Source organism: Streptomyces arenae, from assembly GCF_022343545.1.
Taxonomy (GTDB): Bacteria; Actinomycetota; Actinomycetes; order Streptomycetales; family Streptomycetaceae; genus Streptomyces; species Streptomyces humi.
Window position 1 is genome coordinate 1 of record NZ_JAKQYH010000030.1, and the last position, 56291, is coordinate 56291.

General features: G+C 72.0%; 52 protein-coding genes and 1 pseudogene (1 of these 53 running past the window's edge). 32 read left to right on the forward strand and 21 right to left on the reverse strand.

The window, feature by feature from the left end; translation table 11 throughout:
- The first annotated feature begins 62 nt into the window (after positions 1 to 62).
- Complete coding sequence (locus MB828_RS14465; RefSeq protein WP_301648499.1) at positions 63 to 1283, forward strand: AAA family ATPase; 1221 nt, start codon at positions 63 to 65, stop codon at positions 1281 to 1283.
- 8 nt (positions 1284 to 1291) lie between these two features.
- Entirely contained in the window at positions 1292 to 2575 is a 1284-nt protein-coding gene (locus MB828_RS14470) for a vWA domain-containing protein (protein ID WP_301648500.1), read from the forward strand.
- 12 nt (positions 2576 to 2587) lie between these two features.
- On the opposite strand, the gene MB828_RS14475 is transcribed toward MB828_RS14470, so the two are convergent.
- Positions 2588 to 3271, reverse strand: coding sequence for a helix-turn-helix transcriptional regulator (locus tag MB828_RS14475; RefSeq protein WP_301648501.1), 684 nt, complete (start codon positions 3269 to 3271; stop codon positions 2588 to 2590).
- Positions 3272 to 3359: 88 nt separating this feature from the next.
- Here MB828_RS14475 and MB828_RS14480 point away from each other — a divergent pair, with 88 nt between their 5' ends.
- Complete coding sequence (locus tag MB828_RS14480; protein ID WP_133025067.1) at positions 3360 to 4328, forward strand: threo-3-hydroxy-L-aspartate ammonia-lyase; 969 nt, start codon at positions 3360 to 3362, stop codon at positions 4326 to 4328.
- 13 nt (positions 4329 to 4341) lie between these two features.
- Here the strand turns inward: MB828_RS14480 and MB828_RS14485 are convergent, their stop codons facing one another.
- On the reverse strand, positions 4342 to 4734 hold the full coding sequence (locus tag MB828_RS14485; protein ID WP_133025068.1) for an SCO5389 family protein: 393 nt from the start codon (positions 4732 to 4734) through the stop codon (positions 4342 to 4344).
- 124 nt (positions 4735 to 4858) lie between these two features.
- A complete protein-coding gene (locus MB828_RS14490) occupies positions 4859 to 5818 on the reverse strand; it encodes an adenylyl-sulfate kinase (protein ID WP_301648502.1) in 960 nt (319 codons plus the stop codon).
- Positions 5819 to 6003: 185 nt separating this feature from the next.
- On the opposite strand from MB828_RS14490, the gene MB828_RS14495 reads away from it, so the two are divergent.
- Positions 6004 to 7479 (forward strand): purine-cytosine permease family protein, encoded by a 1476-nt coding sequence (locus MB828_RS14495; RefSeq protein WP_133025070.1) that lies wholly within the window; start codon positions 6004 to 6006, stop codon positions 7477 to 7479.
- On the forward strand, positions 7476 to 8039 hold the full coding sequence (locus tag MB828_RS14500) for a cysteine hydrolase family protein (RefSeq protein ID WP_301648503.1): 564 nt from the start codon (positions 7476 to 7478) through the stop codon (positions 8037 to 8039). The genes MB828_RS14495 and MB828_RS14500 overlap by 4 nt, the downstream gene beginning before the upstream one ends.
- Before the next feature lie 15 nt (positions 8040 to 8054).
- Here the strand turns inward: MB828_RS14500 and MB828_RS14505 are convergent, their stop codons facing one another.
- Complete coding sequence (locus tag MB828_RS14505; RefSeq protein WP_301648504.1) at positions 8055 to 9470, reverse strand: family 2B encapsulin nanocompartment shell protein; 1416 nt, start codon at positions 9468 to 9470, stop codon at positions 8055 to 8057.
- A gap of 419 nt (positions 9471 to 9889) precedes the next feature.
- Between MB828_RS14505 and MB828_RS14510 the strand changes: the two genes are divergently transcribed.
- Positions 9890 to 10291 carry an SseB family protein gene (locus MB828_RS14510; protein ID WP_046727803.1) on the forward strand — a complete coding sequence of 134 codons (402 nt, stop codon included), beginning with the start codon at positions 9890 to 9892 and terminating at the stop codon, positions 10289 to 10291.
- A gap of 54 nt (positions 10292 to 10345) precedes the next feature.
- The gene (locus MB828_RS14515; protein WP_301648505.1) at positions 10346 to 11458 is read left to right on the forward strand and encodes a hypothetical protein; all 1113 of its coding nucleotides are present in this window, start codon (positions 10346 to 10348) and stop codon (positions 11456 to 11458) included.
- 61 nt (positions 11459 to 11519) lie between these two features.
- On the opposite strand, the gene MB828_RS14520 is transcribed toward MB828_RS14515, so the two are convergent.
- The 6 genes from MB828_RS14520 to MB828_RS14545 form a co-directional block, all read right to left on the reverse strand.
- Positions 11520 to 11918: a MarR family winged helix-turn-helix transcriptional regulator gene (locus MB828_RS14520; protein WP_133025073.1), complete on the reverse strand. Its 399-nt coding sequence runs from the start codon at positions 11916 to 11918 to the stop codon at positions 11520 to 11522.
- 97 nt (positions 11919 to 12015) lie between these two features.
- Positions 12016 to 12366, reverse strand: coding sequence for a VOC family protein (locus MB828_RS14525; RefSeq protein ID WP_133025074.1), 351 nt, complete (start codon positions 12364 to 12366; stop codon positions 12016 to 12018).
- A gap of 219 nt (positions 12367 to 12585) precedes the next feature.
- Entirely contained in the window at positions 12586 to 13620 is a 1035-nt protein-coding gene (locus MB828_RS14530) for a LacI family DNA-binding transcriptional regulator (RefSeq protein WP_133025075.1), read from the reverse strand.
- Positions 13617 to 14522: a carbohydrate ABC transporter permease gene (locus tag MB828_RS14535; RefSeq protein WP_301648506.1), complete on the reverse strand. Its 906-nt coding sequence runs from the start codon at positions 14520 to 14522 to the stop codon at positions 13617 to 13619. The genes MB828_RS14530 and MB828_RS14535 overlap by 4 nt, the downstream gene beginning before the upstream one ends.
- Complete coding sequence (locus tag MB828_RS14540; protein ID WP_301648507.1) at positions 14519 to 15493, reverse strand: carbohydrate ABC transporter permease; 975 nt, start codon at positions 15491 to 15493, stop codon at positions 14519 to 14521. The genes MB828_RS14535 and MB828_RS14540 overlap by 4 nt, the downstream gene beginning before the upstream one ends.
- A complete protein-coding gene (locus tag MB828_RS14545; protein WP_301648508.1) occupies positions 15490 to 16809 on the reverse strand; it encodes an ABC transporter substrate-binding protein in 1320 nt (439 codons plus the stop codon). The genes MB828_RS14540 and MB828_RS14545 overlap by 4 nt, the downstream gene beginning before the upstream one ends.
- Before the next feature lie 238 nt (positions 16810 to 17047).
- Between MB828_RS14545 and MB828_RS14550 the strand changes: the two genes are divergently transcribed.
- The 15 genes and pseudogenes from MB828_RS14550 to MB828_RS14620 all read left to right on the forward strand — a co-directional run.
- A complete protein-coding gene (locus MB828_RS14550; RefSeq protein ID WP_301648509.1) occupies positions 17048 to 19072 on the forward strand; it encodes a beta-galactosidase in 2025 nt (674 codons plus the stop codon).
- Between the two features lie 146 nt (positions 19073 to 19218).
- Entirely contained in the window at positions 19219 to 20778 is a 1560-nt protein-coding gene (locus tag MB828_RS14555; RefSeq protein WP_301648537.1) for a glycosyl hydrolase 53 family protein, read from the forward strand.
- Between the two features lie 166 nt (positions 20779 to 20944).
- Positions 20945 to 21232: an ArsR family transcriptional regulator gene (locus MB828_RS14560; RefSeq protein ID WP_301648510.1), complete on the forward strand. Its 288-nt coding sequence runs from the start codon at positions 20945 to 20947 to the stop codon at positions 21230 to 21232.
- A gap of 55 nt (positions 21233 to 21287) precedes the next feature.
- Positions 21288 to 22241 carry an SMP-30/gluconolactonase/LRE family protein gene (locus MB828_RS14565; protein ID WP_301648511.1) on the forward strand — a complete coding sequence of 318 codons (954 nt, stop codon included), beginning with the start codon at positions 21288 to 21290 and terminating at the stop codon, positions 22239 to 22241.
- A gap of 70 nt (positions 22242 to 22311) precedes the next feature.
- Positions 22312 to 22773 (forward strand): fluoride efflux transporter CrcB, encoded by a 462-nt coding sequence (gene crcB, locus MB828_RS14570; RefSeq protein WP_133025081.1) that lies wholly within the window; start codon positions 22312 to 22314, stop codon positions 22771 to 22773.
- A complete protein-coding gene (locus MB828_RS14575) occupies positions 22770 to 23150 on the forward strand; it encodes a DUF190 domain-containing protein (protein WP_301648512.1) in 381 nt (126 codons plus the stop codon). Before crcB (MB828_RS14570) ends, MB828_RS14575 begins: the two co-directional genes overlap by 4 nt.
- Positions 23147 to 23521, forward strand: a complete 375-nt coding sequence (crcB, locus tag MB828_RS14580; RefSeq protein WP_046727790.1) for a fluoride efflux transporter CrcB — start codon at positions 23147 to 23149, stop codon at positions 23519 to 23521. Before MB828_RS14575 ends, crcB (MB828_RS14580) begins: the two co-directional genes overlap by 4 nt.
- A gap of 72 nt (positions 23522 to 23593) precedes the next feature.
- The gene (locus MB828_RS14585; RefSeq protein ID WP_133025083.1) at positions 23594 to 24430 is read left to right on the forward strand and encodes an undecaprenyl-diphosphate phosphatase; all 837 of its coding nucleotides are present in this window, start codon (positions 23594 to 23596) and stop codon (positions 24428 to 24430) included.
- 196 nt (positions 24431 to 24626) lie between these two features.
- Complete coding sequence (locus MB828_RS14590) at positions 24627 to 25304, forward strand: FadR/GntR family transcriptional regulator (protein ID WP_133025223.1); 678 nt, start codon at positions 24627 to 24629, stop codon at positions 25302 to 25304.
- Positions 25301 to 26740 carry an amino acid permease gene (locus MB828_RS14595; protein WP_133025084.1) on the forward strand — a complete coding sequence of 480 codons (1440 nt, stop codon included), beginning with the start codon at positions 25301 to 25303 and terminating at the stop codon, positions 26738 to 26740. The genes MB828_RS14590 and MB828_RS14595 overlap by 4 nt, the downstream gene beginning before the upstream one ends.
- A 43-nt stretch (positions 26741 to 26783) precedes the next feature.
- Entirely contained in the window at positions 26784 to 27794 is a 1011-nt protein-coding gene (locus MB828_RS14600; protein WP_301648513.1) for an asparaginase, read from the forward strand.
- 110 nt (positions 27795 to 27904) lie between these two features.
- Complete coding sequence (aspA, locus tag MB828_RS14605; protein WP_301648514.1) at positions 27905 to 29308, forward strand: aspartate ammonia-lyase; 1404 nt, start codon at positions 27905 to 27907, stop codon at positions 29306 to 29308.
- Positions 29309 to 29344: 36 nt separating this feature from the next.
- The gene (locus MB828_RS14610) at positions 29345 to 30283 is read left to right on the forward strand and encodes a glutaminase (RefSeq protein WP_133025087.1); all 939 of its coding nucleotides are present in this window, start codon (positions 29345 to 29347) and stop codon (positions 30281 to 30283) included.
- A gap of 200 nt (positions 30284 to 30483) precedes the next feature.
- Positions 30484 to 31878 (forward strand): polyprenol phosphomannose-dependent alpha 1,6 mannosyltransferase MptB, encoded by a 1395-nt coding sequence (gene mptB, locus MB828_RS14615; protein ID WP_301648515.1) that lies wholly within the window; start codon positions 30484 to 30486, stop codon positions 31876 to 31878.
- A gap of 239 nt (positions 31879 to 32117) precedes the next feature.
- Positions 32118 to 32711: pseudogene (locus MB828_RS14620) on the forward strand (glycosyltransferase family 87 protein); the annotation flags it as partial.
- Positions 32712 to 32983: 272 nt separating this feature from the next.
- Here MB828_RS14620 and MB828_RS14625 read toward each other — a convergent pair.
- Together MB828_RS14625 and rho are read right to left on the reverse strand one after the other, a co-directional pair.
- Positions 32984 to 34207, reverse strand: coding sequence for a D-alanyl-D-alanine carboxypeptidase family protein (locus MB828_RS14625; protein ID WP_301648516.1), 1224 nt, complete (start codon positions 34205 to 34207; stop codon positions 32984 to 32986).
- 104 nt (positions 34208 to 34311) lie between these two features.
- The gene (gene rho, locus MB828_RS14630) at positions 34312 to 35559 is read right to left on the reverse strand and encodes a transcription termination factor Rho (RefSeq protein ID WP_301648517.1); all 1248 of its coding nucleotides are present in this window, start codon (positions 35557 to 35559) and stop codon (positions 34312 to 34314) included.
- A gap of 284 nt (positions 35560 to 35843) precedes the next feature.
- Here rho and MB828_RS14635 point away from each other — a divergent pair, with 284 nt between their 5' ends.
- The 4 genes from MB828_RS14635 (at position 35844) to MB828_RS14650 (ending at position 39958) form a co-directional block, all read left to right on the forward strand.
- Positions 35844 to 37085, forward strand: coding sequence for a cytochrome P450 family protein (locus MB828_RS14635; protein ID WP_301648518.1), 1242 nt, complete (start codon positions 35844 to 35846; stop codon positions 37083 to 37085).
- Positions 37086 to 37209: 124 nt separating this feature from the next.
- The gene (locus MB828_RS14640; protein WP_301648519.1) at positions 37210 to 37980 is read left to right on the forward strand and encodes an SDR family NAD(P)-dependent oxidoreductase; all 771 of its coding nucleotides are present in this window, start codon (positions 37210 to 37212) and stop codon (positions 37978 to 37980) included.
- A 6-nt stretch (positions 37981 to 37986) separates the two neighbouring features.
- A complete protein-coding gene (locus MB828_RS14645) occupies positions 37987 to 38427 on the forward strand; it encodes a VOC family protein (RefSeq protein WP_133025093.1) in 441 nt (146 codons plus the stop codon).
- Between the two features lie 13 nt (positions 38428 to 38440).
- Entirely contained in the window at positions 38441 to 39958 is a 1518-nt protein-coding gene (locus tag MB828_RS14650) for an MFS transporter (protein WP_301648520.1), read from the forward strand.
- Positions 39959 to 40032: 74 nt separating this feature from the next.
- Here the strand turns inward: MB828_RS14650 and MB828_RS14655 are convergent, their stop codons facing one another.
- The gene (locus MB828_RS14655; protein ID WP_301648521.1) at positions 40033 to 41346 is read right to left on the reverse strand and encodes a cytochrome P450; all 1314 of its coding nucleotides are present in this window, start codon (positions 41344 to 41346) and stop codon (positions 40033 to 40035) included.
- 399 nt (positions 41347 to 41745) lie between these two features.
- On the opposite strand from MB828_RS14655, the gene MB828_RS14660 reads away from it, so the two are divergent.
- Positions 41746 to 42684, forward strand: a complete 939-nt coding sequence (locus MB828_RS14660) for a hypothetical protein (protein WP_301648522.1) — start codon at positions 41746 to 41748, stop codon at positions 42682 to 42684.
- Between the two features lie 3 nt (positions 42685 to 42687).
- Here MB828_RS14660 and MB828_RS14665 read toward each other — a convergent pair whose 3' ends face one another.
- The 8 genes from MB828_RS14665 to MB828_RS14700 form a co-directional block, all read right to left on the reverse strand.
- Positions 42688 to 43458 (reverse strand): SDR family NAD(P)-dependent oxidoreductase, encoded by a 771-nt coding sequence (locus tag MB828_RS14665; RefSeq protein ID WP_301648523.1) that lies wholly within the window; start codon positions 43456 to 43458, stop codon positions 42688 to 42690.
- A 49-nt stretch (positions 43459 to 43507) separates the two neighbouring features.
- Positions 43508 to 44491, reverse strand: coding sequence for a LysR family transcriptional regulator (locus MB828_RS14670; RefSeq protein ID WP_133025097.1), 984 nt, complete (start codon positions 44489 to 44491; stop codon positions 43508 to 43510).
- A gap of 184 nt (positions 44492 to 44675) precedes the next feature.
- Complete coding sequence (locus tag MB828_RS14675; RefSeq protein WP_301648524.1) at positions 44676 to 45632, reverse strand: fumarylacetoacetate hydrolase family protein; 957 nt, start codon at positions 45630 to 45632, stop codon at positions 44676 to 44678.
- A 3-nt stretch (positions 45633 to 45635) separates the two neighbouring features.
- A complete protein-coding gene (locus tag MB828_RS14680; protein ID WP_301648525.1) occupies positions 45636 to 47006 on the reverse strand; it encodes an FAD-binding oxidoreductase in 1371 nt (456 codons plus the stop codon).
- A gap of 8 nt (positions 47007 to 47014) precedes the next feature.
- Positions 47015 to 47830: a cyclase family protein gene (locus MB828_RS14685; RefSeq protein ID WP_301648526.1), complete on the reverse strand. Its 816-nt coding sequence runs from the start codon at positions 47828 to 47830 to the stop codon at positions 47015 to 47017.
- Complete coding sequence (locus MB828_RS14690) at positions 47830 to 48828, reverse strand: amidohydrolase family protein (RefSeq protein WP_301648527.1); 999 nt, start codon at positions 48826 to 48828, stop codon at positions 47830 to 47832. The genes MB828_RS14685 and MB828_RS14690 overlap by 1 nt, the downstream gene beginning before the upstream one ends.
- Positions 48825 to 49949, reverse strand: coding sequence for an FAD-dependent monooxygenase (locus MB828_RS14695; protein ID WP_301648528.1), 1125 nt, complete (start codon positions 49947 to 49949; stop codon positions 48825 to 48827). Before MB828_RS14695 ends, MB828_RS14690 begins: the two co-directional genes overlap by 4 nt.
- A gap of 64 nt (positions 49950 to 50013) precedes the next feature.
- Positions 50014 to 50376: an antibiotic biosynthesis monooxygenase family protein gene (locus tag MB828_RS14700; protein ID WP_301648529.1), complete on the reverse strand. Its 363-nt coding sequence runs from the start codon at positions 50374 to 50376 to the stop codon at positions 50014 to 50016.
- Between the two features lie 147 nt (positions 50377 to 50523).
- On the opposite strand from MB828_RS14700, the gene MB828_RS14705 reads away from it, so the two are divergent.
- The 5 genes from MB828_RS14705 to MB828_RS14725 all read left to right on the forward strand — a co-directional run.
- Positions 50524 to 51537, forward strand: coding sequence for a fumarylacetoacetate hydrolase family protein (locus tag MB828_RS14705; RefSeq protein WP_430381382.1), 1014 nt, complete (start codon positions 50524 to 50526; stop codon positions 51535 to 51537).
- Positions 51534 to 52469, forward strand: coding sequence for a VOC family protein (locus tag MB828_RS14710; protein WP_301648531.1), 936 nt, complete (start codon positions 51534 to 51536; stop codon positions 52467 to 52469). The genes MB828_RS14705 and MB828_RS14710 overlap by 4 nt, the downstream gene beginning before the upstream one ends.
- 40 nt (positions 52470 to 52509) lie before the next feature.
- Positions 52510 to 53811 (forward strand): histidinol dehydrogenase, encoded by a 1302-nt coding sequence (hisD, locus tag MB828_RS14715; protein ID WP_301648532.1) that lies wholly within the window; start codon positions 52510 to 52512, stop codon positions 53809 to 53811.
- A complete protein-coding gene (locus MB828_RS14720; protein WP_301648533.1) occupies positions 53808 to 54569 on the forward strand; it encodes an SDR family NAD(P)-dependent oxidoreductase in 762 nt (253 codons plus the stop codon). The genes hisD and MB828_RS14720 overlap by 4 nt, the downstream gene beginning before the upstream one ends.
- 296 nt (positions 54570 to 54865) lie before the next feature.
- On the forward strand, positions 54866 to 56291 hold the 5' portion of the coding sequence (locus MB828_RS14725; protein ID WP_301648534.1) for a hypothetical protein. Its footprint extends 482 nt past the window's final position; 1426 of the gene's 1908 nt are visible here — the first part of the coding sequence; it begins with the start codon at positions 54866 to 54868; the stop codon falls past the right edge of the window.

The following is a 56291-nucleotide window of genomic DNA, read 5'->3' on the forward strand; positions in this document are numbered from 1 at the left end:
CCCGCCCCGCCGCCTGGCGCTGACCCCCGCCCCCYCCCCTTCACACCCCAAGGTGATCAGACATGCCCACGCACGTTTCCGACCAACTCGCCGTAGCCGACGACCTGCTGACGCTGCTCGGCGACTCCGCCACCGAACCCCGCCGCGACTCCCAGCTGGAGGCGCTCACCCTGGCCGTCGCCGCCGACCTGCCGGTCCTGCTGTGGGGCGAGCCCGGCATCGGCAAGACCGCCGCCATCGCCCAGCTGGCCACCGCCCTCGACCTGCCCCTGACCACCGTGATCGCCAGCGTGCACGAGCCGTCCGACTTCGCCGGGCTGCCCGTCGTGGGGGACGACCCCGCCGTCCAGGGCGTCCCCATGGCCCCGCCGGACTGGGCGGTACGGCTGGTGCGGGCGGGCCGGGGCCTGCTGTTCCTCGACGAACTGTCGACCGCGCCGCCCGCCGTGCAGGCCGCTCTCCTCCGGCTGGTCCTGGAGCGCCGCGTCGGCGCCCTGCGACTTCCGCCCGGCGTCCGGATCGTGGCCGCCGCCAACCCGCGGTCCTCGGCGGCCGACGGCTGGGAGCTGAGCCCGCCGCTGGCCAACCGGTTCGTGCACCTCCAGTGGGCCCACGACCACGAGGTCGTCGTACGCGGCCTCGGCGGTACCTGGCCGCGGGCGACCCTGCCCCGGCTTGACCCGGACCGGCTGCCGGCCGCCGTGGACTTCGCGCGCCGCGCGGTCTGTGGGCTGCTGGCCACCCGCCCCACGCTCGTCCACCGCCTGCCCAGCGGCGAGACCCGGCGCGGCGGTGCCTGGCCGTCGCCCCGCAGCTGGGACATGACGCTGCGCCTGGTCGCCTTCGCCCGTGCCGCCGGTGCCTCCCGGGACGTGCTCTCGCTGCTGGTCCGGGGCACCGTCGGGGACGGCCCGGGGCTCGAACTGCTGGCGAGCGTCGACCGGTTGGAGCTGCCCGACCCCGAGACGCTGCTCGCCGACCCGGCCGCCGCCGACCTGCCCGAACGCGGTGACCTGCGGCAGGCCGTGCTGGACGGCGTGGTCGCGGCGGTCCGCGAACGACCGGACCGGGCCCGCTGGGACGCCGCCTGGGCCCTGCTGGTGCGGGCCCTGGACACCGGCGCTCCCGACCTGGTGGTGGTCCCCGCCACCACCCTGGCCGCGCTGCGCCGGGACGACTGGGACGTACCGGAGGCGGTCGAGCGGCTCGCCGGAGCGGTGTCCGTCTCCCGGCGCGCCGACCGGGCCGCCGCACGGATCGCGGCCCAGGGGGCGACCCGATGACCGCCCCCATGACGACCGCCCCCACGACGGGCGGTGCCACGACGACCGCCACCACGACGGGCGGCGCCACGACGGGCGGTGTTCTGGACCTGGACAAGCTGTACGCCGCCCGGCTCCAGGCCGCCCGCGCCCGCCCCTACCTCGCCACCGCCCTGTTCGCGCTGCACGTCGTGGCGTCCCGGCAGGTTCCCACCATGGCCGTCGACCGGCACTGGCGGTGCTACGTCTCGCCTGCCTTCGTGGCCCGGATGCCGGTGGAGGACCTGGCCGGGGTGTGGGTGCACGAGGTGTCCCACCTGCTGCGCGACCACCACACCCGCAGTGACCGGGTGGCACGGGAACGCGGGCTGACCGGCCCCGGCGAGCGGCTGCGGATGAACATCGCGGCGGACCTGGAGATCAACGACGACGCGTACGGCGACGGCCTGGCCCGGCCGGACGGCGCGATCCGGCCGCGGACGCTGAGACTGGACGAGGGCCTGCTCATGGAGGACTACCTGCGGCTGTTCCGGCTCGGACCGCTGACCCAGGACCTCACCTGGCTCGACTGCGGCAGCGGCGCCGACGGCCGGGAGCGCGAATGGGACCTGGGGCCCGACGGCGCGCACGGTCTCAGTGAACAGGAGCGGGACGGGGTCCGGTTCCGGGTCGCGCAGGCCATCACCGGCCGCCCGGGCAGCACCCCGGACGGCTGGCGGCGCTGGGCCGAGGAGGCCTTCCAGCCGCCGCAGCCCTGGCGGGAGTTGCTGGGCGCGGCGGTCCGCTCGGCGGTCTCGGCCGCGGGCGCGGGCGACGACTACAGCTACGGACGCCCCGCGCGCCGCTCGGCCGCGCTGCCCGGCGTGGTCCTGCCCAGCCTGCGCCGCCGGCCGCCCCGGGTCTGTGTCGTCATCGACACCTCCGCGTCGGTCAGCGACGCCGAACTGGGCGCCGCCCTGCTGGAGGTGGCGGCGATCGCACGGGCCGTCGGCGGCCGCCGGGACCTGGTGTCCGTGGTCTCCTGCGACGCGGCCGCCCGGACCGCGCACCCGCTCTGCCGGGCGGAGGGCATCCCGCTGGTCGGCGGCGGCGGCACCGACCTGCGCGCGGGCTTCGCCAGAGCGCTGCGGGCCCGCCCGGCGCCGGACGTCGTGGTGGCCCTGACCGACGGGCAGACGCCCTGGCCGCAGGCGCAGCCGCCGTGCCGGACGGTGGTGGGCCTGTTCCCGCGGGGGTACGGCGGCTCGTGGAGCGAGGACGGCTACGTGCCGGACGCGCCGCCCGCGTGGGCCCGCGTCGTCGACATCGGCTGACCGGGCCGCGGGTCAGCCGGCGCGGGTGGCGGCGAGGTAGTTGTAGGCGGAGGCCCGGGAGATGCCCAGGCGCGCGGCGACCTGCTGCACCGCGCCGCGCACCGCGAAGACGCCCTGCCGGTCCAGGTCACCGAAGAGCTCGACCCGCTCCGCGCGGCTGAGCTGGTCCCACGGCTTGTGCTCGCGGAGCTGGCGGGCGTCGACGATCGAGTCCAGCACGGCGGTGACGTCGTCGCCGAACGTGGTGGTCGGCGGCGCCCCGGGCACGGCGGTGACCCCGGCCAGTCCGCCGACCAGGACGTGCACCTGGTTCACGGCGGTGACGTCCAGGTTCACGCACAGCGCCCCGAACGCGGTGCCGGCCGAGTCGCGCAGCACCATCGTGGAGGACTTGACCAGCTTCCCCTCCCGGGTGCGGGTCAGGTAGTTCAGCTCGTCGTCCGCCTGGTCGCCGGCCGCCAGCAGTTTCATCCCGATCTCGCTCATCGACCCGCCGACCGCCCGCCCGGTGACCGAGCCGGCGATGGCGACGACCGACCGCTCCGGGCGGCGGAAGTCATGGACCACGACCTCGCAGAAGGATCCGAAGGTCGCCACGATCCCGTCGACGACCGGTGCCAGCGCCGCGATGATCGCGTCCTGCTCGGTGCGCACCGCCGTCTCGCCGGCCGCCTCTCGTGCCGATCCCTGTGGCATCGGTGCCCTCACTCCGGTCGGGTCTGGACTTTACGTCCAGATGATAGACAATAAGTCTAGACGACTGACGTCGAACCGGAGGACGAACATGCCCGACACCCCGCCCGTGACTCTCCAGGACGTGCACGACGCGGCCGCGCGGATCAAGGGGGTCGCCCACCGCACCCCCGTGCTGCGCTCGCGCACCCTGGACGCGCTGGTCGGCGCCGAGGTCTTCCTGAAGTGCGAGAACCTCCAGCGCATCGGCGCTTTCAAGTTCCGGGGTGCCTACAACGCCGTGTCCCGGCTGTCCGCCGAGCAGCTGGCCAGGGGTGTCGCCGCCTACTCCTCCGGCAACCACGCCCAGGCCGTCGCCCTCGCCGCCCGGGAACTCGGCACCACCGCCGTCATCGTGATGCCCGAGGACACCCCGCGCGCGAAGCTGGACGCGACCGCCGGATACGGCGCGGAGATCGTGACCTACGACCGCTACACCGGCGACCGGGTCGCCATCGGCGAGGCCCTCGCGGCCGACCGCGGACTCGCCCTGGTCCCGCCGTACGAACACCCGCACGTGATCGCGGGCCAGGGCACCGCCGCTCTCGAACTCATCGAGGAAGTGGGTGAGTTGGACGCCCTGGTGGTGCCGGTCGGCGGCGGCGGGCTGATCGCCGGCAGCGCCACCGCCGCCAAGGGGCTGCTGCCGGGGATCCGGGTCGTCGGGGTCGAGCCGGAGGCCGGGGACGACACCAGGCGGTCCCTGGAGGCGGGGCACCGGGTGTCCGTCCCGGTGCCCCGGACCATCGCCGACGGTCAGGCCGCGGACATCCCCGGCGAGCTGACCTTCTCCGTCAACCAGCGCCTGGTGGACGGCATTTCACTGGTGAGCGACGACCAGATCCGGGACGCGATGCGGTTCGCCTTCGAGCGGCTGAAGACCGTCGTGGAGCCCAGCGGCGCCAGTGGTCTGGCCGCGCTGCTCGCCCACCGGGTGACACCGCTGCCGCGCCGCGTCGGCGTGATCCTCTCCGGCGGCAACGTGGGAGCGGAGCGGTTCGCCGAACTCGTCACCGGCTGAGCGGACCGCCGGGTCAGCAGTCGCGGAACTCCGGGGACTGGTTGAGGATCTGCGCGCGCGTCGAGGTGAAGCGCAGGTGCGTCCGGCCGCCCCGGGCCTCCGGCGGGAACACCGCGACCCGGTGGCAGTTCTGGAACGCGAGGGCGACCCCGAAGTGCCGCTCCAGGCTGCCCCGGATCGCGTCGGAGGACAGCGCCCGCAGCAGCTGCCCGCGCTCCCGCTCCGACGGCGGCGGCGTCTGGTTGTCGGCGAACTCGGCGCTCCCGGAGCGCAGTTCGGTGCTGAGCCGGGCGATCAGGTCGTACGCGTACGGCAGCGACGTACGGACGGTTTCCACGAAGTCCTCCTCCCGCACCGCGCCGTTCTCGGCTTCGGCGAGCAGCTGCGGGGAGACGTCCAGCGACATGTGACGGTTTCCTGTTCTCTTCGGTGGGGTGTTGCTCTTCGGTCGGTGTTGCTCTTCGGTGGGTGTCGGTCTTCGGCGGGGGTTCCTCGGCGCTCGGCGGTGCGGAGAAAAGCGCACCGAGGCGTCAGGCGAAGGCGGGCAGCGCCGCCGGTCCGTGGCGGAAGTCCGGGTCGACCTGGGCCGACAGGTCCTCGCCGGTGGCCGCGTCCGCCCAGGCGGCGGCGTTGCGCAGGTGGAACTCCACGGCGTGCCGCTGGAAGGCGTCCCAGTCCTTGGCCCGCGCGTCGACGGCGGCCCGCAACCGGTCCAGGGCCCGCGAGTTGTGCGCCTCCAGCGCTCCGTCGCGGCGGCCCTGTTCCTGGGCCCGGACGTACGGGGACAGCCCGCAGTGGGCGAGGAGGTCGTCACCCACCCGCTCACGCAGGAAGGCGAGGTCGTCCGCGGAGGTCACCTTGTTGCCGACCACGGCGACCGGGATCCCGAACTCGGCAGCGTGGTCACGGTACTGGCGGTACACGGACAGGCTCTTGCGGGTCGGCTCGACCACCAGGAAGGTCATGTCGAACCGGGTGAACAGGCCGGAGGCGAAGGCGTCGGCGCCCGCGGTCATGTCGACGACCACGTACTCGCCCGGACCGTCCACCAGATGGTTGAGGTAGAGCTCCACCGCGCCGAGCTTGGAGTGGTAGCAGGACACCCCGAGGTCGCCGTCGGCGAACGCCCCCGTGACCATCAGCGGCACCCCGCCGACCTCCTGGACGTGCCGGGAGTGCACCTCGTCGTCGCCCAGCAGCCGCAGCAGCCGTGAACCGCGCCCCGGCGGTGTCGTCTTGACCATGGCCTCCCGGGAGGTGATCCGGGGGTTCGTGCCGCGCAGGAAGTCCTTGATCTCGCCGGTGCGCGCGCTCAGCGGCGGCGCCGGGAACGGCTCGTCCTCGTCGAGGCCGAGAGCGTGGGCGAGGTGCTGGTTGATGTCGCCGTCGATCGCCACGACCGGCGCGCCGGACCGTGCCAGGTGACGGGCGAAGAGGGCCGACAGGGTCGTCTTGCCACTGCCGCCCTTGCCGACGAAAGCCACACGCATCGCTGATCGGACCTCCTGTTGAAAATGGATGTCATGATCATAGAGTGCTGAGGGGTGTGCGGCGGTGTCAAATCGGTTCGCCCCGACGGGGGACCCGCAGGCCCGGCGCCTGATCGAATCCGCCTTGACCCCCGACGGCCGCCGACCTAGCCTCCAGCCAACACACCTGGACAGATGGGTCGACGATGGCGGACACACCGGAAACCGGCCGACAGCTCCAGGTCGAGACGCACGGCCTCGACGTCATCGGCGACGCCGACCGCAAGGGCACCCCGCGCACCCTGTTCTGGCCCTGGTTCGGTGCGAACGTGTCCGTCCTCGGACTGAGCTACGGCGCGTTCGCGCTCGGCTTCGGCATCTCGTTCTGGCAGGCGCTGGCCGCCGGCGTCCTCGGGATCGTCGTCTCCTTCCTGCTCTGCGGTTTCGTCGCGGTCGCCGGGAAACGCGGCTCGGCACCCACGATGGTGCTCAGCCGGGCCGCCTACGGCGTGCGCGGCAACCGGCTGCCCTCGGTGGTCTCCTGGGTGCTGACCGTCGGCTGGGAGACCGTGCTGACCGCCCTCGCCACCCTGGCCACCGCGACCGTCTTCACCCGGCTCGGCTGGGGCGGCGGCACCGAGACCGAGGTGGTCGCCCTGATCGTGGTCTGCGCCCTGACCGTGGCCGGCGGCGTGATGGGCTTCGACCTGATCATGCGGCTGCAGACCGTGATCACGGTGGTGACCGGCGTCCTCACGGTCGTCTACGTCGTGCTGGTCGCCGACCACGTCCACTGGGCCACGGTGAGCGCCGTCCCGTCCGGCTCGGCCCAACAGTTCATCGGCGCGCTGGTGTTCATGATGACCGGCTTCGGCCTCGGCTGGGTCAACGCCGCCGCCGACTACTCCCGCTATCTGCCGCGCACTTCCTCCAGCCGGGGCGTGATCGGCTGGACCACCTTCGGCGGCTCCGTCGCCCCGCTGCTCCTGCTGGTCTTCGGCCTCCTGCTCGCGGGATCCTCCGAGACCCTGGACAAGGCGATCGCGGCGGACCCCATCGGCGCGCTCACGACCATCCTCCCCACCTGGTTCCTGGTCCCGTTCGCCGTCGTCGCCGTCCTCGGCCTGGTCGGCGGCGCGGTCCTGGACATCTACTCCTCGGGCCTCGCCCTGCTCTCCGCGGGCCTGCGGGTGCCGCGCTACCTGGCCGCGCTGGTCGACGGCGTGCTGATGATCGCCGGCGCGGTCTACATCGTCTTCTTCGCGGACGACTTCCTCGGCCAGTTCATGGGCTTCCTCACCACCCTCGGCGTCCCGATCGCCGCCTGGTGCGGCATCATGCTCGCCGACCTGGCACTGCGCCGCCGCGACTACGACGAGGCGGACCTGTACCGCCCGGCCGGCCGCTACGGCGACGTGCCGCTCCTGCCGCTGCTCCTCACCGTCGCCGCCACCGCGCTCGGCTGGGGCCTGGTCACCAACACCGCCGCGAGCTGGCTGACCTGGCAGGGCTACCTGCTGGGCCCGCTCGGCCTCGGCGGCAGATCCGGTGCCTGGGCCTACGCCAACCTGGGTGTCCTCGCCGCCCTGGCGCTCGGCTTCCTCGGCACCCTGGCCCTGGCCCGCGGCCGGGTCCGCGCCCAGGAGGCCGAGCCCTCGGGCGCACCGGCGGCGACCGCGTGACCGCCCCGCCCGGCCTGCTGGCCGTCATCGACATGCAGCACGTCTTCGCGGACCCCGCCAGCGCCTGGGCCGCCCCGCGCTACACCGAGGCGGCGGCAGGCGTACGACGTCTCCTCCCCGCCTTCGCGCACCGCACCGTCTTCACCCGCTTCGTCGCCCCCGCCCGCCCCACCGGCGCCTGGCGGGCCTACTACGACCGGTGGCCCTTCGCCCGCCAGGCTCCCGACGCCGGACTCTGGAGTCTGACCGACGAGTTCACCGACAGCGCCGAAGTCGTCCTCGACGCCCCGACGTTCGGCAAGTGGACCCCCGAACTCGCCGCCCGCACCGCCCCGTACGGCCGCCTCGTCCTGACCGGCGTCAGCACCGACTGCTGCGTGCTGTCCACCGCGCTGCCCGCGGCCGACGCCGGAGTCGAGGTCGTGGTCGTCACGGACGCCTGCGCGGGCGCCACCGACGACACCCACACCAAGGCCCTCCAGCTCCTTGACCTGTACGCCCCCCTGATCCGCCTGACGACCGTGGCCGAACTGCTGGGCCAGGGGCCGTCTGCGGCATGATCCGGCGGACAGCCCCTAGTCCCGGCGTGACACCTCCACGTTCTCCAGGACGCCGAGGGCGTCGGGGACCAGGACCGCCGCCGAGTAGTAGGTGCTGACCAGGTAGGAGATGACGGCCTGTTCGTTGATGCCCATGAAGCGGACGTTCAGGCCGGGCTCCACCTCGTCGGGGAGACCGGTCTGGAAGAGGCCGACCACGCCCTGGTTCTGCTCGCCGGCCCGCAGCGCGATGATGGAGGAGGTACGCGAAGGCGAGACCGGGATCTTGCCGCAGGGCAGCAGCGGCACCCCGCGCCAGGCCGGCAGGTGGTGGCCGCCGATCTCGACGCTGCCGAAGTACAGACCGCGCCGGTTGCACTCGCGGCCGAACGCGGCGATCGCCTTGGGATGCGCGAACAGGTGGGTCGTCTCGCGCCGCATGCCGAGGAGCTCGTCGAGGTCGTCGGGGGTCGGTGGGCCCGCGTGGGTGGAGATCCGCTGGCCGTGGTCGGCGTTGTGGAGCAGTCCGAAGTCCCGGTTGTTGACCAGCTCGTGCTCCTGGCGCTCCCGCAGCACCTGGACGGTGAGCTTGAGCTGCTGCTCGGTCTGGTTCATCGGCTGGTTGTAGAGGTCGGCCACCCGGGAGTGCACGCGCAGCACGGTCTGCGCGACGCTCAGTCCGTACTCGCGCGGCGCCGGTTCGTAGTCCACGAAGGTGTGCGGGATGTCCGGCTCGCCCGTGTGGCCCGCGCTGAGCGCGATCCCGGCCTCGCCGAAGGCGTTGGTGTCCCGGTGGCCGTCCAGGCTCGCCAGTTCGACATGCGCCCGCAGGTCGGCGTGGCGGCCCGCCACCTCCGCGAAGGCCGTGTGCGGCAGCTCGAGCACGGTGGTGGCCGTCGCCGCGCGGGCCGTGAAGTCCCAGGCGCCGTCCGGACCCGCGAGCACGTGGCCGCCGAAGGTGTCGCCGTCCGCGAGCAGCCCGACGACCGCCTCGTCGCCGTACGGCCCCTCGCCGATCCGCTCCACCTTGCCGTGCGCGATCAGGTACACGTGGTCGGCGGGCCGGCCCGCCGACACGAGCACCTGCCCCGGCGCGTACTCCCGCTGCTCGAACCGCGCCGCCAGTGCCTGGAGCGCGGTGCCGTCCTCGAAGCCGCGCAGCAGCGGCAGTACGCCCAGCTCGGCGGGGATCACACTGACCTGCGCGCCGGTCTGCACGAAGGTCACCCGCCCGTCGCCCACCCGGTAGGACAGCCGGCGGTTGACGCGGTAGGTGCCGCCCGGCACGTCCACCCACGGCAGCGCCCGCGTGAGCCACCGTGAGCTGATCTCCTGCATCTGGGGTGTGGACTTGGTCGTCGTCGTGAGATTCCGTGCCGCCGCGGTACCGAGGCTCTGCTGCTCCCGCTCCTCGGCGCCCGCCGCGGGCGCCGTACCGGTCTCGACCGACATGACTTTTCCTTCTCTCCTGTCGCAGGCGTGACGGAGCGAATGCGGACCGTCACCTTCCGCGGCTAGCCCTACCCCTGTTCCCGGGCCGTGAGTGATGCCGGGTGACGGAGCGCGAGGCACGTGCCACCGGGAACTGCCCCCGCACCACCCCCGTTCCGCCCCCCGCCACCCCGGTTGGCGGTTTCGGTCGGGACGTGCTCCGCACGCCGTGCTGAATTCGCCGCGTCCCGGAAGCGGCGCCGCATCCGCTCGCCGTCGGCCGGGGCCGGTGCGGCCTGCCCGCCGGCGGCATCCCGTTGATCCCCTGGAAAGCCCTGGTGGTCCCGGCGCATGCCCCGACGCCGATCGGGTACGCGAGCCGTGGCCGCCCGGCGACCTGCCGGATCCGGCCGGTACCGCCACCTATCTGGGGATCTGCAATGGAGACACCCGCACACGACGACTTCCCGACGCCGGCCCAGCGGGCGCTCGACACGCTGGCCGTGAACGCCGAGGACCGCACCGCCCTGGACACCCTCGCCCACAGCGACGTCCTCGTCCCGGTGCCGGACGACGCCGGCGAGACGGCCGACCCCGCGATGATCGCGCTGCCCGTCCTGGAACGGCCCGACGGCGACCCCGTCGTCCCCGTGTTCACCTCGGAGGGAGAGCTGACCGGCCTGCTGCCGACCGTCTCCCGCTACCGTGTGGTGCCGCTCGGCGCGCTCGCCTCGCAGTGGCCCGAGGACAACCTGTCGCTCGCGATCGACGGCAGCTCCGCCCACGCGCTGACGCTCACCTCGGAGGGAGTGCGCACCCTGCTCGCCCCGTCGGCGGGCTGACGCCACGCAGGGTTCCGGTCACCAGGAGACCGCCGTGCGGGCCAGAATGGCGCCATGGAATGGATCTCCGGGGTGGCCGGGGGCCTGGTACTGATCCTGGTCCTGCGCAGCATCCTGCGCACGCTCGTCGTTCCCAGAGGCCTGTACTCCGTACTGGTGTACCGGCTGTGGGCGACCCTGCGCCGGATGCTCTGCCTCGTCGCCCACCGCGGCGGCTACCGCGCCATCGACCGCGCGCTGACCTGGCTCGCCCCGCTGATGCTGATCGGCATGCTCGCCGCCTGGCTCGGCGGGGTGTTCCTCGGCTTCGGCATGCTGCTGTACGCCTTCTCCCCGCTGTCCTGGAGCACCGCCTTCCGAGAGGCCGGCTCCAGCCTCTTCACGCTCGGATTCGCCAGCGGCGCCCGGCTGCGGCTGTCCGCGCTCGACTTCGTCGCCGCCGCCACCGGACCCGTCGTCATCGCCCTGCAGATCGCCTACCTCCCCACCCTGTACGCGGCCTACAACCGCCGTGAACTGGAGGTCACCCTGCTCCAGTCGCGGGCCGGCGAGCCCGCCTGGGGCCCGGAGATCCTCGCCCGGCAGTGGCTGGTCGACACCGAGACCGCGCTGCCCGAGCTGTACCGGGCCTGGGAGCGGCTGGCCGCGGACATGGGGGAGAGCCACGCCACCTACCCGGTGCTGTTGGCGTTCCGTTCGCCCCGCCCCTACCGCAGCTGGCTGGTCGGCCTGATCGCCGTCATGGACGCCGCCGCCATGCAGCTCGCCCTCTCCCCGGCCTCCGCGCCGCCCGCGGCCCGCCTGGTGCTGCGGGCCGGTTTCACCGCGCTGCGCGACATCGCCGCCTCGGTACGGGCGAGCTTCGACACCGACCCGGCCCCGGACGCCCCGATCGACCTGACGTACGCGGAGTTCGAGGAGGCCGTGGCCATGCTGGAGAAGACCGGTTTCCGGGCCGAGCGCAGCCCCGCGGAGGCGTGGCCGCACTTCCACGGCTGGCGGGTCAACTACGAGGCCGTCGCCTACGAGCTGTGCCGTCGCTGCGACGCCGTACCGGCCCTGTGGACCGGCCCCCGCGACTTCCCGTCACAGCCGATCCCGCCCCGCCGCCCGATGGACCGGCGGCCCGGCGAAGGACGGCCGGAAGCTCCCCCCGGCCACGGGTAACCCGGCCCCACTGAAGGAAGATCCCTCCAGGGGCGGCATCGAGTGCGCCCTCTGGACGGCTCTAGCCGGCGGGGTGCTCCAGCATCCGCTCCAGCACCGCGCGCTGGAGGGGCTGTACCTCGGCGTGCAGGGCGCGGCCCCTGGCGGTGAGCGCGACCCACACGCCCCGCCGGTCCTCGACGCAGACCGACCGCTCGACCAGGCCGTCCTTCTCCAGCCGCCCGATCAGCCGGGACAGCGCGCTCTGGCTCAGATGCACCCGTCCCACCAGGTTCTGCACCCGGCACTGGTCACCGTCGGCCGGGGTCTCGGTGGCCAGCAGGTCGAGCACCTCGAAATCGCTCGCGCCCAGCCCGTGCGGATGCAGCACCCGGTCGATCTCGCACATCGTGCGCGCGTGCACCGACAGGATGTCCCGCCACCGGTCTTCGAGCCGGGCCTCGGCCGTCTTGACTGCCATACCCGCACGGTAGCACTGTTCCGGCCAATTGTTGAGTGTGCAACTAGTGCGGGTGCAAGCAGTCGTGGGGTGGTGTCCCGTGACGCCACGGGGACGCTCAGGCGACCGGGTCCTGGAGCAGTCCCACCATGTTGCCGTCGGCGTCCTTGACCGAGGCGATCAGCCGGCCGTTGCCGACGTCCCGTGCGTCCTGCACGAGCTCGGCGCCCGCCGCCAGCAAGGCCGCCAGCCGCTCCCGCAGATCGGTGACGTGCCAGAACGGCGTCGGCCCCGTCAGCCCCTGGGCGTGCCCGTTCGGATCCAGGCCGACGTCCTGCCCGGCGGCCTTGTACCCGATGTAGTAGGGCGTGTCGGCGTACGGCTCGGCGCCCAGCAGCGCCCCGAACACGGCCTTGGCACGCTCCGCGTCCTTCACCGGGTAGATGATCGTCTGGATGCCTGCGGTCATGGGACCTTCTCCTTGTCGCCCTGCGTGGCCCGACGCGTTCCCCGTCGGTGATCCCACGCTAGGCCGGGCACCCCCACCACGGCTTCTCCGATCCTGACCGACTGACACGCCCCGCCGGCAGGCGCCCCCGAAGGGGCGCGAGGAACTGCGCGACCAGCCACGACGGCGCGGCAGACGCCCGACGCCATTCCAGGCACCCCCTGCGGCGCCCGGCCCCCCTCACGCGGAGTCGCGAACGACCAGCTCCGTCGGCAGGATCACCGCCGCCGGATCCTCCCCGCCGATCTGCGCGAGCAGCACCCGCACCATCTCGTTGCTGATCCGGTCCCAGGGCTGCCGGATCGTGGTGAGCGCCGGGCTCACCTCGGTGGCCACCGGGGAGTCGTCGAACCCGCCGACAGCGATGTCATCCGGCACCCGCTTCCCGGCCCGCTCCAGCACCGTCAGCACGCCCTGGGCCATCAGGTCGGAGGCCACGAACACGGCGTCCAGGTCCGGGGCCTGCGCGAGCAGCCGCTCGGCGCCGGCCGCGCCGCTGGCCCGGCTGTAGTCCCCGGACACCACCAGCGCCTCGTCGATCTCGACGCCCGCCTCGGTGAGGACCTCCTGGTAGCCGGCGAGCCGCTCGACGCCGCCGGGGGTGTCCAGCGGGCCGGTGATCATGCCGATCCGGCGGCGCCCCACGGCCAGCAGATGCCGGACCATGTCCCGGGCGCCGTCCCGGTCGTCGGCGGCCACGTAACCGACCTTCGAACCGAGCCCGATCGGCTTGCCGCAGGCGACCAGCGGCACGCCCGCCTCGCGCAGTTCCTCCGCGACCGGGTCACCGGAGTGACTGGAGACCAGCAGCACCCCGTCGACGTGGCCGGCCGTGATGTACCGGGTGATCCGCCGCCGTTCGTCCTTCGTGCCCGCCAGCATCAGCAGCAGCGGGATGTCGTGGCTCGCCAGTGCCTTGGTGCAACCGCTCAGCAGCACATTGAAGTTGGGGTCCTCGAAGAACCGCTCCTGGGGTTCGGTGAGCAGGAAGCCCACCGAGTCCGAACGCCCGGTGATCAGCGACCGGGCGTGCCGGTTCACCACGTAACCCGTCCTGCGGATGGCGTCGTTGACCGCCTCCTGCGCGGCGGGGCTGACGTAGTGGCCGCCGTTGAGCACCCGTGAGACCGTGCCCCGTGAGACACCGGCCTCACGGGCCACGTCGTGGATCGTCGGCGGTCTGCGGCGGCCCCCCGCACTACTGCTCATGGTCATGACTTTACGGCCCCGGACAGCAGGTCCAGGCTCCAGAACCGCTGAACGACCAGGAAGAGCGCGATGAGCGGCAGCACGGCCAGGAACGCGCCGGTGATCACCAGGGTGTAGAGGGCCGGGGTGTTGGCGCCCTGCATCAGGAGCGTGTACAGACCGAGGGTGAGCGGGAACCGCTCGTCGTTGCTCAGCATGATGTACGGCAGCAGGAAGTTGTTCCAGATGGCCACGAACTGGAACAGGAACACCGTCACCATGCCGGGGACCATCATCGGCAGTGCGATCCGGGTGAAGATCCGCCACTCGCCGGCCCCGTCCATCCGCCCGGCCTCCACCACGTCGGCGGGGACGGCCGCGGCCGCGTAGATCCGCGAGAGGTAGACCCCGTACGGGGCGAGGATCTGGGGGAGCAGCACGGACAGGTAGGAGTCCGTGAGGTTGGCCTTGGCGAGCAGCAGGTACTGCGGGATGGCGAGGATGACCGGGGGCATCAGGACGCCCGCGAGCAGCACGTTGAAGATCGTCTCGCGGCCCCTGAACCGGTAGACGGCGAGGGCGTACCCGCTGACCGCCGACACGCACGTCGAGACCACGGCACCGAGACCGGCGTACAGGGCGGAGTTGGCCATCCACTGCCAGTAGATGCCGTCCCGGTAGGCGTTGAGGTCCTTCAGGTTCTGGGTGAAGCCGGTGCCGGGCAGGAACGTGAACGTGGAGAACAGCTCGCTGCCGGACTTGGTGGACGCGATGACCACCCAGGCGACCGGCAGCAGCGTGTAGACCGCGCCCAGCAGGAGGACGGCCGTCGGGATCAGAGCGACCCGGCGGCGCAGCGGCGGCCCCTGGGCGGTGCCGGGCGTCGTACCGGCCGCCGGCGCGGCCTTGCGGACGGCGACGGAACTCACTGCGCTGCCTCCTTGTTCCGGCGGTTCGCGGCGCGCAGGAACCCGAAGGACAGCGCCAGCGTGGCGAGGGCGATCAGGGTCGCCTCGGCCGCCGCCGAGTAGATGTCCCCCTTGCCGAAGGCGTCGACGTACACCTTCATCAGCGGGCTCCAGGTCGTGCTGACCGAGTTGGTCAGGGGCTTGAGGGTCATCGGCTCGTTGAACACCTGGAGCGTCGCGATGATCGAGAAGAAGAAGGTCAGCACCAGGGAGGGCGCCACCATCGGGATCTTGATCCGCAGGGCGGTCTGCAGCGGGGTGGCGCCGTCCAGCTTCGCCGCCTCGTACACCTCGGCCGGGATGGCTCTCAGCGAGGTGTAGATGACGATCATGTTGAAGCCGGTGCCGCCCCAGACCGCGATGTTGGAGAGCGCGAGGTACAGCGGCCCGCCGTCCAGCAGGTCGGGCTGCGGCAGGTGCAGCTTGGCGAGCACGTAGTAGAAGGGGCTGACGTCCGGCAGGTACAGGAAGCCCCAGAGCAGCGCGGCCACCACGCCGGGGATGGCGTACGGCAGGAAGACCGCGAGCCGGGTGAACGGGGCGAGGCGGACCCGCTCGGAGTCGAGCATCAGGGCGAACAGCAGGGCGAGGCCCAGCATCACCGGGACGACGATGCAGCCGTAGCCGAGGACGCGCAGGGCACCGTTGTAGAACTCGTTGTCGGTGAGGGCGTCGCGGTAGTTCTCCAGGCCGGCCCAGACCTCGCTGCGGGCGCCCGCGCCGAGGCCGAGACCGGAGACGTGCACCTTGCGGAAGCTGAGCCAGACCGCGTACCCGATGGGCAGCGCGAAGAACAGGGCGAAGAGGACGGTCGCGGGGAGGAGGAAAAAGTAGGGGGCGCTCCGCGCTCGTTTGAGGGCGGTGGTGGGAGACGGGTGGGCGTACGGGGCCCCCTTGACCCCGTACGACCTCCGGACGGTGGGGCTGGTCACTGAGAGACCTCGAAGCCCTGCTTCTTCATGTCGGCGACCGTGGCGTCCTGCATGGTGTTCAGGGCGGTCACGAAGTCCGACTTGTTCTTCGCCGCGGTGCCGAAGGCATCGTTGAAGGTCGTGTAGGCGACGTTCACGTTCGGGCCCCAGGCGGAGGGCGCCGTGGTCTTCGCGATCTTGGCGGCCTCGGTGTAGAAGTCGGCCTGGTTCGAGAAGTACTCCGGCGGGTTGGAGAAGGCGCCGCTGAGCTGGGCCGAGGTGGACGCCGGGTAGATGCCGCCCTCCTTGGCGAGGGCGTTGAGCGCGTCGCCGTCGGTGTTCAGCCAGGCGGCGAACTTGGCGGCGGCCTCCTGGTGCTTGGAGTCGGTGGTGACGGCGGTGGAGGAGCCGCCCCAGCTGCCGGTGACGTCGTCGTTCGCGGACCACTGGGGGAGCGGGGCCATCGCCCACTTGCCCTTGGTGTCCGGCGCTGCCGTGGTCAGCGTGCCCGGTGCCCACACCGCGGAGACCCAGGCGATCTGCTTGCCGGTGTCCAGCGCCTTGTTCCAGGCCGGGGTGTACATCGGCTGGTTGTCGATCGCGCCCTCCTTGACCAGGCCGCCCCAGAACTTGGCGACCTTCTGGGTGGCCGCGTCGTTGACGGCGACCTTCCACTTGTCTCCGGAGGTGGTCCACCACTTGGCGCCGGCCTGCTGGGCGAGGCCCGCGAAGAGACCGGAGTCGTTGGCGGAGAACGTGGTCAGGTCGACGTCCGGGGCCTTCTTCTTCAGCGCGCGGGCGGTCGAGGCGAACTCGTCCCAGGTGGTGGGGACCTTCAGGCCGTACTTCTTGAAGAGGTCCGCGCGGTAGTAGAACATCATCGGGCCGATGTCCTGCGGCACCGCGTACACCGCGTCCGTGCCCAGCGTGACCTGCTGCCAGACGCCGTCGGCGAACTTCGACTTCGCGTCGCCGACCGACTTGGATATGTCGGCGACGGCGTCGTTGCTGACCAGCGTCGGCAGCGCCTGGTACTCGGCCTGGACCAGGTCGGGGCCGTTCTTCGCCTTGTGCGCGGTGAGGATCTTGGTGACCAGCGTGTCGCCGGACGCCTGCTTCTTCACCGTGACGGTGATCTGCTCCTTCTTGCCCTCGCCCTTGTTCCACAGGTCCACGACCTTGTCCATACCGGGCGCCCAGGCCCAGTACGTCAGCGAGACCGGACCGGAGTCGGCCTTGCTGTCGTCGTCGGACGAGCCGCAGGCGGCGAGGGCGGTGGCGCCGAGCGAGACGGCGACGGCGGTTGTCACGAGGCGACGGCGCTTCGTGTGCGGCATGGATCTCTCCTATGACCTGGGTCCCCGCCCGTCGCGGGAACCTGCCATGCAGATGCTGTGAGCGTTCTCAGGCCCGGAACCTCGACGGTCGCGAGTCCGTGCCATGCTCTGTGAGCGTTCACAGTAGAGAAACATCCCGGACACTTGTCAATGGTTGTTGCTGTGCGGTTATGTTGGCCTCACGCCGCCGACGATGTGTGTGCACGTTCCCAAATGATCGATTAAACGGGAGAGATCCATGCCGGACACCAGCCCCAGGGGCCTCACCAGGCTCGCCTTCGGCGGGGACTACAACCCCGAGCAGTGGCCGGAAGGCGTCTGGCAGGAGGACGTCCGGCTGATGCGCGAGGCCGGGGTCACGATGGTGAGCGTCGGGATCTTCTCCTGGGCCCTGCTGGAGCCGGCGCCGGGGGAGTACGACTTCGGCTGGCTCGACCGGGTCCTCGGCCTGCTCCACGAGAACGGCATCCGCGTCGACCTCGGTACGCCGACCGTCGCACCGCCCGCCTGGTTCTACCGGGCGCACCCCGAGGCCCTGCCGGTCACCGCCGAGGGCGTGCGCCACGAGTTCGGCTCGCGCGGCGCCATCTGCCACTCCAACGCCGACTACCGCGCGGCCGCGGCGAACATCACCACCAGGCTGGCCGAGCGCTACGGCGACCACCCGGCCCTCGCCCTGTGGCACGTCCACAACGAGTACGGTGTCCCGGTCTCGGCCTGCTACTGCGACTCCTGCGCCGCGCACTTCCGCCGCTGGCTCGCGGACACGTACGGCACGGTCGACGCGGTCAACGAGGCCTGGGGCACGGCCTTCTGGGGCCAGCACTACACGGACCTGGCACAGATCAACCCGCCGCGCGCCACCCCGACCGTCGGCAACCCGGGCCAGGCCCTCGACTACAAGCGGTTCGCCGACGCCACGATCCGCGAGAACTTCCGCGCGGAGCGGGACATCCTGCACCGCCTCTCGCCCGGCGTCCCGGTGACCACCAACTTCATGACCGCCCTCAGCCAGTGCGACTCCATCGACTACTGGGCCTGGGGCCGCGAGGTGGACCTGGTCACCAACGACCACTACCTCATCACCGACGGCCGCCGCACCCACGTCAACCTCGCCATGGCCGCCGACCTCACCCGCTCGGTCGCCGCCGGCGCCCCCTGGCTGCTCCTGGAGCACTCCACCTCGGGCGTCAACTGGCAGCCGCGCAATCCGGCCAAGGCGCCCGGCCAGATGGCCCGCAACTCCCTCGCCCACGTGGCCCGCGGTTCCGAGGGCGCGATGTTCTTCCAGTGGCGGCAGTCCCGGCGCGGCGCCGAGAAGTTCCACTCCGCGATGCTCCCGCACGGAGGCACCGAGACCCGGGTGTGGCGCGAGGTCGTCGGACTCGGCGCCTCCCTCGACTCGTTGAGCCAGATCAAGGGCACCCGCACCCAGGCCGACGTCGCCGTGCTGTGGGACTGGCAGTCCTGGTGGGCGCAGAACCTCCAGTGGCGCCCCAGCGAGGACCACGACCCGCGCGAGCGCGCCGACGCCTTCTACGAGGCCCTCTACGACCGCCACCTCACCGTCGACTTCGCCCACCCGGAAAGCGACTTGTCGGCCTATCCCCTTGTCGTCGTACCGGCCCTGTACCTGATGACGGAGGCCGCCGGCGACAACCTCAGGGAGTACGTCGAGAACGGCGGCACACTCGTCGTCTCGTACTTCTCCGGCATCGTCGACGAGCACGACGCGGTGCACGAGGGCGCCTACCCGGGCCCGCTGCGCGAGACCCTCGGCCTCACGGTCGAGGAGTTCTCCCCGCTGCTCAAGGACCGGACGGTACGGCTGACCGGCCCCGAAGGACCCGAGCTGACCGGTGACGTGTGGACCGAGTTCGTCGTGCCGCGCGGCGCCGAGACCGTCTGGAGCTACGCCGACGGCCTCACCGCGGGCCACCCGGCGGTCACTCGGCACCAGTTGGGGGAGGGCACCGCCTGGTACGTGTCGACCCGCCTCGACGCGCACGGCCTGGACGCGCTGCTCGGCCGGGCCGCCGAGGACGCCCGGATCGCGCCCCGCGCCGAACTGCCCCGCGACGTCGAGGTGGTCCGCCGCACCGGCGAGTCCGGCAGCACCTTCCTGTTCGCGATCAACCACACCGCCACCGACGCCAAGGTGCCCCTGGAGGCCCACGGCACCGAACTGCTGACGGGCGAGCGCGCCGCGGGCCGGCTCGCGGTCCCGGCGGGCGCCGTCCGGGTCGTACGGCTCGACGGCTGAGCCCGGCCGCGGGCCGGGCGCCGCGCCCGGCCCGCCCAGACTCCCCTCCGTCCGCGCGTGCCACGAGAGCCGCGGGCGGAGGGGCGCTCCTCCGGCCCCGCCGGAGGAACCCCTCCCCAGTCACGTCGAAGGGACGACGGACGATGATGTTCCATCCCAGACGCACCATCAGAGCCCTGCTGCTGCCGCTCGCGGCCGGGCTCGCCCTGCTCACCCTGCCCGCCCAGTCCGCGCAGGCGGCGAGCACGCTCACCAACGGCGGGTTCGAGTCCGACGGTGCGGGCGTGGCCGTCCCCACCGGCTGGTCGGAGTACGGCGACACGGGCGCCTCGTACACCGAGTCCGGTGGTCACGGCGGCAGTTACCGGCTGAGCCACTACTCGGCCTCCGCCTACAAGGTGGAGACGTACCAGTACCTGTCCGGGCTGACCAACGGCACCTACACGCTCACCGCCTGGGTCCGCTCCAGCGGCGGCCAGAACTCCGCCTACATGTCCCTGAAGAACTGCGGCAGTTCGGAGCAGCGGACCGACCTGCCGGTCTCCACGAGCAGCTGGGTCCGGATCGTCACCTCGATCGCGGTCACCAACAACCAGTGCACGGTCAGCTTCTACTCAGACGCCAACGCGGGCAACTGGATCAACGTCGACGACGTGACGTTCGCGTCCGGGTCGACGGGGCTGTCGATCAAGGGCGCCGACATCTCGTCACTGGCCAAGAGCGAGGCCAAGGGCGGTGTCTACAAGACCAGTTCCGGAACCACCGGGGACGCGGTCACCATCCTGCGGAACGCCGGGATGAACTACGCGCGCCTGAAGGTCTGGGTCAACCCGGCCGACGGCTACAACGACAAGGCCCACGTGCTGGCCGTGGCCAAGCGCGTCAAGGCGGCCGGCATGAAGCTGCTGGTCGACTTCCACTACTCGGACAGCTGGGCCGACCCGGGCAAGCAGACCAAGCCCGCCGCCTGGTCAGGCCACTCCTACAGCCAGCTCAAGACGGACGTCTACAACCACACGTACGACGTCCTGAACGCGCTGAAGGCCCAGGGCACCACCGCCGACATGGTCCAGATCGGCAACGAGATCAACGGCGGCATGCTCTGGTCCGAGGGCTCCACCGACAACTGGTCGCAGCTCGCCGGTCTGATCAACTCCGGCTACAGCGCGGCCAAGGCGGTCTCCTCCTCGACCCAGGTCGCCCTGCACCTGGCCAACGCGGGCGACGACGCCACGGTCCGCTGGTGGTTCGACAACGCCAAGACCTACGGCATCAACTACGACGTGATCGGGCTGTCGTACTACGGCTACTGGCACGGCTCGCTGGCCGCCGCCCAGACCACCCTGGACGACGTGGCCTCCCGCTACGCCAAACCGGTGTTCATCGCCGAGACCGCCTACCCGTTCACCCTCGCCCAGGACGACTCGCTGGAGAACCAGATCGACACCAGCGGCGAACTTGTCACCGGCTACCCGGCCACCGCGGCCGGCCAGCTGGCCTGGATGAACGCCGTCGCGAACATCGTGGAGGCCGTCCCGAACGGCCGCGGACTCGGTGTCTTCTACTGGGAGGCGACCTGGACCGCCGTCACCGGGAACGGCTGGGACCCGACCGACGCCACGTCCGGCAACGGCTGGGAGAACCAGGCCCTGTTCGGCTACGACGACAAGGCACTGTCCTCCATGGCGTGGTTCAGCCACCGCTGAACCACCACTGACGCGGGGGGCCCGGCCACAAGGGGACGGCCGGGCCCCGCCGCCCCGTCCGGCCGTCCGATCTCGGACAACGCACGCCGAGCCCCTGACGTGGGGGCTTCGGCTGCGCGAAGGTGGGCATCACGACTACGGGGAGGCAGGGACGGAGGCCGGTCGGATGCTGAGGAACGCCAAGAGCGCAAGCCGCCTGGACATTCTGGACTGGCTCAAGGATCCGGCGGCCCACTTCCCACCCCAGCGCCACGCCGACCTCATGGAGGACGGCGTCACCCGCCGGGCCGTCGCCGCCAAGCTCGGCGTCTCCTGCCGGGTCGCCGGCGCCCACCTGGACCTGCTGACCCGGCTGGGCCTGCTGCGTACCAAGCGCATCCGGCACCGCGTCTACTACCGGCGCGACGACATCCGGATCGCCGAGGTGGCCCGGCTGTTCGAAAAGGGCTGGTGAAACCGGGCCGGTTCGAGGTCGCGGGGTACCGCCGCCGCCTGTCACCATGGGCCGCATGGACCGACCCACACGCCTCGTCCCCCTCCACTACGTCGCCGTCGGCGGCCGGGGCCCGGAGGACGTGGTCACCGATCCGGACGGCCGGGTCCTGACCGGCGTCGAGGACGGCCGCATCCTGCGCCTGGACGGCCTCGGCGACCCGGACACCGCCCGGGTCCGGGTGCTCGCCGAGACCGGGGGCCGCCCGCTGGGGCTCCAACTCCTCCCGGACGGCGACCTGCTGGTGTGCGACGCGGAGCGCGGCCTGCTGCGCGTCGGCCTCGCCGACGGAGCCGTACACGTCCTCGCCGACTCGGCCGACGGCGAGCCGCTGCGGTTCGCGAGCAACGTGGTCGCCCTGTCCGACGGCACGGTCTACTTCACGGTCTCCAGCCGCCGCTTCCCCCTGGCCCAGTGGGTCGGCGACATCGTCGAGCACAGCGGCACCGGCCGGCTGCTGCGCCTCGCCCCCGGTGCCCGCACCCCGGAAGTGGCCTGCGACGGACTCCAGTTCGCCAACGGGCTGGCCGTGAGCGGCGACGGCACGTTCCTGATCGTCGCCGAGACCGGTGCGTACCGGCTGACCCGCTACTGGCTCACGGGGCCGCGCGCCGGGCGGGCCGAGTTCTTCGCCGAACTGCCCGGCATGCCCGACAACATGTGGCGCGACGGCGATCTGACCTGGGTCGCCCTCGCCGGTCCCCGCAACCCCCCGCTCGACCTCCTGCACCGCACCCCGGCCGCCGTCCGGCGGGCCGCCGCGCGTGCCGCCGTGCACGCTCCCTACCGTCCGGTCGGCACGATCGCCGTCATGGCGCTGGACGACGACGGCCGCGTCGTCCATCACCTGGCCCGGGGGCGCTCCGGTTTCCGCATGGCCACCAGCGTCTGCGTGACGGGCCGGCTCCTGGTCCTGGGCAGCGTCTGGGAGCCCGGCGTCGCGGTCTGCGCGGCCCCCACCGCGAAGTGACCGGCGCGTACCTCCGGCGGTACCCTGTTGCACCCCTCGGGGCGGTGCCCGAACAGGAGACGTACGACCCATGACAGCCCCGGAAGCCGAGAGCCTCCGCGTCCGGCCGGCCCCCCGGCGCCGGTCCGAGTGGCGTACCCAGGCCCCCGTCGTCGCGGTGGTCGCCGCGGGCGGCGCGATCGGCGCGGTGGCCCGTTACGCGCTCGCCCTGGCCCTGCCCACCGCCGCGGGCGGCTTCCCCTGGGCGACCTTCTGGACCAACGTCACCGGCTGTGCCGTGATCGGCGCGTTCCTGGTCCTGATCACCGAAGGCCTCTCCGCGCACCGCCTCGTCCGGCCCTTCTTCGGCACCGGTGTCCTCGGCGGCTTCACCACCTTCTCCACGTACGCCGTCGACATCCAGAGACTGGTCGACCACGGCCGGCCCGCCACCGGTCTCGGCTATCTCGCCGCGACCCTGTGCGCGGCTCTCGCGGCGGTGTGGTGCGCGGCCACCGTGACCCGCAGGGTCCTCACCCGGAGGCAGCGATGACGAGACTGACGGGCCGCGCCCTGCGCCTGACCGTCTACATGGGCGAGGACGACACCTGGCACCACAAGCCCCTCTACACGGAGATCGTGCACCGCGCCCACACGGCCGGTCTCGCGGGCGCCAGCGTCTTCCGGGGCATCGAGGGCTTCGGCGCATCCTCGCGCATCCACACCTCCCGGCTGCTGTCGCTGAGCGAGGACCTGCCGGTGGCGGTCGTGGTCGTGGACACCGAGGAGCGGATCCGGGCCTTCCTGCCACAGCTCGACGAACTGGTGACCGAAGGCCTGGTGACCCTGGACGACTGCGAGGTCATCAGGTACACAGGCCGAACGGACGAGCCGGGCGAACCGGACACGGAAGGTAAGAACTCGTTGTGAACTGGCTGCTGGTCGTCGCGGGTGCCGTGATCGGCGCCCCGCTGCGCTACCTCACCGACCGGGCCGTCCAGGCCAGGCACGACTCCGTCTTTCCGTGGGGAACCTTCGTGGTCAACGTCACCGGCTGCCTGATCCTGGGCCTGCTGACCGGCGCGGTCTCGGCGGGCGCCGCGAGCCCCCACCTCCAGCTGCTCCTGGGCACCGGTCTGTGCGGGGCCCTGACGACGTACTCGACGTTCTCGTACGAGACCCTGCGGCTGACCGAGACCGGTGCCGGGCTCTACGCTGCCGCCAACGTCGTCGCGAGTCTCGTGGCGGGGCTCGGGGCGGCCTTCGCCGGGGCCGCGATCGCCCAGGCCGTCTGGGCCTAGTACTTGCTTCACACCCCCGCGCTGTAAGACTGTCTACAGCACTGTCGACCAAACTCTGCAGAACTGGATCCCATGAGCGCCATCTCCGTCGGTCAGGCCGTCGTCCTCGGTGTCGTCGAGGGGGTGACGGAGTTCCTTCCTGTCTCCTCCACCGGTCACCTCAAGATCACCGAGGGGCTCATGAACATCCCCGTCGACGACAACTCCGTCGTCGGGTTCTCCGCCGTCATCCAGGTGGGCGCCATCGCCGCCGTGCTCGTGTACTTCTTCAAGGACATCAAGCGGATCGTCTCCGCCTGGTTCCGGGGCCTCACGAACAAGGAGGAGCGGTACCACCACGACTACAAGTTCGCGTGGTGGGTCATCTACTCGACCATCCCGATCGTCCTGGTCGGCCTCGCCGCCAAGCCGCTGATCGACGGACCGCTCGGCTCGCTCTGGGTGGTCGGCGGCTCGCTGATCGCCGGCTCCGTCGTGATGTGGTGCGCGGACCAGATGGGCCGCCACAAGCGCGGTGAGGACGACACCTCCTTCAAGGACGCGATGCTGGTCGGCTGCTCGCAGATCCTCGCCCTGCTCTTCCCCGGCTTCTCCCGCTCCGGCGCCACCATGTCCACCGCGCTCATCCTGGACCTGGACCGCGTCGCCGCCACCCGGCTCTCCTTCTTCCTCGGCATCCCGGCCCTGACCGGCGCCGGTCTGTACGAGCTCAAGGACGCCCTGGGCGCGGGCGTCGGCGCCGCCCCGCTGGCCGTCGGCACGATCGTCTCCTTCGTCGTCGCCTACGCGTCCATCGCCTGGCTGCTGAAGTTCGTCGCCAAGCACTCCTTCAACGCGTTCGTGATCTACCGCATCGTCATCGGCCTGGCTCTCTTCGGCCTCCTCGCCGCCGGAACCATCAGCGCCTGACCGCACCGGGGGCGCTCCACCGCCCGCCGGTCACCGCTCCGCCACGGGGTGTGCCGCCTGTGCATTCAGGTGCCGCACCCCGTGAATGTTTCCTTTCGCGACACCTTGACAGCCGCGTCCCGCAACCCGGAACATCTCACCCGTGAACCTGTCAGACAGCCCGACAGCCGGACAGCCCCCGCGGCGCGTGAGCGCCATGGAGGCGGTGCTGGCGCACCTGCGCGCCGCCATCGAGCGCGGCGAGTACGCCGTGGGGGACAAGCTGCCCTCCGAGGCGGAGCTCTGCCGCACCCTGGAGATCAGCAGGCCCGTCCTGCGCGAGGCCCTGCGGGCCCTGCAGACGATGGGCCTGACCGTGTCCAAGACCGGCAAGGGCACCTTCGTGGTCGCCAACGCCGTCGAGGACCCCACCTTCGGCGACTACGCGGCCAGCGACCTGCTGGAGGTGCGCCGGCACATCGAGATCCCGGTCGCCGGGTACGCGGCGCTGCGCCGCACCCCCGAGAACCTGGACCACCTGGCCCATCTGCTGGACCGGATGGAGCGGGAGACGGACACCACCGCGTGGGTCGCGATGGACACCCTCTTCCACCTGGCCGTGGCCGAGGCCGCCCAGAACCCGGTCTTCCGCCGGGTCATCGAGGAGATCCGGGACGCACTGGCGCGTCAGTCGGCCTTCCTCAACGAGCTGGGCGGCCGCCGCGAGCAGTCCAACCGGGAGCACCGGGCCATCGTCGAGGCCCTGATGGACGGTTCCGAACTCGACGCCGTGGACGCCATGAGCCACCACCTGGACCGCGTCGAGACCACCCTCACCCACATCGTGCGCCCCGCGCGCACGGTCCAGCACAAGGAAGGCGGAACCGAGGCGTGAGCGAACAGCACCTCAAAGACGAGACGCGCCCCTCGTCCCGTCACGTCGACGCCGGGGACCACGGCTACAGCAAGTCGCTGAAGCACCGGCACGTCAACATGATCGCCATCGGCGGAGCCATCGGCACCGGCCTCTTCCTCGGCGCCGGCGGCCGCCTCGCCGACGCCGGCCCCTCCCTCTTCGTCGCCTACGCGGTCTGCGGCGTCTTCGCGTTCCTCGTCGTGCGCGCCCTCGGCGAACTCGTCCTGTACCGCCCGTCCTCCGGTGCCTTCGTCTCGTACGCCCGGGAGTTCCTGGGCGAGAAGGGCGCCTACACCGCGGGCTGGATGTACTTCCTGAACTGGGCCACCACCGGCATCGCCGACATCACCGCGGTCGCCACCTACACCCACTACTGGGGGATGTTCTCCGACATACCCCAGTGGGTGATCGCCCTGATCGCCCTCGCCGTGGTCCTCACCGTGAACCTGATCTCGGTGAAGATCTTCGGCGAACTGGAGTTCTGGTTCGCGATCGTCAAGGTCAGCGCGCTGGTCGTCTTCATGGTCATCGGCATCTTCCTGCTGGTCACCCAGCACCCCGTGGACGGCGCCACCCCCGGCCCCTCCCTGATCACCGACAACGGCGGCGTCTTCCCCAACGGCCTGCTCCCGATGCTGCTGATCATCCAGGGTGTCGTCTTCGCCTACGCCTCGGTGGAGCTGGTCGGTGTCGCCGCGGGCGAGACCGAGAACCCCGAGAAGATCATGCCGAAGGCGATCAACTCCATCATGTGGCGCGTCGGCCTGTTCTACGTCGGCTCGGTCGTGCTCCTCTCGATGCTGCTGCCCTGGAACAAGTACACGGCGGGACAGAGCCCCTTCGTCACCGTGCTCTCGCACATCGGCGTCCCGGCGGCCGGCGGTGTGATGAACCTCGTCGTCCTCACCGCGGCCATGTCCTCGCTCAACTCCGGCCTCTACTCCACCGGCCGCATCCTGCGCTCCATGGCCGTCAACGGCTCGGCCCCCAAGTTCACCGCGAGGATGAGCCGTACCCAGGTGCCGTACGGCGGCATCCTGCTCACCAGCGGCATCTGCGTGCTCGGCGTGGGCCTCAACTTCGTCGTCCCCGCCGACGCGTTCGAGATCGTCCTCAACTTCGCGGCGATCGGCATCCTCTCGACCTGGGGCATGATCATGCTCTGTCACCTGCTGTTCTGGCGGAAGACCCAGAACGGCGAACTCACCCGCCCCGGCTACCGGTTGCCGGGCTCTCCCTGGACCGAGATCGTGACGCTGGCGTTCCTCGCCTCCGTCCTGGTCCTGATGTACGCCGACGGCGGCGCCGGACGCACCACCGTGCTCTGCCTGCCGCTGATCGTCGCCATTCTGGTCGCCGGCTGGTACGCCATCCGCGGCCGCCTGGCGCGCCCGTCCGCCGGACCCGAAGCGTGAACCGCGACCGGGTCCGTCCCGACTCACCCGAGACCAGGAAGTGATGTACAGCAGTTCCCCCGCGGACGCACCCATCGTCCGTGAGCCCCTCCACGCCCCCGTCGCCCACCTCATACGCGACGGGGTCGTCGAGGGCATCCACTACGGTTCCGTCGTCGTCCTCGGCGCCGACGGAGAGGTCCAGTTCCAGCTCGGCGACATCGAGGCCGCGTTCTACCCGCGCTCGGCCCTCAAGCCCGTCCAGGCCGTGGCGATGCTGCGGGCCGGGCTGCCCCTCGACGGCGACCTGCTCTCGCTGGCCGCCGCCAGCCACTCCGGCGAGGAACGCCACCTCACCGGCGCCCGGCGCATCCTCGGCCTCGCCGGGCTGACGGAGGACGACCTGCGCAACGTCCCCGACATGCCGTACGGCCCCGCCGTCCGCGACACCTGGATCCGCGAGGGCCGGCAGCCGTCGCGGCTCGCCCAGAACTGCTCCGGCAAGCACGCCGCGATGCTGTGGACGGCGAAGCTGAACGGCTGGTCGCTGGACGACTACCTCGACCCGGCCCATCCGCTCCAGCAGGCGATCGCCGAGATCGTCGAGGACCTGACGGGACAGCGCGTCGCCCGTACGACCGTGGACGGCTGCGGCGCGCCGCTGTTCTCCATCTCCCTGCACGGGCTGGCCCGCGCGGTGTCGCGGATCGCCGCCGCCGCGCCGGGTACGCCCGAGGCGAAGGTCGCCGACGCGATGCGCGAGCACGCCGAGATGGCGTCCGGGGCGGGGCGGGACGTGGCCGCGCTGATGCGGGCCGTGCCGGGGCTGCTGGCCAAGGACGGCTTCGAGGGCGTCGAGGTCGCGGCGCTGCCGGACGGGCGGGCCGTCGCCGTGAAGATCGCCGACGGGGCGAACCGGGCGAGGATTCCGGTGACGGCCGCTGCGCTGGCCCGGGCCGGGGTCGATCCGGAGCTGCTGACCGAGTTCGCCGGTGAGGCGCTGCTCGGGGGCGGGCGGGCGGTCGGGTGTGTGCGGCCCGTTCGTTCGCTGGAGCCGGTTGCGGCCTGCGCCTAGTGGGGCGGGCCGATTTGTCGTCGGGCGGCTGCGGGCCGGGTGTGGCTGGTCGCGCAGTTCCCCGCGCCCCTTTCGGGGCGCTTTACCCTCACTTTCTTGGAACAGGACCCATGACCTCTCGTAGCGAACACGATCTGCTCGGTGACCGGGATGTGCCCGGTGACGTGTACTGGGGTGTGCACACCCTGCGCGCGACCGAGAACTTCCCGATCACCGGTACGCCGATCTCCGCCTACCCGCATCTGATCGACGCCCTCGCCGCCGTCAAGGAGGCCGCCGCCCTCGCCAACGAGGAACTGGGGCTGCTGGCACCGGAGAAGGCCGCCGCCATCGTCGCCGCCTGCCGGGAGATCCGCGGCGGCAAGCTGCACGACCAGTTCGTCGTCGACGTCATCCAGGGCGGTGCCGGCACGTCGACGAACATGAACGCCAACGAGGTCGTGGCGAACCGGGCGCTGGAACTGCTCGGGCACGAGAAGGGGCAGTACGCCTACCTGCATCCCAACGAGGACGTCAACCTCGGTCAGTCGACCAACGACGTCTACCCGACCGCCGTCAAGATAGCGACCGTGTTCGCGGTGCGCGGGCTGCTGCGGGCGATGGCCGTGCTCCAGGACTCCTTCGGACGCAAGGCCGTCGAGTTCCGTGACGTGCTGAAGATGGGCCGCACCCAGTTGCAGGACGCGGTGCCCATGACGCTCGGGCAGGAGTTCTCCACCTTCGCCGTGATGCTGGACGAGGACCGCAGCCGGCTCGCCGAGGCCGTCGAGCTGATCCACGAGATCAACCTCGGCGCCACCGCCATCGGCACCGGCCTCAACGCGCCCGCCGGGTACGCCGAGTCGGCCCGTCGCCACCTCGCCGAGATCACCGGGCTGCCCCTGGTCACCGCCGCCAACCTGGTCGAGGCCACCCAGGACTGCGGGGCCTTCGTCCAGATGTCCGGGGTGCTCAAGCGGATCGCGGTCAAGCTCAGCAAGGGCTGCAACGACCTGCGGCTGCTGTCCTCCGGACCGCGTGCCGGCCTCGGCGAGATCAACCTGCCGCCCGTGCAGGCCGGTTCGTCGATCATGCCCGGCAAGGTCAACCCGGTGATCCCCGAGGTCGTCAACCAGGTCGCCTTCGAGGTCATCGGCAACGACGTCGCCATCACCATGGCCGCCGAGGCCGGGCAGCTCCAGCTGAACGCGTTCGAGCCGATCATCCTGCACTCCCTGTCGGAGAGCATCACGCACCTGCGGAACGCCTGCCTGACGCTGGCCGAGCGGTGCGTCGACGGCATCACCGCCAACACCGAGGTGCTGCGGGCGACCGTCGAGAACTCGATCGGCCTCGTCACCGCCCTCAACCCGTACATCGGGTACACGGCGGCCACCGACATCGCCAAGGAGGCGCTCGCCACCGGCCGCGGTGTGGCCGAACTCGTCTTGGAGAAGGGCCTGTTGCCCGCCGAACGGCTCGCGGCCCTGCTGCGTCCCGAGGTCGTCGCCGGCACCGGGGCACCCGTCGTCTGACCTGCGAGTACGCACCAGGAGCGGCACGGAGGCAGAATGGTGATCATGACAGTGTCGTCGCCGCCCGCCTTCCTGCCGGTCCTGGAGCGCATCGCCGAGGAGATAGGCCGCACGCCGGGCCGCGGCCGCCCCGCCGACTACATCCCGGCACTCGCCGCCTGCGATCCCCGCAGCTTCGGCATGGCCGTCGCCGAGCTCGACGGCACCGTGTACGGCGTGGGGGAGTGGCGGCAGACGTTCTCCACCCAGTCCATCACCAAGGTCTTCACCCTCGCCCTGGACCTCGCCCGGGAGGGCGACGAACTCTGGGAGCACGTCGGCCGCGAACCCTCCGGCAACCCCTTCAACTCCCTGGTCCAGCTGGAGTACGAGCAGGGCATCCCGCGCAACCCGTTCATCAACGCGGGCGCCCTGGTCGTCACCGACCGCCTGCACACCCGCAGCGGGGACGCGGCCGGAGAGCTGCTGGACTTCCTGCGCGCCGAGAGCGGCAACGCCGCCCTGGACTTCGACCGGGAGGTGGCCGCCTCCGAGTCCCAGCACGGCGACCGCAACGCCGCCCTCGCCCACTTCATGGCGTCCTACGGCAACATCGACAACGAGGTCCCGGTCCTCCTCGACCAGTACTTCCGGCAGTGCTCGATAGCCGCCTCCTGCGCCGACCTCGCCCTGGCCAGCACCTTCCTGGCCCGCCACGGCATCCGCGCCGACGGCACCCGCCTCCTGACCAGAAGCCAGGCCAAGCAGGTCAACGCGGTGATGCTGACCTGCGGCACGTACGACGCGGCCGGCGACTTCGCCTACCGGGTCGGCCTGCCGGGCAAGAGCGGGGTCGGGGGCGGGATCATCGCGGTGGTACCGGGCCGGTGCGCGCTGTGCGTCTGGAGCCCCGGCCTGGACGAGAGGGGCAACTCGGTAGCGGGAGTAGCGGCCCTGGACAGATTCACCACTTTGACGGGCCTGTCGGTTTTCTAGACCGGGACTGTGGCGCCCCGTAAGGGGGCGCTGGGGGTACCCCCGGCCGAAGGCTGGGGGAGGAACTGCGCGCTCAGCCCCCACCCACCCGCACCCGACAACGATCGCCCCCCCCCACAGGTAACAACCAGGCCGCCCCCAAGAAAACAGGCCGTCGTCTCCCGGCCACCCACCCTTGGCACGCTGACCCGGTGTTGGCCATGGCATTCCCCGTCGATCTACGCCGCTGCCAGGTTCTCGGCCTGACCGGCACCGCCTTCCTCGCCCTGGGAGGCGAGACAGCCGGCGCCCTGCCCGTGGCGGACCTCCTCGCGCCGAGCTCCGTACAGGCGGCGTTCGGCCTGGTCGGGGTCTACTTCGGCGTCGTACTGCTCATCGCGGCCTGGCTGCTCCTCGGCCGCCTGGTACGCGGCGCCGACCCGCCCACCCCGCGCCGGCTGCTGCTGGTCCTCGCCGTCTGGGCGGCCCCGCTGCTGCTCGCGCCGCCGCTCTTCAGCCGCGACGTGTACAGCTATCTCGCCCAGGGTGCGATGGTCGACGCCCACATGGACGTCTACACCTCGGGACCCGCGCAGCTCGGCGGACCGCTCGCCGACCAGGTCGCCCCGGTGTGGCAGAACACCGCCGCCCCGTACGGCCCCGCGTTCATGGGCGTGGCCTCCCTGCTGTCCGGGCTGACCCGCGGCGAACTCCCGGCCGGGCTCTTCGGGATGCGGCTGGTGGCGCTGCTCGGCGTCGGCCTGATGGCGGCCGCACTGCCCCGGCTCGCCCGGCACAGCGGCGCCGACCCGGCCACCGCCCTGTGGCTCGGCGCCCTCAACCCGCTGGTGCTGCTCCACCTGGTGGCCGGTGCCCACAACGACGCCATCATGCTCGGTCTGCTCGGCCTCGGCCTGGTCGCGGCGCTCGGCCGCCGGCCGGTCCTGGGAGCCGTACTGGTCACGCTCGCGGCCCTGGTGAAGGCGCCCGCCGCGCTCGGGCTGCTCGCGATCGTCGTCGTACAGGCGCGCCGGGGCCGTGGCCCGGTGCGCGCCACCCTGCTGACGGCCCTGGCGTCCGGGGGCACGACCGTGGCCGCGACCGCCGTCGCCGGCACCGGATACGGCTGGATCAGGGCCCTTGACACCCCCGTCTCCCCGCACAACTGGGCGCTCAGCAGTCTGCTCGGCCGGGCCACCGGCGCGCTCCTCGCACACCTCGGCAGCGACCTGGCCCCGCTGGCCCTGCCGGCCTGGCACCTGCTCGGGCTGGCGCTGACCGCGGTGACCGTGCTGCTGATATGGGTCCGGCTGCGGCCCCGCCCGGTCTACGCCCTCGGGCTGAGCCTGGCCGCGGTCGCCGCCTTCGGACCCGCGATCCGGCCCTGGTACGCCCTCTGGGGCCTGTTCCTGATCGCGGCCGCGGCGCCCAGCACCTCGGTACGGCACCGGGTGGCCGCCGTCACCGGTGTGCTCGCCCTCGCCGTGCTGCCCAGTGGCGGCCCCGCCGACGTCGGCCAGCTGGTCCTCGCCGTCTGCGGCGGGGTGCTCGGCGTGGTCGTGCTCTGGCAGGCCCACCAGGCCGCGCAGGCCCCGGCGATGGGACGGACGGCATGAGAGGCCCGAGAGGACCGCGGACCGACCGGGGGAGGGTGCTGCTCGTCCTGGTCCTCGCCGCCGCCGTGACCGCGTTCACGGCGACCGTGCCGCTGCTGCGCGACTGGTTCGACCTGCGTGTCTACTACGGCACCGTGCACACCTGGGTGCACCACGGCGGCCGGATCTACGACTACCGGGTGCCGGGCACGGAGTACGGCTTCACCTATCCGCCGTTCGCCGCGCTCGGCATGCTGCCCATGGCACTGGTGGGGCTGCACCTGGCCATCGCGGCCTCGCTGCTGCTCAACCTGGCCGCGCTGGCCTTCGTGCTCTGTGTCCTGGCCGGCCCGGCCCGGCGGCGCCTCGGCTGGTACCGCTGGGCGCTGGCCCTGTGCGCGCTGGCGCTGTTCGAACCACTGCGGGACACCTTCAGCTTCGGCCAGGTGAACCTGATACTGCTCGCCCTGGTCCTCGCCGACTGCCGGCTGCTGCGCGGCGGACGGGGCCGCTGGGCGGGCGTCGGGATCGGGCTCGCCGCCGCGGTCAAGCTGACCCCCGCGCTGTTCATCGGGATGCTGCTGCTCGCCCGCAGGTGGCGGGCGGCGGCGACGGCGACGGCCGTGACGCTCGCGGCCACCGGCCTCGCCGCCTGGGCCGACCCGGGGGCGTCCCGCTTCTACTGGACGCGGGCGCTGTGGGACACCAGCCGGGTCGGCCGGCTCGACTACGTGTCCAACCAGTCGCTCCAGGGCGTCCTGGCCCGGCTCGGTCATCCGGACAAGCCGCTGTGGGCGATCGTCGTGCTGCTCACGCTGGCCGTGTGGGCCTGGCGGACCCGCGGGGCGGTGGCGGCCGGGGACTGGACGGCCGCCTTCGCGCTCACCGGTCTCACCGCCTGTCTGGTCAGCCCGATCACCTGGGTGCACCACCTGGTGTGGGTGCTGCCGTCGTTCGTGGTCCTGGCCCGTGCCGGGCACCCGCGGATCGCGGCCGCCCTGTACGCGGTGATGTGCACCAGCGTGGTGTGGCTGTGGTTCGACGACGCGTCCGGGATCGACGGCTTCCTCGGCAGCAACCTGTACACGTGGATCACGCTGGGCCTGCTGTTCGGCCTGCCGACGGGTCAGCCGCGCCCGGCCGGACCCGACGGGCCGTCCGGCCCCGTGGGCGTGGGGGGTTCGGCGCGGCGGGAGCGGTCGGAGCGGTCGCCCCTGAGCCGCATCGCCAGCGTCACGGCGCCCGCGCCGAGGGCCGCGACGGCCGCGACGACGGCCGTGTCCGGCCAGCCGGAGTCGTCCTGAGAGGCCGTGGCCGCCGCCATCGGCACGGTGCTCGGCCCGGGCCGCGGGGCGGGCCGCAGCGCGTCCAGCGAGCCCACCGGATCGACCCGTCCGGCCGCTCCGAAGCCCCAGTCGAGCAGCTGACGGGCCTCGTCGTACACGCCGCCGTCCTGGGGGTTCATCACCGTCACCACCAGGGTCCGGCCGCCCCGCCGGGCGGCGGCCACCAGGGTGTTGCCGGCGTTGCTGGTGTAGCCGTTCTTGATGCCGATCATGCCGGGGTACCGGCCCACCCCGTCCTCGCCGGTCAGCAGCCGGTTGGTGTTCTCGATGCCGAACGACCAGCCGTCGCCGGCCGGGAAGCGGGCCTCGGCGGTGGAGCAGTAGCGCGCGAAGTCGGGGTTGCGCAGCCCGGTCCGGCCGAACACCGCCAGGTCGTACGCCGAGGAGACCTGGCCGGGCGCGTCGTAGCCGTCGGGGGATTCGACGTGGGTGTCCAGGGCGCCGAGCGAGCGGGCCTTGGTCTGCATCCGGGTGACGGTGCGGTCCCAGCCCCCGTCGAGCGCGGCCAGGACGTGCACGGCGTCGTTGCCCGAGCTGAGGAAGACCCCGCGCCACAGGTCGGCCACCCGGTAGGTGTGTCCCTCCTCGACGCCGACCAGGCTGCTGCCCTCCTCGACGTCGGCCAGTTCCCCGGGTGTCACCCGGTGCTCGAGGCCGGCGGGCAGCGCGGGCAGCACGGTGAGCGCGAACAGGGTCTTCAGCGTGCTGGCCGGCGGCAGCCTCAGGTGTGCCTGGTTCGCCGCCAGCACCTCGCCGGTGTCCGCGTCGGCCACCAGCCAGGAGAGCGCGGAGACGTCCGGGACCGCGGGCGCTCCCGCGTGCGGCCGGACCTGGACGCCGGAGTGGTACAGCAGCGCCGGCCCGGGCACCGCCGCCCCCGGGGCGGGCGCGGTGGCCTCCGCGGCGGCCGTGGCGGGGGTCAGCGCCAGCAGCCCGGCCACACAGAGGGCGCAGGTGGCCACCGCCGCTCGGCGCGGAAATCGGTCAGTCAATCCGATCGTCATACGATCAACGTAGGAAGGGTGGCGTCCTACGGCGCGCGGCCCTGGGCCGGATGGCTGCCCCGGGCAACCCGGATGCCGCATCCGGCGGCCCCGGCGCCGGTCCGTCAGCCCGCCGGCAGGGTCGGCTGCACCCGGCGCAGGAAGGTGGCGTTGTCCGGGGTCTCCCGCATCCGCTGGAGCAGGGTCTCCAGGCCGTTCGGGGCGCCCTCCCGGCCCTGCAGGGCGCGGCGCAGCCCGCGTACGGCGGTCAACTCGGCCGGGCTGAGCAGGAGTTCCTCGCGGCGGGTGCCGGAGGGGTCGATGTCCAGGGCGGGGAAGACCCGCCGGGAGGCGAGCTCGCGGTCCAGGCGCAGCTCCATGTTGCCGGTGCTCTTCAGCTCCTCGAAGAAGTAGCCGTCGGCCCGCGAACCGGTGTCCACCAGGACGGTGGCGAGGATGGTGAGCGAGCCCCCCTCCTCGGCCTTGCGGGCGGCGCCGAAGAACCGCTTCGGGCCGAGCAGCGCGCCGGCGTCGACACCGCCGCTGAGGGTACGGCCGTTGGAGGCGGCCGCGTTGTTGTGGGCCCGGCACAGCCGGGTCAGCGAGTCGAGCAGGATGACGACGTCCTCGCCGTCCTCGACGAGCCGCTTGGCCCGCTCGACGACGAGTTCGGCGAGGGCGATGTGCTCCTTGGCGGGCCGGTCGAAGGTGGAGGCGTACACCTCGCCGCGCACCGAGCGCCGCATGTCGGTGACCTCCTCGGGGCGCTCGTCGAGCAGCAGCACCATCAGGTGGGCCTCGGGGTGGTTGCCGGCGACGGCGGCCGCGAACTGCTGGAGCAGCACGGTCTTGCCGGTCTTCGGCGGGGCCACGATCAGCCCGCGCTGCCCCTTGCCGACGGGCGCGAACAGGTCGGCGACCCGTCCGGCGAGCCCGGCGGCCGGATGCTCCAGGCGGATCCGCTCGTACGGGTGCAGCGGGGTGAGGTCGCGGAAGTGACGCCGGCCGTGCGGTTCGCCGGGGGCACGGCCGTTGACGCGCGTGATCTCGGTCAGCGCGCGCCGGTCACCCCGGACGCCCTCGACGAGGTCGCCCTTGCGCAGGCCGTGACGGCGGATCAGCGCGGGGGAGACCTGGAGGTCGGCGGTGGAGGGCAGGCAGCTCGGGGCCCGCAGCTGCCCCTTCCCGCCCGCGTCGATGTCGAGGACACCGGTGACGGGCCGGGCGGCGGGCCGCTCCTGCTGCTCTACGGGAGGTTCGAGTGTGGTGGTCATGAGGGGGTCCTTTCGAGGACGGAAGACATGTTGGAGAAGGGGGAGCGGGCCGCGAGCGGGAGGGCGTACACGCAGGCCTCCGTGCGGCGGGAACGGCACCTCGGGAGGGCACCGGGGCCCGGGTCACGAGGTGGTGCTGAGAAGCCGACGGCCGGTCGGTGAACGACGGGCGACGTGGCTGGAGGAGACAGAACCGGCACGCGGCGCCCGGCGAAGGGGCGACCGTACGTGCTGATGGCACTATACCCACGGTTCCATCCGGGTCAACCTGGTGACGGGCGCCGATATTCCCGGGCCCGGGGTGGCCGAAGCGCCGTTCTCCGCCGGCCCGGCTGCGCCTACCATCGGCCTTGTCCGTGTCGTACGGTCGTCAGGAGCCCTCCGTGCAGACCCCGCCCGCGCCGTACCGCCCCGACCCCGCGGGCGGGTGCCCGCACGCCGACAACGCCAGGCTGCGGGCGCGCGGCGCGGTGACACCGGTCGTCCTGCCCGGTGGGGTCGAGGGCATGGCGGTGCTCGGCCACCAGGCGCTCAGGGACTTCCTCCAGCATCCCGAAGTCGCGAAGGACGCCCGGCACTTCACGGAACTGCGGCAGGGCCGCATCCCCGCGGGCTGGCCCCTGCTGACCTTCGCCACCGTGCGCGGCATGACCACCGCCGACGGCGCCGACCACCGCAGGCTGCGCGGACTGGTCAGCCGGGCCTTCACCCCGCGCCGGGTGGCCGAACTGCGCCCGCGCGTCGAAGAGTTGACCGCCTCGCTGCTCGACCGCCTGGCGCGGGCCGCGGCCCAGGGCGGCGGGACCGCCGACCTGCGGCGGCACTTCGCGCTGCCGCTCCCGATGGACGTGATCAGTGAACTCCTCGGCGTGGAAACCGAGTTCAGGGACCGGCTGCACCACCTGTCCAGCCAGGTGGTGGCCACCGACACCGAGCCCGGCGCGGCCGTCGCCGCCAACCGGGAGCTGATCGACGTCCTCGGCGCCGTCGTCGCGGCCCGGACCGAACGGCCCGGCGACGACCTCACCAGCGCCCTGCTCGCCGCCCGCGACGAGGAGGGCGGGCGGCTCGGCCAGGAGGAGCTGATCGGCACCCTGGTCCTGATGATCATCGCCGGGCACGAGACCACGCTCAACCTGATCACCAACGCCGTCCGCGCCCTCTGCGGCCACCGCGACCAGCTCGAACTCGTCCGCACGGGGGCGGCCGGCTGGGCCGACGTCGTGGAGGAGACGCTGCGCTGGGACGCGCCGGTCAGCTTCTTCCCGTTCCGCTACCCGGTGCGGGACCTGACCGTCGACGGCACGGTGATCCCGGCCGGCACCCCGGTCCTGGCGGGCTACTCGGCGGCGGGCCGCGACCCGGCCGCGCACGGCCCGGACGCCGACCGGTTCGACGTCACCAGGGCCCACCGGCCCGGCGCCGGGCGCCACCTCTCCCTCGGCCACGGCGCCCACTACTGCCTGGGCGCCCCGCTGGCCCGGCTGGAGGCCACGGTCGCCCTGGAGCGGCTCTTCGACCGGTTCCCCGCCCTGGACCTGGCGGCCCCGGACGCGGCTCTCACCCGGCTCGCGGGCTTCGTCGGCAACAGCGTCCAGGCCCTCCCGGTACGTCTGGGCGTCTGAGGCGCATACCAGCCATACGAACGCCCGATGCCCCTTCCCTGACGCATTTCTTGTTCTCGCCTAAGGCCCTACCTACGCTGCCACCACCGCACTCGGGCGGCATGGGACAAGGGACTTGGCAATCATGGGTCGACTGGCCGGGAAAATCGCTTTCATCAGTGGAACGGGAGCAGGAATCGGCCGGGCCGCGGCACAGGTATTCGCGGCCGAGGGGGCCACCGTATTCGGCTGCGACATCGACGAGAAGAGCGCCGTGGAAACCGTGGAAATCGTCGAGAAGGCCGGCGGTGTGATGCGTTCACTGGCCCCGGTCGACCTTTCCACCGAGGCCGGGGCACGGGAGTGGATCGAGGCCGGGATCGCCGAGTTCGGCGGGCTCGACATCCTCTACAACAACGCCTCCGCGCTGCGCAACGGCCCCTTCGAGACGATGCCCGCGGCCGACTGGTACTTCACCATCAGGAACGAACTGGACATCCCCTACTTCTGCACCCAGGCGGCCTGGCCGCACCTGGTCGCACGCGGCGGCGGCGCCGTCCTGAACGTGGCGTCCGTGGCCGCCGAGCGGGGCGCGCTGTTCATGCCGATGGTGCCGCACGGCGCCGCCAAGGGCGGAGTCCTCGCGATGACCAAGCACCTGTGCGCGGCCGGCGCCCCGCACCGCATCCGCGTCAACAGCATCGCCCCCGGCATGACCCGCACCTCCGCCACCGCCCCCTTCCTCGACGACCCGAACGGCCCGAAGGCGCAGCTGGAGGCCAGGATCCCGGTCGGCAGGGTCGGGCAGCCGGAGGACATCGCGCGCGCCGCGGCCTTCCTCTGCTCCGACGAGGCGGCCTTCGTCAACGGCGCCAACCTCATGGTCGACGGCGGCGACAGCGCGATGGCGGGCTGAGCGCCGATGCACGCACGACTCGACCACGTGGGCCTCAACGTACGCGACCTGCCCGCTCAACTCGACTGGTACCGGACGGCCTTCGCACTGAAGACCGTCTTCGAGTTCCGTCTCGACGGACCCGGTCTGACCGGTGTCGTCCTGGAACACCCGCACGGCTGGCGCATCGAACTGCTCGCCAGGCCCGGGTCCGCGCCCGGCCTGCGGGCCCCGGACCCGATGACCGCCGTACTCACCGAGGGGTACGGGCACTTCGCGGTCACCACCCCCGAACTCGACCCCGTGTACGCCGCGCTGGTGGCCCACGGGGCGGGCGAGGTCCTCGCCCCCGGACCGTCCCCCGAAGCGGGGGTGCGGATGGCCTGGGTCAAGGACCCCGAGGGAAATCTCATCGAACTCATAGAACGCGGCGAACTCGTAGAGCGCGGCACCACCGTTAACCCGTGAGATGGAGTACGGAATGACCAACGCTGTGAAAAAACTGGACGTGGGCACGCTCATAGCCTGCTGTCTGGCAGTTGCCGCCGCGCAGCTGTGCATTACCGTCCCCTCGCCCATCAACGGGGAAATACAGACCGCGTTCGGGGCATCGGGATCCCAGGTCGCCTGGGTCACCTCCGCGTTCATTCTCCCCACCGCGATCCTGGAACTGAACTTCGGTGTGGTGGGCGACCTTTTCGGCCGCAAGCGGCTGCTGGTCCTCGGCGGATTCGTGCTGGCGATCGGTGAACTCCTCAACGCCACCTCCCAGAACATCACCATGCTCTGGATCGGCCAGGCCCTGGCCGGCGTCGGCGCCGCCGCGCTCTTCCCCAGCTCCCTCGCGGTGATCGCGGCCGCGACACCGGGGGAGAAGGACCGCGCCAAGGCGGTCTCCATCTGGGCGCTGAGCATCTCCCTCGCCTCCGCCGTGGGTCCGCTGTCCTCCGGGATCCTGGCCACGGTCGCCGACTTCCGCTGGGCGTTCGTACCGCCGGTCGTCCTCGGTGTCGCGGTCGGCATCGCCTGCTGGGTGCTGGTCACCGACTCCCGGGCGCCCGAGGGCCGGGCCCTGGACTGGCCGGGCCAGATCAGCGTCGCCGTCGGCCTCACCGCCCTGCTGTGGGGCATCATCGAGGGCGGCGACCGGGGCTGGAGCAGCCCGGCGATCGTCTTCGCGCTGATCCTGGCCGCCGTGGCCCTGATCGGGTTCGTGGTCGCCGAGAAGCGCGCCGTGTCCCCGATGTTCAACCTGGACCTGCTGCGGATCCCGTCGTTCGCGGCGGCCGCCGTGGTCGCGCTCACCGGGATGTTCGGCTTCATCGGCACGGCCTACGTCGTCTCCATCCGGCTGGGCGCGGTCATGCACCTCAGCGCCCTGCGGGCCGGCATGCCGTTCGTGATCCTCCAGCTGATCCCGCTGCTCCTCGCTCCGGTGCTCAGCAGGATGCTCACCCGGGTCGAGCCGCGCTGGCTGCTGATGGGCGGTCTGCTGCCGATGGCCGCGGGCCAGTTCTGGATCGCCGCGCTGCCCATCACCACCACTTCGCTGGCCGCCTTCATCGGCCCGGTGCTGCTGCTGGGTGTCGGCTTCATCTGCGTGGTGTCCTCGCTGACGTCGGCCGCGGTGAACGCGGTGCCGATCGAGATGACGGGCATGGCGAGCGGCGCGACCAGCCTGGTCCGCGAGTTCGGCCAGGGCCTCGGCCCGGCTGTGATCAGCACGGTCGCCATGAGCGCCGCGTCCTCCGCGCTCGTCGGCAAGCTGTCCGGCGCCGACGCCGGGATGGAGGCCGCGGCCGGTCCCCTCGCGGTCGTCAACGCGGGCAGCGACAGCGCCAGGGCGGCCGCGCAGGACGCCCTCGCGCACGGCATGGCCCTGGGCGTGGTGATCTGCGGCTGCGCCTCGCTGCTGGGCGCGGTGGTCACCCTGCTGCTGGTCCGCAGGAACACGGCCCGCGCGACGGCCCAGGTACCGGTGCAGCCAGCGTCCGCCTGATCCACCGCGCGCGGTGCGGGCCGGGGCCGGTGCCCCGGCCCGCACGTGCGTAACGGCCGCGAAGGCTCCGCCGGCTACCGCCCGAGCGGTGCGAAACGTGCCCGCAGGCCGGCGGGGGCGAGTCTGCCCATGAACTCCAGGGCCACCGACGAGGCGTTCGGCGACTCGACGGCGAAGCGCTGTGCGAGCCGCGAGGTGGCCAGCGTGAGCTGCCGCAACGCCAGTGCCGAACCCAGGCAGACCCGCGGCCCGGCACCGAAGGGAAGGTAGGCAGGACCGGGAGCCGGCCGCCCGCTCAGCCACCGGGTGGGGTCGAACTCGTCGGGCCGCTGCCACCACCGGGGATCCCGGTGGATCAGGTAGGCGTTGAGCAGTACGTCGTCCCCGGGGTCGATCGACCAGTCGCCCAGCCGCGTCGCCGTACGGGCGGTGCGGGTCATCAGCCACGCGGGCGGATACAGCCGGAGCGTCTCCCGTACCACCGCCTCGGCGAGCGGCAGCCGGGCCGCCGTCGACGGGGCGGACGGCAGGGGGGCGGTGCCGCTCACCGGTCCGTCCGCCTCGTCGCGCAGCTCGCCGACGAGCCCGGGCCGCCGCGCGAGTTCCCACACGACGGAGGTGAGCGCGGCGGCGGGCACGCCGTGGCCGCCCATGAGGACGCTGTGCAGCGTCGACGTCACGGTCTCGTCGGGCATGGCCGGCTCGGCGGCCAGCAGGGACCCGAGCAGGTCCTCGGGGGTGTCCCCGGCGGGTGACGCGCGCCGCTGCCGGACGATTCCGGTCAGTGCCTCGGTCAGGTCCCGGGCGGCGCGGAAGAAGCGGCGGTGGCGGGGGAGCGGCAGCCAGGCGGGGAACTCGTAGGACGACTCCGTGAACGGCCCGGTGGCGCGGATGAGGTCGTGCAGCAGGCCGGGGACGCCGCTGGCGTCCGCCCCGAAGCAGTAGTCGGCGATCGCCCGGGCGGTGAACGCCCGCATCGAGGTGAGCACGTCCACCTCACGGCCCGCGCCGCCGGCCACCACCGCGTCGAGGATCTCGACGGTCCGGCCGTCGGCCGCGGCCGAGGCCGCGCGGTTGAGTCCCGGCCACGTGGCGCGGCGCGCGGACATCCACGCGGTGGCCTGCGCGCCGGCCTCGTCGAGGTCCCGCCGCATGTCGAAGGGCGCGAGCTCGGTCACGAAGCTGTGGCCGGTGCGCGTGAGGACGTCATGGGTGAGATCGGGGTCGATCACGAACACCGTCTGCTCGTCGTAGGAGAAGACGTCTCCGTACTCGCGGTGGCAGCGACGCAGGAATCCGATCCGGTCGGCCTCGTACGCACGGGTGTTGCCCGTCAGCCAGTGCCCGCGCGGACCCGGCGGCCGTCCGAGCGTCTCGCGTTGCGGCATCCGGCCTCCCCCAGCAGATCGCAGGACCCCTCGGACGGGATCCTGCGACCGGTGTTCTTCCACTGTTTCCGGTGGACATGGCCCTGAAAGGAGCGGGGTCGGGCTACCGGAGCTGGTAGGGCCAGTACGGGTACCGACCGCTGACCCGCTTCCTGCCCACCAGGCGGGCCACCAGGCGTCGTGTCCGTTTCATGAACACCCCCATTGCCATCTGGGCGAATATTTGTCCGATCGTGGCATGGTCCCTCGGGGCGGGCAATATGCCGGACCGAGGTTCCCCTGGCAGTCGCCCGGACATCTGACGGCAGGTCAGTCGTCGGAGCGTCACGGATGTCCGCAATCCATAACGGTCTTGACCGGCGCGGGACTTGATGTCTGGTTATGCCTTATCTTCACGACATGTCCACGCCACCGCAGCAGCCGCCCTCCGCCCCGCAGCAGCCGCCGTCGACTCCGCAGCAGCCCGCGCCACCGCCCCAGCAGCAGCCCGCGCCGCCCCAGCAGCAGCCCACGCCGCCGCCCCAGCAGCAGCCGACCCAGCTCACCGCGTACCCCTACCCGAACCCGCAGTCGCCGGCCCCGCAGAACCCCTACGCCCCGCCGGCCCCCGTCGGCCAGCCCGCCCCGCAGCAGGGCAACCCCTATGCCGCGCAGCCCGGTTACGGCTACCCGCCCCCGGCCCCGGCAGGCCCGGCGCCCGGCACGGGCAACGTCGCCGGGAGAGCCGTGCTGTGGGCCGCCGTGGGCGCGGTGGTCGCCTCCGCCGCCTGGGCGGCCGGTCTCTTCCTGACCGGCGGCTTCGGGCACGGCGCCGATCTGCGCGGCTATCAGGCGCCCGCGAACCTCTGTTCCGGCGCGGACTACTCGTCGTTCAAGGAGGAGTACCCCGCGGACGACTCCTCCCCGACCAAGAACACGCTGAAGGACCCGGCCCTGGACGAGAGCTACTGCAGTCTCAGTCTCAAGAAGACCGGGTCCAGCTACACCGACGCCTATCTCACGATGCAGGTCGACCTGCACAGGAAGACCGACCCGGGGCCGGAGTTCACGGCCACCTGGAAGAACTACGGCGACAGCCACACCGATTACGACGTGTCGCCGGTGCAGGGCATAGGCGACGAGGCCTACCTGGTCACCGAGGACACCAGCAGCGGTTCCACCACCAGCGGCTCCCGGTACGCGACGCTCGCGGTCCGGGACGGCTGGACGACCTACACGATGAGCTACAGCGCGTACTTCTCGTCGTACGACAGCGACACCAACCCGCCGACGCTCGACGCCGTGACGGGCTGGCTGAAGACCGACACCAAGTCCACGCTGGAACAGCTCAAGGGGTGACGCTCAGCCCTCGTCGAGGGCGTTGGTGATCGCCTTCACCGGGCCGTGCGCGGAGTAGCCGCCGTCGACGGTGATCTCCGCGCCGTTGACGTATGACGCCTCGTCCGACAGGAGGTAGACGACCAGCGGGGCCACCTCGTCGACCGTGCCCGGGCGGCCCTGGGGCGTCATCGCGAGGTGGGCGGCGACGAACACCGGGTTCGCGGTCGCCATCAGCGGGGTCTCGATGTACCCCGGGTGGACGAGGTTCGTGCGGATGCCGCGCGGGGCCAGCTCCAGGGCCGCCACCTTGGACAGCCCCCGCAGCGCCCACTTGCTGGTGGTGTACGCCACCGCGTGGTGCGCGGTGAGCCCCGCGACCGAACCGACGTTCACGATCGAGGAACCGGCCGGCATCAGCGGGGCGAGGGCCTGGATGCCGAGCAGGGCGCCGGTGGTGTTCACGGCGAACGCCCGGTTCCAGTCGTCGAGCCCGACCTGGCCGAGCCGGGCCCGCATCGGGATGCCCGCGTTGTTCACCAGACCGTGCACCACGTCGAGGGAGTCCGCGAGCGCCGCCCAGTCCTCGGGCGAGGTCACGTCCAGGTGGGCGTACCGGACGTCGAGGCCGTCGGCGCGCAGGGCCGCGGCGAGCTTCTCGCCTGCCTCGTCCAGCACGTCGGCCGCGACCACCGTGGCACCCTCCCGGGCGGCGGCGGCCGCCTCCGCGGCTCCCTGTCCCTGCGCGGCTCCGGTGACGACGACGGTACGGCCCGCCAGGCGCGTGCGGCTCACGGCTTCCACGGTTTCCTCCAGGGGCGTGCGGGATGTCCTCCCGTCCACGCTAGGAAGCCGCGGACAGCTCCGGAAACGCGCTCTCCGGATGGCTGGCATCCGCCCCGGCGATCTCCAGCTGCGCCTCCTCCCCGAGCGCCGTCCCGACCCGGCGCACGGTGTCCCGCAGCCAGCGGTGCGCCGGGTCGGCGTGCCGGTTGTGGTGCCAGTACATGGCCTCCACCAGCGGCACGTCGGGGAACGGCGCCGGTACGACCGCACAGCGCGCGAAGTCCTCGTAGCGCCGCGCCAGCCGCTCCGGGACCATCGCCACCAGGTCCGTGCCGCTCACCAGGAACGGCAGCACACTGAAGCCAGGCGTGCTGACCTGCACCTTCGGGGAGATCCCCAGGGTCTCCAGCTGGCGCTCGGCCGGGGTGTGGCTCTTGCCGATGGCGCAGGCCGCGTGCGGCATCTCCGCCAGGTCCCGCAGGGTGAGCCGGCCGTCCACCAGCCGCGGGTTGTCCGGGTCGACGATGCACACGAACCGGTCGTGCATCACGGCCTCGCTCACCCCGGGCAGCTGGTAGCCGAGCGGCACGATCATCAGGTCGTGGCAGCGCAGATGCGTCTCGGTCTCCAGCTGGCCGTCGACGATCGGGTGGAAGTCGATCCGGACACCGGGCGCCTCGGCGGCGATCACCCGCAGCAGCGGCTCCACGAACACCGTCATCACGTAGTCCGACATGACCACGGAGAACCGCTGGCGGCTGCGCCCCGGATCGAAGTGCCGGGTGAGCGACAACGCCTCCTCGGCCTTCTGCAGCGAGGCCTGGACGACCGGTAGCAGCCGCTCCGCGAGCGGTGTCAGCTCGTACTCCCGGCCCACCCGGATCAGCAGCTCGTCGTTGAAGTGCCGGCGCAGCCGGGCCAGCGAGCCGCTCATCGCCGACTGGCTGGTGGAGAGACGGACACCCGCGTGGGTGACGTTCTTCTCCTCCAGGAGTGCTTCCAGCGCCACCAGAAGATTGAGATCGATCGCTCCGAGACCCACGGATGTCCCCTTCCGGCCGGCCACGTCCTTGAAGCTTCGGTGAAACGCGAGGTTAACGAGCGGACGGCGGTCGAGGAAGGGGGGCCGCCACACTCTCAGGAAGATGTGATGACAGCCATTGAAGCCCCGGATACACGCAGGTGGCGGCCCTGCGCGAGACACAGGGCCGCCACAGCTCCGGATGCTACGGGCGGGGCGTGCGGCCCCTCTTGCGGGCCCGCGGAAGATAGGCGTCCGCCCGTCCGGGCACGATCCTGTTGGACACCGTGCCGAGCCTCTCCACGGTCAGCGTGACCTCGTCGCCGGGCTTCAGCGGCGGCGGGACGCGCTCCCCGGCCCGCCCCCAGAACTCCGCCAGGGCGCCCCAGCCGCAGGTCCCCGAGCCCAGGATGTCCCCGGGGCGCACCCAGGCGTCCCGGCTGGCGTAGGCGATCATCTCCTCGAAGGTCCAGGAGGCGTTCGCGAGGGTGTCCCGGCCGATCAGCCGCCCGTTCAGGGTGACGGTCATCTCCAGGTCCAGGAAGCCGTCCGGATCCCGCCGGTCCGCCACCTCGTCGGCGGTCACCAGGCAGGGGCCGAGCGTGTTGGCGAAGTCCTTGCCCTTGGAGAAGCCCAGGCCGAGGTTCTTCTCCGGCTTCTGGAGATCACGGGCCGACCAGTCGTTGAAGACCAGGTACCCGACGATGCGGTCCCCGGCCTCCTCGGGAGTGAGGTCCCGGCCGGCCCGGCCGATCACCGCGCCGACCTCCAGTTCGAAGTCGAGCACCGAGCAGCCCGCCGGAACCGGCACGTCGTCGTGGGCGCCGTAGGCCGCATGGGGGTTGGTGAAGTAGAAGTTGGGCGCCCGGTACCACTCCTCGGGCACGTGCTCCAGACCGTCCAGCGACTTGGACACCCCCTCGATGTGCGCCTCGAAACCGACGAAGTCCCGGATCGACGGCGGCTTCAGCGGCGGCAGCAGCCGCACCCGGGCCACGGCCGGCCCACCCGGCCCGTCCAGGGCCGCCACGCCCGCCGCGTCCAGCGTCCCCGCCTCCACCAGCGACAGCAGGCTCACCCCCGCGGGCAGCGGATGGATCACCCCGTCCCGCACCACACCGGCGCGCTCCTCGCCCTCGTGCTCGTACGTCGCGAAACGCATGGCTCACTGCTCCCAGTGGTTGGTGTTGGTGACGGTCCCGGCGCTCAGGTGGCCGGCGAACACGCCCTTGGGGTCACGCACGGCCCGGATCCCGTTCAGCCGCCGCCACTGCTCGTCCCCCATGAACCTCAACTGCCGCACCGTGAAGTCGGAATCGCCCAGGTACTGGCCGACGGTCACCGGCTCCATCGCCGCCATGGCCGAGTCCAGCCAGCCGCGCAGCTCCGCGTCCCGCGCGGGATCGTCGTACACCACGTAACTGGCGCAGTAGATCTCCGACTGCAACGAGAAGGCCATGTCGGGCAGTTGCCGCAGCGGGGCCATCGAGAACCAGATGGTGAAGGTCCCCCGGGTCGGATGCGCGGTGAACGCCTTCCGGATCGCCGGGACCACCTCCTCGGCGGTGCCGGTCAGCCACGCGTTGTCGACGAGGTACCGGTGACCCTCCGGGTTGGCGGTGCGCTGGCCCGCCAACTGCTCGGCGAGCGTCGTCGGTCGTGCCTCCACCCGGAACAGCGCGCGGTCGGCGTACGGGTTGGCGTGCAGGGGCGCGAGCGCCTTCGCCGCCTCCTCGGGGGTGTCCGTCATCGAGACCCCGGTGACCAGCAGCACCGGCTCGTCGAGATCCGGCGGGGTCTGGGTGAGGGCGACGATCTCCACCAGGTCGCCGACCGTGTGGTGGGTGTCGTGCAGCCAGGTCATGACCTCGTCGAAGAGGTCCAGCGGATAGCCGTGCACGGTGTGCGCCAGGTGCTTCGGCAACGGCCGGGTCCGCAGGTGGAAGCGGGTGACCACGCCGAAGAAACCGGGGCCCGCGCCGCGCGCCGCCCAGAACAGGTCGCTGTGGTCCGTCTCGTCCGCCCGCACCAGCTCGCCGTCCGCCGTGACCACGTCGATCGCCACGATGTTCTCGGCGGCCCACCCCCAGCCGCGCGCGTTCCAGCCCTGGCCGCCCTGGAGCAGGAAACCGCCGATGCCGACGGACGGGCAGTGCCCGCCGTTGAAGAACCGCCCGAACCCACCGAGATACGGGTTGAGTTCGTCGCCGCCCTTGACGCTGGGGGTGGCCGTCACGATCCCGGTCGTCTCGTCGTACGCCATCTCGCGGAAACCGCCGAGGTCGATCAGCAGCGCCTCCCGGCGCACCGACCAGGCGGCCCAGCTGTGGCCGCCGGAGCGCACGGCGACCTGCCAGCCCCGCTCCAGGGCGAGCCGGACGCCCTCGACGACGTCCTGTTCGGTGACCGCCCTCAGGACGGCGGCGGGGACCCGGTCGGCCGGACGGCGGGCGTTGAAGACACGCCCGTACACCGCCTCCTCGAAGTCCTCGTCGCCGGGAAGGTGCAGGGTGCCGGAGAAACGGTTCGTGTTCACGTGCGGACTCACTTGACTGCGATGGGGTTGACAGGGACATCGGCCGCGCCGCTGACCGGCAGGGGCGCGGCGACCAGCAGGAACTCATGGACACCGTCGGCCGCGCAGTCCTCCGCGAGCGCCTCCAGGTCCCACATCCCGCCCAGCGGCAGACCCATGTCCGGGACGGCGACCCGGTGCAGCGGCGACCCGGCCGGCCCGGCGAACTCGTCCGGCCGCACCTCCACGCCCCAGGTGTCGGTGGCGACGGCCGCGATCTCCGTGCGGTGCAGCCAGCCCAGGGTCGTGAAGGACAGACCCGGCGCGTCCCCGTCGGCGTACCCGCCCCACTCGCCCAGCCGCCGCACCCGGCCCAGCCGGCCGGTGCGGACCAGGACGATGTCACCGCGGCGCACACTCGACGTGGCGCCCTGCGCCTCGGCGGTGTCACGCAGGTGCTCCTCCAGGACCGGGAAACCGTCGGGGAGTTCACCGTGCGCGTCACCGAACGCCCGGCCGACGTCGAGGAGTACCCCGCGGCCGGTAAAGGCGTCCCGCAGCCGCTCGGCACCGGTCACGGCCGTGCTCCACCGGGTGGACGGCCGCGGCTCCGCCACGGCCTGGTCCCGCCCGCCACCCGAACGGGGCGGGAGACCCCGGGTGCTCGCGGCCAGCGAGAAGCAACGGCCGCGCCGGACCAGACTCGCGGCGTGCGCGCGGATCGCGTCGTCGACGAAGTTGAGCGTGCCCAGCACGTCGTCCTCGCCCCAGCGGCCCCGGTTGCGGTACGCGGCCCGGGCCTTGGCGAGCTCCTCCTCGACGGGACCGAGAGGGGTGGGGGGCATCACGGGTGTCCTTTCAGCAGGCCGAGGGCGTTGCCCCCGGCGATCGCGTCCCGGTCGGCGGGATCGAGACCGGCCGCGTCCAGCCGCGCCACCGGGTCGGTCACCCCCATGTCGAAGGGGTGGTCGGTGCCGAGCACCACCCGGTCCGCGCCCACCTCCTCGACCAGATGGCGCAGCGCACGCGGGGTGTAGACGAGCGCGTCGAACCACATCCGCCGCAGGTACGAACTCGGCGGTTCGGCACAGCCGCGCGCGTCCGGCCGTACCCGCCAGGCGTGGTCCGAGCGGCCGGCGTACGTCGGCAGGTAGCCGCCGCCGTGCGCGGCTACCAGCTTCAGCCGGGGGAAGCGGTCCAGCACCCCGGAGAAGATCAGATGCGAGAGCGCGACCGTGGTCTCGGTGGGCTGGCCGACCGTGTTGCCCAGATAGTGCGAGGCGAGCCGGTCACCCAGTGAACAGCCCCAGGGGTGCACGAACACCACCGCGCCCAGTTCCTCCGCCTTCTGCCAGACCTGGTCGTGCGCCGGGTCCGCCAGCTCGCGGCCCTCGACGCTGGTGGAGACGCTGATCCCGGACAGGCCGAGTTCGGTGACCGCGTCGTCCAGCAGGGCGACGGCGAGGTCCGGGTGCTGGAGCGGGACCGTGCCCAGGCCGTGCAGCCGCCCGGGCGCGGCGGCCCGGTGCCCGGCCACCGCCTCGTTGACGGTCCGGGCCAGCCGCACCGCGAGCCCGGGGCCCGCCCAGTAGTGGTGCATGGGCATCGGGCCCACCACCTGGATGTCCACACCCATCGCGTCCAGGTCGGCGAGCCGGGCCCCGACGTCCGTCAGCTTCCCTCCCAGACGCCGGAGTTGGGCGCGGTTCGCGGCCAGTGACGCCGGCGAGTGGGCGCGCTGCTCGGCGGCCAGCTCCGCCGCGAGACCCCCGGTGCCCGCGACCAGCGCGTCGGCCTCCGGGACCGCGAGATGGCCGTGGAAGTCGACGACGGGCGCGCTCATGCGGCGGCCGTCAGCGAGGCGAGCGTCTCCGACATGATCCGCGCCGGGTCGGCACCCGGGGTGTCCGGGTGGATCTCCCACTCGGCGAGCCGCAGCGAGTTGTCCAGCACCATCCGCACCCGCGGCAACCGCCGGGCCATGAACCGCTCCAGCGCCACCGCCACCGGCGCGTCGGCGGTGACCAGGTCAGCCAGCAGCACCGCGTCCTCCATGCACATCGCGGCACCCTGCGCGATCAGCGGCGGACAGGCGTGCGCCGCGTCACCGATCACCACCGCCCGGCCCCGGTGCCACGGCTCGTCCACCAGCACCGCCTCGATCCAGCGGTAGTCCACCGCCGTGTCGTCCGGCAGCCCGGCGAGGATCCTCCCCCAGGTGCCGCCGTAGCCCGCGCCGCGCTCCCGCATCAGGTCCAGCGAGGCGCGCGGACCGATCAGCGAGGCGTCCAGGTTCTCGTCGAGGAGGTACGCGTAACACTGGTCGTCGGATATCGGGCTGTAGCCGGCCTTGTACCGCGGCCCGCCGTAGTACACCTCGGCGCAGTCCATCTCGGCGGGGCGCCGGGCCACCACCCGGAAGATCGACATGCCGACCGGCCGGGGCCGCGCCGTGATGCCGATGCGCGCCCGCATCGCCGAGTTGATGCCGTCGGCGCCCACCACCAGGTCGTAGCGGCCGGCGGAGCCGTCGGTGAAGGTGACGTCCACATGGTCCGGCGACTGGTCGAGGCGGTCGACGCTCAGACCCAGACGCACCCGGACGCCGTGCGCGTGCACCGCGTCGCACAGCGCGTCCTGAAGGTCGGAGCGGAGCGCGCCCGCCGTGGACGGCAGGTCCGCACCCCCGGTGTGCGGGGTCTCCAGCTCGGTGATCAGACCGCCGTCCGCCCGGCGCAGCCGCATGTGGTCGAACGGCACCGCCCGGGCCAGCACCCGGTCCAGCACACCGACCGAACGCAGCGCCTTGAGCGCGTTGCCCTGAATGGTGATGCCATGACCCACCCCGAACCACTGGGGCGAGATCTCGACGAGCTCCGCCTCGACCCCGCGCTGGGCGAGGGCGAGACACAGCACGCTTCCGGTGATGCCGCCACCGACGACGAGCACCTTGTTCACGGGCATGGGCGATCCTTGCGAAGTAGAAAGACAGACAGGTGGGGGCCGGCCGGCCGGGACGCGGCGGCTGTCAGCCGGTGAAGCGGTCGCCCAGCTCGCGGTAGTGCTCCACGGCCGGCGGGGCGGCGAAGAACGGCCCGACCAGGGCCCGCCAGCGGGCGAACCGCTCGGACTCCCTGAAGCCGGCCGTGTGCGCCTCGACCGAGTCCCAGCCGACGAGCAGCAGGAAGACCCGGGGGCGCTCGACGCAGCTCAGCAACTCGGCCCAGCGGAACCCGTCGGCCCCGGCGAGCACCTCGCGGGCCTTGCCGAACACCTCCTGGAACTCCTGCTCACGACCGGCCTCTACGGTCAGCTCGGCATGCTCGACGACCACGGCGTACTCCTCGGGGTGGGGTGCTCCGAGCCTGGTCGGCGGTACGTGCAGGGTCAACGGATCGAGTCATCGGCAAGGGGGACGTCATCCATCCCCGACGGCGATGGAGCCGTCCGCCCGCCACCGCCGCATATCTCCAGGCCGGGGCCGGGACCGCCGGTGATGGCAGCCATCGCGAACGGCCATTTCCGCCGACCGCGCGCGATGCCTAGCGTCGAAGGCGAGCCCCCACCCGTACGAGGAGAGCCGCCCGTGCCCGAACCTTCCCCCTTGCATGCCGGACCCTTCGCGCTCGGCACCTTCCACGGTGGCGCAGCCGCCTTCCCCGGCCTGGTCGCCGGCCCGCGGGTCCGCGACCTCTCCGACCAGGCCGAGTCGGTGCGCGAACTGTTCGAGGACTGGGACGCCTGGCTGCCCCGGCTGCACGAGCTGGCCGCCTCCGCCGACGGCACCTGGCACGACCTCGCGGACCTGCGGGTCCTGACACCGATCGAGCCGGGCCAGATCCTGCAGAGCGGCGCCAACTACCGCAAGCACGTGGTCGACATCGTCGCCAGCGAGAAGGCGAGCGTGCACGGCGCCACCCCGCAGGAGGCCCGCGCCGACGCCGAGAAGATGATGGACGAGCGGATCCGGAGCGGGGTCCCGTACATCTTCCTCGGCTCACCGCGCGCCCTGTGCGGACCGTACGACGACATCGTGCTGCCCGCACTCGGCGAACAGCACGACTGGGAGCTCGAACTGGCCCTGGTCATCGGCAGATCGGGCAAGGACATCCCGGCCGAGGACGCCATGTCGTACGTCGCCGCCTACACGATCAGCAACGACCTGACCACCCGCGACCGGCTGTACCGCCCCGACCTCAAGGCCATCGGCACCGACTGGTTCACCGCCAAGAACGCCGACACCTTCCTGCCGACCGGGCCCTTCCTCGTCCCCGCGGACTTCGTCGGCGACCCGGGCGACCTGCGGATCACCCTGCGGCACAACGGAGTGGTCCGGCAGGACGAGTCCACCAAGGACATGATCTTCGATATCCCGCGGCTGATCGCCTACGCCTCCACGACCACCACCCTGCGCCCCGGCGACCTGCTGCTCACCGGATCCCCGGCCGGCAACGGCGCGCACTGGGGGGTCTTCCTCCAACCCGGTGACGTCATCGATGCCGAGATCACCGGCCTCGGCCACCAGCGCAACACCGTCAGGAGCCACGCATGACCTTCCAGCCCATCAGCCATCTGCGCCATGTCGACCTGGCCGTACCGGACTTCGACACCCAGCGGGCCTTCTACGGCACCACCTGGGGGCTGACCGAGGTCGCGAACGACAGTGGCCTCGCGTTCTTCGCCGCCGAGGGCAGCCCCGAGCAGTACATCGTCCGGATCCGCAAGGACGAACGGAAACGGATGGACCTGGTCGCCTTCGGGGCGGTGTCCGCCACGGCGGTCGACGAACTGGCGGTGCGGCTGGGCCGGGCCGGGGTGCGGATCATCCACGAGCCCCGGGCGCTGGACACCCCCGGCGGCGGGTACGGGCTGCGCTTCTTCGACCCGGACGGCCGGGTCGTGGAGGTCTCCGCGGACGTGTCCACCCGCGCCCACCGCAGGATCGAGGAGCGCGAGGCCGTCCCGGTGCGGCTCTCCCACTGCGTGGTCAACTCCCAGGACCCGGAGGGGCTGCGGGACTTCTACATCCAGCACCTCGGGTTCCGCCTCACCGACACCCTGTACTCCACGCACATGGGTGACCTCATGTACTTCCTGCGGTGCAGTCCGCTGCACCACTCCTTCGCCATCGCGCGCGGCCCCCACGTGTCGCTGCACCACGCCTCGTTCGAGATGCGCGGGGTGGAGGAGTACATGCGCGGCACCGGCCGTGCGCTGCGCGCCGGGACCCGGCTCACCTGGGGCCCGGGACGCCACCTGGCGGGCGACAACACCTTCTCGTACTTCCACGACCCGCACGGCAACACCGTCGAGTACACCACCGAACTCGCCGTCCTGGAGGAGGACCTGTGGCACCCCGGCCGGCACGACGTGGCCGACCCGGTCACCCAGGACCAGTGGGGCACCGCCGACCCGATGAGCGAGTCGGTCGCCAAGGAGCAGTTCAACGACCCCGACGTGCTCTTCGAAGCACCCCCCGTCTGAACCCGCCGATCCCCTGAAGACCCGAAGAAAGGCCGCAGTCGTGGCAGAGATCCTCAAGCACGCCGTGCCCAAGTCCGAGGTGGCCGCCTCCCTCGGGCAGGTGCGCGAGACGGTGGCCGGTGTCATCGCGGACATCCGCGAACGCGGTGACGCGGCCGTCCGCGAGTACTCCGAGAAGTTCGACAACTGGAGCCCCGGCTCCTTCCGGCTGAGCGCCGAGGAGGTCGAGAAGATCGTCGCCTCGGTGCCCCGGCAGGTCATCGACGACATCACGTTCGTCCAGGAACAGGTCCGCACCTTCGCCCGCCACCAGCTCGCCTCCATGGGCGAGTTCGAGGTGGAGACGCTGCCCGGTGTGAAGCTCGGCCAGAAGCACGTCCCGGTGCAGGCGGCCGGCGCCTACATCCCCGGCGGCCGTTACCCGCTCACCGCCTCCGCCCACATGACCATCGTCACCGCCAAGGTGGCCGGCGTACCGCGCGTGGTCGCCTGCACCCCGCCCATCCACGGTGAGATCCCCGCCGCCACCGTCGCCGCCATGCACCTCGCGGGCGCCGACGAGATCTGGCTGCTCGGCGGCGTCCAGGCGGTCGCCGCGATGGCCGTCGGCACCGACACCATGGAGCCCGTCAACCTGATCGCCGGGCCCGGCAACGCCTATGTCGCCGAGGCCAAGCGGCAGCTGTTCGGCGAGATCGGCATCGACCTGTTCGCAGGACCCACCGAGATCCTCGTCCTCGCCGACGAGCAGGCCGACCCGTTCGTCTGCGCCGTCGACCTGCTCTCCCAGGCCGAGCACGGCCCGGACTCCCCGGCGGTCCTGATCACCACCTCCCGCGAGGTCGCCGAGCGGACCATCGCCGAGGTCGAGCGCATCCTGCCCGCCATGCCCACCCGTGACTACGCGGAACCCGCCTGGCGCGACCACGGCCAGGTGCACGTCGTCGACTCGACCGACGAACTGTACGAACTCGCCGACGCCTTCGCCTTCGAACACGTCGAGGTGCTGACCGCCGAGCCGCGTCTCGCCCTGGAACGGATGACCCAGTACGGCGCCCTCTTCCTCGGCGAGGGCACCTGCGTGTCCTTCGGCGACAAGGTCATCGGGACGAACCATGTGCTGCCCACACGTGGGGCCGCCCGCTACACCGGCGGTCTGTGGGTGGGGAAGTACCTGAAGACGGTCACCTACCAGGAGGTCACCGACACCGCCTCGCAGGCCCTGCTCGGGCGGCTGTGCGGACGCGCGTCCCGGGTCGAGCTGTTCGAGGGCCACGCCCGCTCCGGTGACGTACGGGCCGCGAAGGCGGCCGGCGACGAGTTGCCCTGGAACAAGGCGTGACCCTGCAAGGCCGTACGGCTCTGGTCACCGGCGGGGGCGGACCGCTGGGCCGGGCCTTCGCGCAGGCGCTCGCCGCCGCCGGGGCCCGGGTCGTCCTGACCGGCCGGAACGAGCGGGCCCTCACCGAGGCGGCCGCCGAGGTGGGCGATGCGGCCCGCACGGCCGTCTGCGACGTCTCCGACCCGGCCTCCGTACGCGCCCTGGCCGACGGACTCGCCGACGAGGACGTGTCGTTGCTCGTCAACAACGCGGGCGTGGCGGGCCCGGTGCGCCCCCTGGTCGACATCGAACCCGACGAGTGGGACGACGTGTTCGCCGCCAACGTACGTGGTGTCTACCTGATGTGCCGGGCGTTCCTGCCGCCCATGCTGGCCGCCGGACGGGGTGACATCGTCAACGTCGCCTCGGTCAGCGGCAAGCGCCCGCTGCTCAACCGGACGCCGTACACGGCGTCCAAGATGGCGCTGATCGGCCTCACCCGGACCCTGGCCGGCGAGGTCGGCCCGCGGGGTGTCGCGGTCAACTCTCTGTCCCCGGGCCCGGTCCGGGGGCCTCGCATGGACCGCAACTTCCGCCTCACCGCCGAACTCACCGGCTGCACCGTCGAGGAGGCGGAACGGGACTTCGCCTCCCGCGCCGCGCTCGGCCGGCTGGTCGAGGAGGACGAGGTCGCGCGGGCACTGGTCGCCCTGCTCGCGATGCCGGGACTGTGCGGGGCGGACATCGACCTGTCGGCGGGGATGATCGCCCCGGCGTAGCGCACCGGCGTAGCGCGCCTGCCGGGACACGGCGAGGCGGACGGCATGCGGGCCGTCCGCCTCGCCGTCGTGCGTGCCCACCGGCATGCGCTGTGGCAACTCTGTGTAGTCGCCATGAAGTGGGCCCCGCGATCGAAGCCATCGGGTTCCGGGATGCGTGTGCGCAACGCCTGTCCTGCCTCTGTCCAGGCTGGTTCACTCCGACCTGCGCACCCCAGGTGCCTTTGTCGCCCCGGCTTCGACCGGCGACTCGTGACTCTGCGCGACGGCGCACTCCACCCGTGGAAAGGCCTGCAATGACGCTGACATCCCGACGCTCGTTCCTGATCGCTGGTTCCGCCACAGCAGCGGCCGTGCTCGTCCCGGCCGCCTCCGGCACCGCCACCGCCGCGCCGAAGGCGGCCGGCAGGACGATCTCGGTCGCCGCGGGGGAGACGTACGAACTCGCCGCCACCGCCCGGGTCAGCCGGCTCACCATCGGCGAGGGCGGCCGGATCGTCGCTCCGGACGGGTACGACATCAGCCTGACCGTCGACGGCGTGGAGACCGGCCAGCTGCTCACCGCGACCGGTGGGACCGCGACCCTCATCCAGGCCGGCACCTACCGCGGTGACGTCGTCCTCACGGTCGCCGGGTCCAACGACGTCACCTACGAGACCCTGACCTTCCCCTTCCGGCAGGCCCTGTACGTCGGCTCGTCCGGCGTCGACTCCGCCAAGTCCGTGCTCTCCGCCGTCCGCGGCGGCAAGGTCACCGACGCCGCCGCCCGGGGCGTCTCGATCACCTCCACCGGCGAGTGCTTCAACGGCGTCTACGTCGAGAGCGGCAGCTACACCCTCCAGGGCGCGACGATCAACTTCACCGGCAACGGCCGTTCGGACTTCGCCGGGTACGGCGCCGCCGTGGTCGGCGACGGCTCCTCGACCAAGCTGGTCGTGGACGGCGCCCGAGTCAGCAACACGGGCGTGGTCCGCACGACGGTCATCGCCAACGGCGGCGCCAACGTCCTCGTCAAGGACTCCTTCCTGCGCGCCCGCAACGGCGTCCTGCCCGCCGACTACCAGGCCACCGTCGAGACCCCGTACATGGAGTCCGTGCCCTGGATGCTGGGCCTCGACGGCAACGTCCGCGCCACCAACCTCATCGGCAAGAACAGCGTCGCCACCTACCTCAACTCCACCGTGTTCTCGGAGACCTGGGGCGCGCTGTCGGTCGAGGGCGGCAGCGGCCTGAAGCTGACCGCGATCAACAGCCACGTCGGCAACACCGGCGACTACGGCTACGGCACCTACGCCATCGGCGACGCCACCGTCCGCGTGCTCGGCTCCCGCTTCGACGTGGGCTCCTACGCGACGATCATCGCGGGTCCCGCGGCGGTCGTGCACTACGGCGACAGCACCCGCGACGCCGTCGCGGCCCTCAACACCGAGCTGGCACTCGGCCTCTCCAACGCCGAACTGCGGAGCATCCCGGAGCGCAACACCGTGGTCAACTCCGGCCACTTCGGCTACATGTTCTTCGGCGCCGGCCAACTCACCCTGGACGGCGGCACCGTCATCAACTCCGAGCGGGCCACCTTCCTCAACAAGGGCCAGCAGACCACCATCAAGGTCGACGGCTCGCAGGGCGCCCGCCTCAACCCGCGCGACGGCGTCATCCTGCAGATGATCGAGCTGGACGACCCGGGCCCGGTCCCCGTCAACGGCAAGATGATGAACGTCG

Excerpts from the sequence above, each read along its gene's own strand:
- MB828_RS14465 (WP_301648499.1), top strand. The coding sequence starts at position 63 with ATGCCCACGCACGTTTCCGACCAACTCGCCGTAGCCGACGACCTGCTG.
- MB828_RS14470 (WP_301648500.1), top strand. The coding sequence starts at position 1,292 with ATGACGACCGCCCCCACGACGGGCGGTGCCACGACGACCGCCACCACG.
- MB828_RS14475 (WP_301648501.1), bottom strand. The coding sequence starts at position 3,271 with ATGCCACAGGGATCGGCACGAGAGGCGGCCGGCGAGACGGCGGTGCGC.
- MB828_RS14480 (WP_133025067.1), top strand. The coding sequence starts at position 3,360 with ATGCCCGACACCCCGCCCGTGACTCTCCAGGACGTGCACGACGCGGCC.
- MB828_RS14485 (WP_133025068.1), bottom strand. The coding sequence starts at position 4,734 with ATGTCGCTGGACGTCTCCCCGCAGCTGCTCGCCGAAGCCGAGAACGGC.
- MB828_RS14490 (WP_301648502.1), bottom strand. The coding sequence starts at position 5,818 with ATGCGTGTGGCTTTCGTCGGCAAGGGCGGCAGTGGCAAGACGACCCTG.
- MB828_RS14495 (WP_133025070.1), top strand. The coding sequence starts at position 6,004 with ATGGCGGACACACCGGAAACCGGCCGACAGCTCCAGGTCGAGACGCAC.
- MB828_RS14505 (WP_301648504.1), bottom strand. The coding sequence starts at position 9,470 with ATGTCGGTCGAGACCGGTACGGCGCCCGCGGCGGGCGCCGAGGAGCGG.
- MB828_RS14510 (WP_046727803.1), top strand. The coding sequence starts at position 9,890 with ATGGAGACACCCGCACACGACGACTTCCCGACGCCGGCCCAGCGGGCG.
- MB828_RS14515 (WP_301648505.1), top strand. The coding sequence starts at position 10,346 with ATGGAATGGATCTCCGGGGTGGCCGGGGGCCTGGTACTGATCCTGGTC.
- MB828_RS14520 (WP_133025073.1), bottom strand. The coding sequence starts at position 11,918 with ATGGCAGTCAAGACGGCCGAGGCCCGGCTCGAAGACCGGTGGCGGGAC.
- MB828_RS14525 (WP_133025074.1), bottom strand. The coding sequence starts at position 12,366 with ATGACCGCAGGCATCCAGACGATCATCTACCCGGTGAAGGACGCGGAG.
- MB828_RS14530 (WP_133025075.1), bottom strand. The coding sequence starts at position 13,620 with ATGACCATGAGCAGTAGTGCGGGGGGCCGCCGCAGACCGCCGACGATC.
- MB828_RS14545 (WP_301648508.1), bottom strand. The coding sequence starts at position 16,809 with ATGCCGCACACGAAGCGCCGTCGCCTCGTGACAACCGCCGTCGCCGTC.
- MB828_RS14550 (WP_301648509.1), top strand. The coding sequence starts at position 17,048 with ATGCCGGACACCAGCCCCAGGGGCCTCACCAGGCTCGCCTTCGGCGGG.
- MB828_RS14555 (WP_301648537.1), top strand. The coding sequence starts at position 19,219 with ATGTTCCATCCCAGACGCACCATCAGAGCCCTGCTGCTGCCGCTCGCG.
- MB828_RS14560 (WP_301648510.1), top strand. The coding sequence starts at position 20,945 with ATGCTGAGGAACGCCAAGAGCGCAAGCCGCCTGGACATTCTGGACTGG.
- MB828_RS14565 (WP_301648511.1), top strand. The coding sequence starts at position 21,288 with ATGGACCGACCCACACGCCTCGTCCCCCTCCACTACGTCGCCGTCGGC.
- crcB (WP_133025081.1), top strand. The coding sequence starts at position 22,312 with ATGACAGCCCCGGAAGCCGAGAGCCTCCGCGTCCGGCCGGCCCCCCGG.
- MB828_RS14575 (WP_301648512.1), top strand. The coding sequence starts at position 22,770 with ATGACGAGACTGACGGGCCGCGCCCTGCGCCTGACCGTCTACATGGGC.
- MB828_RS14585 (WP_133025083.1), top strand. The coding sequence starts at position 23,594 with ATGAGCGCCATCTCCGTCGGTCAGGCCGTCGTCCTCGGTGTCGTCGAG.
- MB828_RS14590 (WP_133025223.1), top strand. The coding sequence starts at position 24,627 with ATGGAGGCGGTGCTGGCGCACCTGCGCGCCGCCATCGAGCGCGGCGAG.
- MB828_RS14600 (WP_301648513.1), top strand. The coding sequence starts at position 26,784 with ATGTACAGCAGTTCCCCCGCGGACGCACCCATCGTCCGTGAGCCCCTC.
- aspA (WP_301648514.1), top strand. The coding sequence starts at position 27,905 with ATGACCTCTCGTAGCGAACACGATCTGCTCGGTGACCGGGATGTGCCC.
- MB828_RS14610 (WP_133025087.1), top strand. The coding sequence starts at position 29,345 with ATGGTGATCATGACAGTGTCGTCGCCGCCCGCCTTCCTGCCGGTCCTG.
- mptB (WP_301648515.1), top strand. The coding sequence starts at position 30,484 with ATGGCATTCCCCGTCGATCTACGCCGCTGCCAGGTTCTCGGCCTGACC.
- MB828_RS14625 (WP_301648516.1), bottom strand. The coding sequence starts at position 34,207 with ATGACGATCGGATTGACTGACCGATTTCCGCGCCGAGCGGCGGTGGCC.
- MB828_RS14640 (WP_301648519.1), top strand. The coding sequence starts at position 37,210 with ATGGGTCGACTGGCCGGGAAAATCGCTTTCATCAGTGGAACGGGAGCA.
- MB828_RS14645 (WP_133025093.1), top strand. The coding sequence starts at position 37,987 with ATGCACGCACGACTCGACCACGTGGGCCTCAACGTACGCGACCTGCCC.
- MB828_RS14650 (WP_301648520.1), top strand. The coding sequence starts at position 38,441 with ATGACCAACGCTGTGAAAAAACTGGACGTGGGCACGCTCATAGCCTGC.
- MB828_RS14655 (WP_301648521.1), bottom strand. The coding sequence starts at position 41,346 with ATGCCGCAACGCGAGACGCTCGGACGGCCGCCGGGTCCGCGCGGGCAC.
- MB828_RS14660 (WP_301648522.1), top strand. The coding sequence starts at position 41,746 with ATGTCCACGCCACCGCAGCAGCCGCCCTCCGCCCCGCAGCAGCCGCCG.
- MB828_RS14675 (WP_301648524.1), bottom strand. The coding sequence starts at position 45,632 with ATGCGTTTCGCGACGTACGAGCACGAGGGCGAGGAGCGCGCCGGTGTG.
- MB828_RS14685 (WP_301648526.1), bottom strand. The coding sequence starts at position 47,830 with ATGCCCCCCACCCCTCTCGGTCCCGTCGAGGAGGAGCTCGCCAAGGCC.
- MB828_RS14690 (WP_301648527.1), bottom strand. The coding sequence starts at position 48,828 with ATGAGCGCGCCCGTCGTCGACTTCCACGGCCATCTCGCGGTCCCGGAG.
- MB828_RS14695 (WP_301648528.1), bottom strand. The coding sequence starts at position 49,949 with ATGCCCGTGAACAAGGTGCTCGTCGTCGGTGGCGGCATCACCGGAAGC.
- MB828_RS14705 (WP_430381382.1), top strand. The coding sequence starts at position 50,524 with ATGCCTAGCGTCGAAGGCGAGCCCCCACCCGTACGAGGAGAGCCGCCC.
- MB828_RS14710 (WP_301648531.1), top strand. The coding sequence starts at position 51,534 with ATGACCTTCCAGCCCATCAGCCATCTGCGCCATGTCGACCTGGCCGTA.